We start from the raw sequence: 53,679 nt of genomic DNA, 5'->3' as shown, positions 1-53,679 counted from the left end.
CGCCGGCGGCTGCTTCTGGGGCGTGCAGGGCGTGTTCCAGCATGTCAAGGGCGTCAGCAAGGCGGTCTCGGGCTATACCGGCGGCGCCAAGGACGATGCCGTCTACGAGACGGTCGGCACTGGCCGCACCGGCCACGCAGAGTCCGTCGAGATCACCTATGATCCGTCCAAGGTGACCTACGGCCAGCTGCTGCAGGTCTATTTCTCGGTCGCCCACAACCCGACCCAGCTCAACTACCAGGGTCCGGATTCGGGCACCCAGTACCGCTCGACGATCTTCGCCGAAAACGACGCCCAGAACAAAATCGCGCAGAGCTACATCGCCCAGCTCGACAAGGCCAAAGTGTTCGGCGAGCCGATCGTCACCACGCTGGAGACCGGCAAGACCTTCTATCCGGCCGAGACCTACCACCAGGACTTTTTGACGCTGAACCCGACCTATCCCTACATCGTCTACAACGACCTGCCCAAGGTGGCGAATTTGAAGACGCTGTTCCCGGCGCTTTACAGCGAAAAGCCGGTGCTGGTGCTGTCGGCGAGCAACTGAGCTGAGCGGCGCTCGCCTCGAAATGCCGGCGGGCCAGCGCCCCCTCTGTCCTGCAGGGCAGCGGGGGGTCCTGCCGGGATCCCTCAATCATACGTCAGATCCGTCGCCTTGCCGCCGAACACGCGGTAGGCATAGAACGAATAGAAGATGATGACCGGCAGCACCACCACGGTGCCGGCCAGGATGATCGCCAGGCTTTCGGGCGCCGACGCCGCCTGCCAGATGGTCAGGCGATCGGGCACCACATAGGGATAGAACGACCAGGCCAGGCCGGCAAAGCCGAGCGCGAAGATGGTGGCCAGCGTCAGGAACGGCGTCAGCGAATGGCGATCGTCAGGCCTCGGCAGATGGAAGGTCTGCCGCCACAGCCAGGCAAACAGCAGCGCCGACAGGATCGGCAGCGGCGACAGATAGAGCATCTCGGGCCAGACGAACCATTTGGCGAAGATGCGCGGGCTGGCGAACGGCGTCGCCAGCGACACGGCGGCCATGCCGAGCGCGGTCAGCACCAGCGCGGTGCGCAGCCAGAGCACCGCCTTCTTCTGCAGCGCGCCTTCGGTCTTGTAGATCACCCAGGCGGAGCCCATCGCCGCGTAGGCCGCCGCCAGGCAGAACGCCACCAGCACGCCAAAAGCCATGCCGCCTGGCCCGACATCGAGGCCGAGCACGTAGACGCCCAGCATATAGCCTTGCGCCAGCGAGGCGATGAGCGAGCCCAGGAAGAAAATACGGTTCCAGCGATGTTTCTTCCCCGCCGGCACCTTGGCGCGGAAATCGAAGGCGACGCCGCGCAGGATCAGGCCGACCAGCAGGACGAAGACCGGAATGTAGAGCGCCGTCAGGATGACGCCATGCGCCAGCGGAAAGGCGACCAGCAGCAGGCCGACGGCCAGCACCAGCCAGGTTTCGTTGGCATCCCAGAACGGGCCGATCGCCGCGATCATGGTGTCCTGTTCGGTGTCCTCGGCGGCGGCGAAGAGGATGCCGATGCCGAGGTCGAAGCCGTCGAGAATGACGTAGATCAGGATGGCAAGGCCCATCAGTCCGGCGAAGATGAGGGGGAGCAGGGTCGGCCAGTCGTAGGTCATCTTGCTCTCCTCAGGCCCTGACTTCGGTTTGCGAAGCTAGCGCCGCCCCTCATCGCCCTGCCGGGCACTTCTCCCCGTATAGGGACGGGGAGAAGGGGGCTGGCAGCGATGCCGGCGCCCTTCCTGTAACGCTGACGATTGGCGAAATCGGTGACGACGGCGCCCCTCTCCTCGTCCCTATACGGGGAGAGGATGCCGGCAGGCAGGTGAGGGGCGGCGCGGGCCTGCAATGAAAACATGCTCACTCCCCCGCGGCCGGCTGCGACAGCGGTGCGTCGAGAACACCCGGCAGCGGCGAGGTGTCGCCGTCCTTGGCCGCCTTTAGCGCCAGGTGCACCAGCACGCCGAGATAGGCGATCAGCAAAAGCACGTAGAGCAGGAGATAGATGGCGAGCGTCAGCGCGACATGGCTGCCGGCCACCGGCCCGACGGCGTCGGCGGTCTTCAATACGCCGGTCACCAGCCAGGGCTGGCGGCCGATCTCGGTCGTGTACCAGCCGGCCAGCGTCGCCAGCCAGCCCGACAACGCCATCGGCACCATCAGCATGGCGAGCGGCTTTGGCAGCGCGTGCCGGCGCTTGAGGAAGAAGGCGGCCGACCAGGAGACGGCGAGCATCAAAAGCCCGGTGCCGACCATGATGCGAAAGCTCCAGAAGAGCGGAAAGACCGGCGGATGGTTGCCGGGATAGTCGTTCAGCCCCGGCACTACACCGTCGGTCGAGTGCCGCAGGATAAGGCTGGCCCCGTCCGGAATCGCGACCTCGAACTTGTTTTCCCTGGCCGCCTCGTCGGGCAGCGCGAACAAAACCAGCGGCACGTTGGGACCGGTGTTCCAGTTGGCCTCCATGGCGGCGATCTTCTGCGGCTGGTGTTCCAGCGTGTTGAGCCCATGCTGGTCGCCGGCCAGGATCTGGATCGGGATCAGGATCGCAGCGGTAAAGACGCCGGTGCGCAGCGCCTTCCACATCGATTCCGAACGGTCGCCGTTGAGGTAGCGCAGCGCCGACAGACCGGCGATCAGGAACGACACCGTAAGCCCCGAGGCGAGCAGCATATGCACCAGCCGGTAAGGCATGGACGGGTTGAAGACGATGGCCCACCAGTCGACGGCGTGCGCGACGCCGTCGCGCATCTCGAAGCCGGCCGGCGTCTGCATCCAGGAATTGAGCGCGATGATCCAGAACGCCGACAGCGTCGTGCCGCCGGCGACCAGCACCGTCGCCAGCGTGTGGATGCGGTTGGAGACGCGGCGGAAGCCGAACAGCATGATGCCGAGAAAGGCCGCCTCGAGGAAGAAAGCGGTGAGGATCTCGTAGGCGAGCAGCGGTCCGGCGATGTTGCCGACATGCTGCATGTAGCCCGGCCAGTTGGTGCCGAACTGGAAGCTCATGGTGACGCCCGAAACCACGCCCATAGCAAACGACAGCGCGAACACCTTCACCCAGGTGAAATAGGCGCGCATCCAGGCGGAATCATTGGTCGCGTTGTAGCGCAGCTTGAAGAACAGCAGCACCCAGCCAAGGGCAATGGTGATTGTCGGAAACAGGATATGAAACGAAATATTCGCGCCGAATTGCATGCGCGACAGTATGAGCGGGTCCATGGCGGGCTCCGGCTGAAAATACCGGCGAAGGATAGGCCCGAAGCAGGGTCAGGTCAAAGCGGCGTCCTGCCGCGAGGCTGAACGCCACAGGACAATTTTACCGGATGGACGCGGCGCATTCCCAGCCAGCTCCGCGCTTCGATGTCCAGAACTGGCAGCAGGGCATTGACTTGCGGTTGCACTGGGCGACAACAGGCCTATATCAAGTCACCTCTTTCAGGCAGCCGTTTTCAACCATGCCCTCCATATTGTCCATTTCCGGGGTCTCCAAGACCTACGCCACCGGCTTCACCGCGCTCAAGGAAGTCAGCCTCGATATCCAGCGCGGCGAGATCTTCGCGCTGCTCGGCCCCAATGGCGCCGGCAAGACGACGCTGATCTCGATCGTCTGCGGCATCGTCAACCGCTCTTCGGGTACCGTGACCGTCGATGGCCATGACATCAACAAGGACTATCGCGCCGCGCGCAGCCTGATCGGGCTGGTGCCGCAGGAACTCACCATCGACGCGTTCGAGAGCGTCTGGGCGACCGTCAATTACAGCCGCGGCCTGTTCGGCAAGCCGGCCAATCCGGCCTTCGTCGAGAAGGTGCTGCGCGACCTGTCGCTTTGGGACAAGAAGGACGCCAAGGCGATCACGCTGTCGGGGGGCATGAAGCGGCGGCTGATGATCGCCAAGGCGCTGTCGCACGAGCCACGCATCCTGTTCCTCGACGAGCCGACCGCCGGCGTCGACGTCGAACTGCGCCAGGACATGTGGGCGATGGTCCGGCGGCTGCGCGAGGACGGCGTCACCATCATCCTTACCACGCACTATATCGAGGAAGCCGAGGCCATGGCCGACCGCGTCGGCGTCATCAACCGCGGCGAGATCATCCTGGTCGAGGGCAAGGCCGAACTGATGCGCAAACTCGGCCGCAAGGAGATGAGGCTGGAGCTGCGCGCGCCGCTCGGCAGCGTGCCCGACGGGCTCTCGCGCTATGCGCTCGAACTGTCGCCGGATGGCACGCAACTCACCTACACATACGACAACCAGAGCGACCGGCCGGGCGTCGCCTCGCTGATCAGGGATCTCGAGGCGGCCGGCATCCAGTTCCGCGATCTCGACACCAAGAACAGCTCGCTCGAAGAGATCTTCGTCAATCTCCTGAGGCAAGAGCCATGAACCTGCGTGCGGCCCCTAATTTTCGCGCGGTCTGGGCGATCTACCGGGTCGAGATGGCGCGTGCGTTCCGCACCGTGCTGCAGAGCATCATCTCGCCAGTCATCTCGACGTCGCTCTATTTCGTCGTCTTCGGCTCGGCCATCGGCTCGCGCATAACCGAAATCGACGGCATCGCCTACGGCGCCTTCATCGTGCCGGGACTGATCATGCTGTCGCTGTTGACGCAGTCGATCTCCAACGCCTCATTCGCCATCTATTTCCCGAAATTCGTCGGCTCGATCTACGAGCTTTTGTCGGCGCCGGTCTCTTACCTGGAGATCGTCATCGCCTATGTCGGCGGCGCCGCGACCAAGTCGATCATCCTCGGCCTGATCATCCTGGCCACCGCCTCGCTGTTCGTGCCGCTGCACATCGAACATCCGTTCTGGATGCTCGCCTTCCTGATCCTGACAGCGGTGACCTTCAGCCTTTTCGGCTTTATCATCGGCATCTGGGCGAAAAGCTTCGAGCAGCTGCAACTGGTGCCACTGCTGATCATCACCCCGCTGACCTTCCTCGGCGGCAGCTTCTATTCGATCCACATGCTGCCCGGCATCTGGAAGACGATCACGCTGTTCAACCCGGTGGTCTACCTGATCAGCGGCTTCCGCTGGAGTTTCTACGGCAAGGCCGATGTCTCGGTCGTCGTCAGCCTCGGCATGACGCTGGTGTTCCTGGCCGTCTGCATCGCGATCGTCGCCTGGATCTTCCGGACCGGCTACCGGCTGAGGAACTGACGCGGCCCTAAAGTCGTGAGAGAGGCCTCAAATGGCCTTGACCAGCCGCAGCAACCCCAGCATCTCGATGTAGGTCCCCTCGCGAAAGGCGATGTAGACCGGTTCCTCGGCGCCGTGGAAGCGGCGCTTGAATGCCGCCTGTCCCTGCAGGTTGAACCTGCGGCGGTTGACCCAGGGCGAGTCGTAGGCGCGCTGGAAGGCGTTGCGCCAGAACTCGCTTTCGGCAAATCCGCTCGGGCCGACATCGAGCAGCGGCGACAGGCCGAGCGTCACCACCGAAATGCCTTCCTCGCGAAAGCGGTCGACGGCGAATTTGGTCAGGCCGATCTCGGCATGCGGCGAGGCATCGATGTGCTTGCGCTTGAAGGCCGTGGTGTAGCCGATCACCTTGCCGTCGGCGAACATCGGATCGAAATCGAGCAAGGCGACGAGGTCGCCATCGGGGCCGTGCAGCACGAAACGGCGCATATCGGTGCCGAGCTGATCGTAAAACGGTCGGTTGAGGAAACCCATCTCCCATCGCTTGACGATACGGTCGCCGCGCCAGTTTTGAGACAGCCGGGAGATCTCGTCGAGGTGGATCGTGCGTTTGTCCTCCTCGAACGAAAAGCCCTTCTTCAGCAGCCAGCGCTCGGAATAACGCACCGTTTCGTTGCGCTTGCCGGAAAAATCATGGTCGGGCAGAGCGAGGCGCGTGTCGATGCCCAGCCGGTTGATCTTGTAGCCAAGGCCGGCAAGGACCTGGGCGGTCTGTTCGCCGATCTGCACGAACCACGGGCCGCCAGCGCTCTCGACGAAGCGTCTGATGTAATCGGGCCGCCGATCCGGCGCCGCCACCGGATCGCCGAGCGCGAAATGATGCCTCATCTTGGTGCCGAAGGCGATGTAACCGTCGGCATCGCCAAAATAGGAAAGCTTGCTTTGCACGGCGGTGGAATAAGCGAGCGAGAAGTCGCCATGACGGCGCACCAGCGCCAGCCGTTCGACATGCGTCAGCGCCCGGCGCTCGACCTTGGGCGAGGCCCCCTCGAGGAGGTTGTCGAAATAGATCCGCAAGGAGGGCATGGTCGAGATTCCGCGTGCCGTCCATGGCGCGACGTGTCCGACGACACGCAAGACGCGCCATGGCGTCTTGATTTTTCGCAAGGTAGCCGAAATCGGGTTGCCGGTTTCGAATGCCCGCGTCCGTGACGAGATCCGCCAGCCCCCGGACCTCGAATCAATCACTTTGCCGCGACCTGATTATCGCCGATGCCGCGGATATGCCATATAGGGCTGGATGTATTCGGACGGAAGCGGGTAATGCGCTCCATGTCGTGGTTTTGACGCGGTGCCGCGACCGGCTGTTTCCGCCGGGCGGAAATGCTCCAGACGCGAAGCCGCCTCGGCGCGGGACCATCGAAAATCGGCATCGAGTTGCCGTTCGGGTCCTGCGCGCGATCAAACTGTTACAGCGGCCTGCGAGCCTTCAGGGGCCGCCGCGAGCGCGAATGGGGTTCGAGAGTGAATGGCTGATACGACAAGCAGATCGATGGTGGAGCAGGCGGTGACGGTCGAGCCGGCGATCGTCGTTGGCGCCGGCGCCGCCGGGCTGGCCGTCGCGAGGGCCTTGATGAAGGCCGGCGTGGCGACGGCGATCCTGGAGAAGGAAAGCCGGCTGGCCGAGCCCTGGCGCCGGCGCCACGAGCAGCTGCACCTCAACACCCACCGCGATCTCTCGGCACTGCCTGGCCTTGCCTATCCCAAGGGCACCCCTGCCTTTCCGCACCGGGACGTCGTCATCCGCCATATGAACGATTTCCATGAGGCGAACCGTTTGCCGGTGGAGTTTGGCGTTTCCGTCGAGTCCATCACGTTCAGGGGCGATCACTGGGTCGTGCGCACCAGCGCCGGCTCGCGCCTGGCGCGCCATGTCGTTGTCGCCACCGGCCGCGACCGGGAACCCTTCACGCCGCAGTGGACGGGCATGCAGGCGTTTGCGGGCCGGATCATCCACTCGGCGGATTTTGGCGATGCCCAGGCCTATGCGGGCAAGAAGGTGCTGGTTGTCGGCGCCGGCAATTCGGGCTTCGACGCACTCAATCATCTGGCCGGTGTCGATACCGCCGCTGTCTGGCTGTCGGCCCGCAACGGCCCCGCCCTTTTGCCCAAGCGCGTCGGCAAGATCGCCGTGCACCGCCTCTCGCCGCTCATGGCGCGCCTGCCGCTGCGCGTCGCCGATGCGGTGATGGCGGTGACGCAGCGCCTGGTGTTCGGCGATCTCACCAAATTCGGCGTGCCGCCCGCGCCCGCGGGCGGCGCCAGCCGCCTGACCTCGGACTATACCGCGATCGCCGCCGACGATGGCGCCGTCGATGCCATCAAATCGGGCAGGATCGTGGTGGTGCCCGGGGTACGGGAGTTCACCCGCGACGGCGTCATCCTGGCCAATGGCAGCCTGATCGCTCCCGACATCGTCATTGCGGCGACGGGCTACCGCACTGGGCTGGAGCGGATGGTCGGCAATCTCGGCGTGCTCGACGAGAAGGGCGTTCCGCTCTTCAACGGCGGCCAGGCCGATCCGAAACTGCCCGGCCTGTGGTTCACCGGCATGCGGCCGAGCATCCGCGGCTGCTTTGCCAATGCCGGCATATTGGCCAAAGCGATAGCTGCGCGGATCGCCGGCTCATCCCGCCCCTCCGGCGCCACACGCTGAGCGACCGCATAGGACAACATTTGCCGTCGGCGTCACGCCGATTTCGGCTCCAGCCGCCGGAAACCGACAGCCTCGGTCAGCATCTCCTCGTCGACCATGCCGGCATTGTAGAGGGCCAGCAAGGTGAGCGCCAATTCACGCGCCTCGACGGATTCGGGATGCGCTTGCCGTCGGCGGCAGGCCTCGTCGAAGACACGTTGCAAGGTGGCCACTTCGTCAGGTTTGAGCAGGCCACGGTCGTAGATCGACTTGGGCATGGCGATGATCTCCTGATCGCGATCTAGGGCGCCAAATGTAAATTGCCAATCTTTCCCGAGGCTTGAATATGATATCGCACAAAAGAGAGGCCCCGGATCGCCGGAGCCCCTCTCATTTTTGTCTCGCCCGACCTCAGACGGCGATCTTGCCGCCACCCTGTTTGGTGATGGCGACCACCGCCGGCCGCACCGGCATGTCGGGCCTGAAATCGGGCCAGCGGGTCGACAGGTCCTCATAATAGGAGGGCCGGCCGAACGCTTCCCAATCCTCGCCGCCGTCACCCGGATGCTGGACGGCGACAAAGGCGGTCTGGTCGTCCGGCGCAAACAGCGGGCCGCACATTTCGGCGCCGATCGGCACGCGGAAGAACAGCTTCGAGGTCGCCCGCGCCGATCCTTCCGTGTCCACCGCCCACAGGCCGTCCGTGCGGCCGGTGGCCTTCGGGCCCTGGCCATCGGTGGCGACCCACAGGCGCCCGGCCGAATCGACCGCGCAATTGTCGGGCATGCCGAACCAGCCATGGGCCGTCGTCGCGGTGGAGAAGGTGGCGCCGACGGCGGCCACCGACGGGTCGCCGCATTTCAGCAGCACTTCCCACTTGCCTTTGGCGGCGGCGAAATCGCCCTCGTCCTCGACGATTTCGATGATGTGGCCGAAGGCGTTTTCGGCACGCGGGTTGGCGGCGTCGACCTGATCGGCCTTGCGCTTGGAATTGTTGGTCAGCATGACATAGACCTTGCCGTTGCTGGCATTGGGCTGGATGTCTTCGGGCCGGTCCATCTTGGTGGCGCCAAGCAGGTCGGCGGCGCGGCGTGTCTCGATCAGCACGTCGGCCTGGCCGGCAAAACCGTTTTCCGCCGTCAGCGGCCCCTGGCCGAACACGATCGGCATCCATTCGACCGAGCCGTCCTCCGCGAATTTGGCGACATGCAGCGTGCCGTCGTCGAGCAGATCCTTGTTGGCCGCGCGGTCGCCGGCGTTGAACATGCCCTTGGTGACGAACTTGTAGACATAGTCGAAGCGCTCGTCGTCGCCGAGATAGAAGACGACGCGGCCATCCTTGGCGACGATCGATTCGGCGCCCTCATGCTTGAAGCGGCCCATGGCGGTGCGCTTGCGCGGCACCGAGGCCGGGTCGTTGACATCGACCTCGACGATCCAGCCGAAGCGGTTGGGCTCGTTCGGCTCCTTGGCCAGGTTGAAGCGGTCATAGTGCGCGCCCCATTCATAGGCGCCTTCCGGAATGCCGAGGCGCTTGTAGTTGGCGGCCTCCTTGTGGCCCTCCGGCAGCTCGCCGGAGAAATAGCCATGGATGTTCTCCTCGGACATCACATACGTGCCCCAGGGCGTGACCCCGCCGGCGCAATTGTTGATGGTGCCGAACACCTTGACGCCGGACGGGTCGGCATTGGTCTTGACGCGGTCATGGCCGGCAACCGGGCCCGACAGCGCCATCTCGGTGTTTGCGGTGATGCGGCGGTTGAGCTTGCCGTCGCGAATCACCCGCCATTTGCCGCCATCCTTGCGGATCTCGACGATGGTGCCGCCATGGGCGGCCATCTCGACATCGACCTGCTCTTTCGAGAGCGGCGCCACCTCGGCCGACTTCTTGCCGTCCTTCTCGACAATCTTGACGATGCCTGGGAACATCAGATGCGGGTTGGTGTATTCGTGGTTGACCACCAGCAAGCCATGCTCGGCCGAGCCATCGAGCGGGATGTAACCGACATAGTCGTTGTTGTAGCCGAACTGCTTGGCCTGGGCTTGCGCCGACTGCTTCGTCGGGTCGAATTCCGGCGAATCGGCAAACAGCGGATCGCCCCAGCGCAGCAAAACGTCGGCGTCGTAGCCCGGCGCGACGTGGTGCTTATCGTCGATACCGGCCTCCAGCTCGTCGAATTTGAACGCTGAGCCTTCCGCGGCGCGGGCATCGTCGGCGGCGATCATGGCCAGCGGGCTGACGGTGGCGGCGATCGCCGAAACGGCAAGCGAACCCTTGAGGAAGCCACGGCGCGAGAACCGCGCAGCGATGATCTCGCCCATGGTGCGGTTCTCGCTGGGATTGTTGGCCGGGCCTTCGTTTTCCTCGAGCAGGCTGGTGCGGAATCGGGCGTCGGGGGAGCGATGTTCGGTCATGGGAACCTCTGGTGGGTTTTGCCTGGAGCTTCCGGCTTACAGTCGGCTGATCACATTTTCGTGACATGGTATCTCCGCTGCCGCTCGCTCACGAGACCGATTTTTCACGCCTCGCCTGGGACTTTGGTCCAAGCTTGCGCCTGCAAAGGTCCTGGGGGACAAACGCAACGGTCGGAGGTCGCTTCCGGTCACCACGTCTTTCGGCGATGTTGTTGCACTGCAACGTTGGGGTGGGCGCGCCGGCTCAATCGACGGAGATCAGTATGCGTGGATCGATCACGGCCCGTTGTTGCCGTCTGGCTCTCAGATCGGCGGCCGTCCTGGCGCTGACCATCGCTCCCTATGGAATCGTCTTCCATGGCTTCGTGCCTGGAATCGATGCCGCGACCGCACATGCCGACAAGGGTGGCAACGGCGGTGGCGGTGGGAACGGCGGTGGCGGTGGGAATGGCGGTGGCGGTAACAGCGGTGGCGGTGGCGGCAACAGCGGCAATGGAGGAAACAGCGGCAACGGCAATAGCGGTAACAGCGGCGGCGGGAATAGCGGAAAGGGTAAGGGCCAGGGCAACCAGAGCACAAGCCATGTCAACGCCACGACCGGCGACACGGTCGACGTGGACGGCAACAAGATTACAGTTCAGCACCCTGACGGCTTGACGGAAAAGATCGAGAACGGCCGCTTCAGCATGAAGGATAAGCTCGGCCGCACGATCATCGATCGCCGTGCCACACCGGCCGACGCCAGCCGTCTCAAGGCGCTATGAATTTCGACCCTTTGAATTTCGGCCCTATGAATTTCGCCTTGTGAAGCTGGTCAACAGGCAACGACCAGTTTCACACGTCACCTCCGCCGCCCCCCGGCGGAGGTGACCTCGTTTCGCGGCGTTCCGCGACGGCTACGAACGGTCCCTGTCGCGGTCGCGAAACTCGCGCATGATGAGGGCCGCTTCAGTACGATTTCGCACGTTGAGTTTCGACAGCACCCCCGTCATGTGATGCTTGACGGTCTTCTCCTGCAGCTCCAGGCGTAAGGCGACTTCCTTGTTGCTCAGTCCCTCCGCCACCAGCCGCAGGATTTCGGTCTGCCGGCCGGTGAGTTGCCGCAGCCGGTCCGCCACGCCGTTGGCGGGCTGCAAGGACTGCACGTCGGAAAGCAGCCGGGCCGACAGCATCGGCGAAAGATAGCTTTCGCCGGCCGCCACGTTGCGCAGGATATCGGCAAGCGCACGCGATCCGACGCCTTTGAGGACATAGCCGAGCACCCCGGCGTTCAAGGCCTTGGTCACATCGGCATTCGCCTCTGAAACGGTCAGCATGACGATCTTCTGGGCGGGATGGTCGGCAAGGATGCTGGCAACCGCGGCCAGGCCGCCGCCCGGCATTGAAATGTCGATGAGCAATATGTCGGGCTGCATGGTCGAGGCGATGCGCTCCGCGTCCTGCGCGGTCGCACCTTCGCCGACCATCTCGAAGCCGCCGATCTCCGACAGGCTGCGCGTCACGCCTTCGCGGAACAGCGGATGATCGTCGACAATGGCAATGCGGATGGTGCCGATCATGCTTGCTCCTCGACCGAAAGACGGATCACCAGCTTCGTGCCTTTCGGCCCTGTGAGTGTTTCGAATTGGCCGCCAATGCTTTCAACCCGCTCCCTGAGGCCGGCAAGGCCCAACCCCTCGGCCCGCGCCGGATCGAAGCCCGGTCCGCCGTCCGATACTTCAACGAAAAGCCTACCATTTTTCATGCCTGCACGCACCGCCTGATCCTTGCCCCGTCCGTGGCGGTAGGCATTGTTCAGCCCCTCCTGCACGAAACGATAGATGCTGATCTTCTCAGAAGCGCCGGGCTCCGGCAAATGTCTCGGCATCGTAAGCGTCACCGATGTGCCCGTCCGGCGCTCATGCTCCTCGACGGCCAGCCGCAGCACGTCCGCCGCCGCCGCCGTTTCTATCTGCGGCAGGACCAGGCCGGTGCAGATGCCGCGTATCTCGCGCATCGCATCCTCCAGCGTCTTGCGGATCATGGCGATTTCGGTCGAGCGGCCTTCGCTGCCATGCCCGTCGCCGGTAAACACCGGACTGTCCATGCGCAGCGCGGCCAGCGCCACGAGCTGGGCAGGGCCGTCATGCAGGTCGGCGCCGATCCGGCGCAGATATCTTTCGTTGAGCGCGGTGGCGCGGCGGGACGCCCGCTGCACACGATGCCGCAAGGCGCTGTTCTGTGTCACCAGGCCCTGCAGCTCCGACACCTGGCGGCGCAGCGCCCCGCGCTGGTCGTCGATAATGCGGCTGCCGCGCAGGACGATGCCCGACAGAAGCAGGAATGCCGTCAAGGTGGTGCCGGCCACGACCAGCCAGCTCGACAGCAGGGCGGAAGCCAGGGTAGCCTTGAAATCGCTGGCGACCTCGTAGAATTCGGTGACGGCGACCACTTCGCCGGACCAGGGCTCGCGCACTGGATTGTAGATCTCGAGCAACGGCACACCCGCGGCCCGCTCCTTGTCTTCGTTCTCGTCGAACGTATCGAACTGGGCAACGACGCTGCCCTGGAAGGCAGAACGCAGATTGTCGTTCAGGTCGAAGCGGCGACCCGTCAAAGCCGAGTCCTTCGCATAGAGGATCGTGCCGTCGCGGCGCCAGAGCCTGAAGGATGCCAGGCGTTTGCCGAGCGCGCCCTGGCCGAGCGTCTCGTCGAGCGCCTGCTTGACGGATGCGCTGAGCTCCTCGCTCTTGCGCAGGTCGGGCAGCAGCGGCGCAATCACGCTGTCGACATAGAGCGCCGTCGTGGCGGCCGAATTGCGAGTGACGCCGTCCCGGATCTGCGTCGTCACCCAGGTCCCGACGATCACCATGACGACCAGCAGCCCAAAACCGCCGGCAACGACGAATTGCAGGGCAAGGGAAAGCTCGCTCCAGCGCCGCGCCAAGTTCTGAAAAATACGAATCATGAACCCCTGACCGCCCCTCTATCGACAGGCTGGGCGATTCCGGCACATTGAGCTTCAGTCTCGTCGTTGCCAAGACCCTCGTTTGAACGACGTCGCTTGACGTTCCGGCACGCTTCGGAAACAAGGTCGGCGATATCAGGCAAAGGGCGCTTCGAGGGGGACGGGACGTTGAGTTTTTCGGGACTTCTGCAGCTCGGCTTTTCGACGGTGATCTTCCTCCTGGCGGCGACCGCCGCCAAGCAATGGGGGCTGGCGCCCAGCCTCGGCAAGATCCTGCTGACGCTGGCGCTCTATTCGCTGGGCAATCTGATCATGCTGCGGTTGATCCGCGAGTTCGGCATGTCGGTATCGTTCAGCCTCTCGGCGGTGATCCAGCTGGTTTCGGTCAATGTCGTTGCGCTGGTGTTCTTCGGCGAGCGCGTCAACGCGTTGCAGGCGGCCGGCATCGCGCTGGCAATCGCGGCCGTGGCGCTGATCACGTTGGGGCCCTATCTGCAAGGGCGGATGTAACGGTGCCGATGAAGAACGCCGCGAAAGCTCTGCTCAACCGGGTCGAATTCCCGGTGCTGCTGGCCGGCCTGGTCATCGCCGGGGGGCTGTGGGCGTTCGAGGAATTGATGGAGGTGGCACGGGCCACCACGCCGCACGCCTTCGATACCGAAATCCTGCTTGCATTCCGCCAGACCGGTCAACCGGCGATCCCGATCGGTCCGCCATGGCTGGAAGGCGCGATGCGCGACATCACCAGCCTCGGCAGCTCCAGCGTTCTGGTGCTGATCACGGCGGCGACGATCATCTATCTGCTATTGATCCGCCGCCCGGCGACGGCGCTTCTCATGTTCGTTGCCGTGGCGGGCGGCCAGGTGCTGTCGAGCCTGCTGAAAGTCGGCGTCGACCGGCCGCGCCCGGAACTGGTTTCGCATCTCGTCAACGAGACGTCGCTTTCCTTCCCGAGCGGCCATGCCATGCTGTCGGCGGTGACCTACCTCACGCTCGGTTCGCTGGCCGCGCGCTTCCTGCCGGGCCGGACGACCAAGGTCTACGTGTTGTTCCTGGCGGTGCTGACGACAGTGCTGGTCGGCGTCAGCCGCATCTATCTCGGCGTCCACTGGCCCTCGGATGTGCTGGCGGGCTGGTGTGCCGGCTTCGCCTGGGCGATGCTATGCTGGTTGGTGGCGAGGCTTCTGCAACGGCGCAAGGCGGTGAGCGAGGAGCCTGACTGAGTCAGATCAACCTGTTGATGAGGTGCCCTCCGCAGCCCGTCAGTATCAGAACCGTCGACAGCAAGCCTGCCGATATTGCCATGGTCTTGAAAACGTTCACCCGCGTACCCCCTGCGTCTGATGCATGCCACCCTACCTGAAATCCCTGGCAGGTATCGAAGAAAATGGGCATCAGGTGTGGTTACGTCTAAAACCGATATGATGATGCTTGAAACATGATAATGACGGTATTATACGTTACGCTAGCAGGCTCAGACGGGGATTCCGGCCGATGATCACTGCCGCGCAGATGCGCGCCGCAAGGGCGCTGGCCGGCATCGACCAGAGGACGCTCGCCGAGCGCGCCGGCGTCTCGCTTCCCACCATCCAGCGCATGGAGGCGAGCGGCGGCGTGGTCAGGGGCGTGGTCGATACGCTGATGAAGGTCATCCAGGCTCTCGACGAAGCCGGGGTGGAACTGATCGGCGAGAACCAGGCCAGCGAGCGCGGCGGCAGGGGCGTGCGCCTCAAGGCCGCCATGCCGCCGGAACCCAAGGCCGGGCCGGAATAAGTCGCGACGGCGACCGCCGACAGTCCTGCCGACGATCCCGCCGCTTTTGCAGGGGCAGTCCATGGATCAATCGCGTCAGGCAGTGCATCAGGCGGTGAAGCCGACATTCTCCGAGCTGTTCACGCCGAAGCTGGTGACGGTCTGGCGGGAGGGCTACCGGCTGCCGCATTTCAAGGCGGATGTCATCGCCGGGCTGACTGTCGCCATCGTCGCGCTGCCGCTGTCGATGGCGATCGCGATCGCTTCGGGCGTGACGCCGGAGCGTGGCCTCTACACTTCCATCGTCGGCGGCTTCATCATCTCGGCCTTGGGCGGCAGCCGCTTCCAGATCGGCGGCCCGGCCGGCGCCTTCATCGTGCTGGTGGCGGCGACGGTGGCGCGCGTCGGCCTCGACGGCCTGCTGCTGGCAACGATGATGGCCGGTGTGTTCCTCATTGCCATCGGCTATCTCCGGCTCGGCACCTACATCAAGTTCATTCCCTATCCGGTCACCGTCGGCTTCACCGCCGGCATTGCCGTCATCATCTTCTCCGGCCAGATCGTCGAACTGTTCGGGCTGACCTTGCCGGGCCGGGAGCCCGGACCGTTCGTGCCCAAGCTGATCGCGCTTGGTGAAGCAGCCGGCACGATCAACCTCGCGGCGACCGGCGTGGCGGCGCTGACCATCGCGACCATCGTCTTGCTGAAGCGCTGGCGGCCGAAATGGCCGGCCATGTTGATCGCCATCGGGCTCGCCTCGCTGGTCGTGGCGCTGTTGGCGTTGCCGGCCGAGACGATCGGCACGCGCTATGGCGGCATTCCGCGCAGCCTGCAATGGCCTGGCATGCCACCCGTCAGCTTCGGCAGGATGCTCGACGTCTTGCCGGACGCCATCGCCTTCGCGCTGCTCGGCGCCATCGAATCGCTGCTGTCGGCCGTCGTCGCCGACGGCATGACGGGCCGGCGGCACCGCTCGAATTGCGAGTTGGTGGCGCAGGGCTTCGCCAATGTCGCGTCCGCTTTGTTCGGCGGCATCTGCGCCACCGGCACCATCGCCCGCACCGCCACCAATGTGCGGGCCGGCGCGCACGGCCCGGTTTCGGGCATGGTCCATTCGGGAATCCTGCTGGTGCTGATGCTGGTGGCGGCGCCGCTTGCCAGCTACATCCCGCTCGCGGCCCTTGCCGGCGTCCTGGCGGTGGTCTGCTGGAACATGGTCGAGAAACAAGCCTTCGCCACGCTGCTCAAGGCATCGCGCGGCGATGCGCTGGTGCTGATGGCGACCTTCCTCATCGTCGTCTTCCGCGACCTCACCGAGGGCATCATCGTCGGCTTCGCGCTCGGCTCGATCCTGTTCATCGACCGCATGGCCAAGTCCGTCGCGGTCGAGGCGGACCTTGCGCAGGACGATGTCGCCGACAGCGTCGGCGGCGCCCGCGCCTATGATTCCGCGGAGGCAAGCGACGCCGACACCGTCGTCTACCGCATCTCGGGCGCCTTCTTCTTCGGTGCCGCGTCCACTGTCGGCAGCGTGCTCGACCGCATCGCCGACCAGCGCCGCAACTTCGTGCTCGACTGTTCGGCCGTGCCGCTTTTCGATTCGACGGCGGCCAATGTCATCGAAAGCGCGGCCCACAAGGCGGGGCGCGCCGGCGTGCGCTTCATCATTTCGGGCGCCTCGCCGCAGATCCGGCGTATGCTGATCAATCACGGCGTCAAGCCGCCGCTGGTGACCTATGCCGCGTCGATCCGCGACGCGCGGGACCAATTGGCGGGGAGACAAGAGGCGAAGCAGCCGTCTCTCAACGATTGAGCGATGCCGGGCCGCTGACGAACGGACTTTCCCTGACGTAGAACCGCAGCAGGCGGTCGGCGTCCTTCGAAATGCCGATCCTGATCCCCTGTCCGATCGCGCCGGGCTCACATTCATCGTGGGCGAGCCACAGCGGGCCTTCCCGGCACAGGTCGATCCCGTCGAGCGAACGATCGATCCGCAACGCCGCGGCCAGCCTCCCGGGCCCGCGCGCCAGGTCGCGCAGGCGCTCGACGCCTCGGTTCAGCCGCATGATCGCGACGCCTTCCAGCGGTTCCAGCGCCCGGATCAGCACGCCGGTTCCGACCCCTTTCGTCTCGCTCGAGACATTCAGCATGAAGGAGGTGCCATAGGCGAGGTAGACATAGGCGTGCCCGGCTTCGAGAAACAGCGACCGGTTGCGCTGCGTCATCCCTCGAAAGCCGTGCCCGGCCGCATCACCGACGACATAGGCTTCCGTCTCGACGATGCGGCCGCTGACCCTGCCTTCGGGCAAGTCGCGCACCACCAGCTTGCCTAGGAGAAACCGGGCGAGCGCGGCCGTATCGTCCGGCAGTTCCTCTCGCGCGAGCGGACGGGGAGCGATCATGGTCATGTCTGTCTAGGCGTCCGTGTGGCGCAACGCATTGGCGATCACCGCGAAGGCAGGCGAGTTCTGCCGCCGGGTCGGATAATAGAGATAATAGCCGGGGAATAGCGGGCACCATTCATCGAGCATCAGCACCAGCCGGCCCGACCGGATGTCGTCGGCCACCAAATTCTCCGGCACGTAGCCGATTCCAAATCCGCTCAACGTCGCGTCGATCATCGCGACCGACGAATTGAAGGTCAGCTGTCCGTCGACGCGCACTCTCAGCTCTCGCCCGTCCCTGGCGAATTCCCATGCGTAAAGGCCGCCCGACCGCGACTGGCGGTGGTTGATGCAATCATGCTGGACGAGGTCCTGAGGCGTACCGGGCGCCGGATGCCGAGCGAGGTAGTCGGGGGATGCGACGACGACCAGCCGCCAGTCGGGGCTGATGCGAATGGCGATCATGTCCTTGTCGACACTTTCCCCAAGCCGCACGCCGGCATCGAACCGCTCCTCGACGATGTTGCGGAAGCCGTTGTCGATATTCAGTTCGACATGGATGTCGCGGTAATGCCGCAGCACCGGTTTCAGCTTCGGCCAGACCATCCAGTCCAGCGCATGGTCGGAAAGCGTGATCCGCACCGTGCCCGAAGGCTTGTCGCGAAACGCCATCAGCGCGTCGATGTCGCTCTCCATGTCCTGGATGCGCGGCGCCAATGCCCGCAGCAGCCTCTCTCCGACTTCGGTCGGCGACACATGGCGGGTGGTCCGCGTCAAAAGCCGCAGGCCGAGCCGCGCCTCGAGCTGTTTGATGGTTTGGCTGAGCGTCGGCTGCGACGTTCCAAGTCTGGCCGCCGCCTTGGTGAAACTGCGCTCTTCGGCCACCGCCAGGAACCAGAGCATGTCGTTCAGATCGTCGCGGTTCATGACCTCAAATCCGCCTATTCATATCCAAGATGGATAAGTCCATGCGAATTGCAACGACTAATCGAGGCAGTCGCGGCTGTTTATATACGCGCCAACGAAATCGTCGGAGGGCCCTCGGCGGGCCAAAGCGCATGGAAGCCACCTACGACAGCCAACTGGTCGAGACACCAAGCGCCTGGGGCGCGGTGATCTGTCTTTCCCTGCTCACCTTCGTTCTGGTGGTCTCGGAGTTTATGCCCGTCAGCCTGCTCACGCCCCTCGCCAGGGACCTGGCCATCACCGAGGGCCAGGCCGGTCAGGCGATCTCCGTGTCTGGATTCTTCGCCGTCGTCACCAGCCTGTTCGGCAACGCCTTGCTCTCGAAGCTGGACCGGCGCACGGTCGTTCTTCTCTATACCGTCGTGCTGGTGGTCTCCGGACTGGCGATCACTTTTGCACCCACCTATCCTGTGTTCATGTTTGGCCGGGCCCTAATCGGCGTTTCGATTGGCGGCTTCTGGTCACTGTCGACAGCCATTCTGGCCCGCATCGTCTCGCGTGACGATCTGCCCAGGGCGATCGCCATGCTGCAGGGCGGGACGGCGTTCGCGACGGTCGTCGCGGCGCCGCTTGGAAGTTTTCTCGGCGGCCTGATCGGATGGCGCAGCGCCTTCTTCATCGTGGTGCCGATCGGGCTCACCGCCATCGTCTGGCAACTCGCCGTCCTGCCCAGCATGCCCGCCGAGGACCCCGTCTCGGCCGGCCGCATGGTCGGCCTTCTCGGCAATCGCGCCTTCGCCATCGGCATGGCGGCGACCACGCTCGCCTTCATGGGCCAGTTCTCGCTTTCTACCTATTTGCGCCCGTTCCTCGAAGGCATCACCGGCCTCGACGTGAATACGCTGTCGATGGTCCTGCTCGGACTCGGGCTGGCGGGCCTCGTCGGCACGTCCCTCGTCGGTTTCGTCCTGCGCTCGCATCTGGGCGCCGTGCTGATTGGCCTGCCGGCCATGCTTTCGGTCATCGCGCTGCTCTTGATCGCGCTTGGGCCCGTCGCGGTCGCGGCCGCGGTCCTGCTCTTGTTGTGGGGATTGTTCACCTCGCCCATTCCGGTGGCCTGGAGCACCTGGATGGCCAAGGTCATCCCCGACGATCTCGAGGCAGGTGGAGGCTTGCAGGTCGCGCTGATTCAGTTTGCCATCACCTTCGGCGCGTTCGCCGGCGGCTTGCTGTTCGACACTGCCGGCTGGTGGAGCCCCTTCGCGCTCGCGGCGCTGCTTCTCCTCGGCTCGACGCTATTTGCCGTCGCCGCGGCGACCTCGACACCCACGAGCCGCCAATCATGACAAAACGACAGCTCAGCCGACGCACACTGCTCCGGGTCGCGCTCGCGCAGGCGGCGGTCCTGCCCGGACAGGCTTTCGGGCAGCAAGGCGCCGGCCCGGCAAGCCAGGAGTCCACGGACATGAAGATCAGGATAAGCTTCAACAGGCAGACGATGACGGCCACGCTGTATGACAATCCCTCGGCACGGGATTTCTACTCCATGCTGCCGCTGGATCTGACGATCGACAACTACGCCGGCAACGAGAAGATCGCCTATCTCCCGCGCAAGCTCACCGTGCAAGGCAGCGGTCCCTTCGGCAACGAACGACCCGGCGACCTTTGCTACTTCGCGCCCTGGGGCAATCTGGCGCTGTTTTATGCCGGCTACCGCTGGTCCACCGGGCTGATCCGGCTCGGGCGCTTCGACGGCGGCTTCGAGCCTCTGCTGGCACGCGGGAATTTCCCGCTGCGAATCGAGCCCATTCGCTGACATACGCAATCGAAAGCAACTCATAGGAGACGTTCCCATGCGAGGCACCGTTCTTTACAGCCCCGGCGACATCCGTTGCGAGGAAGTGGCCGATCCCGAAATCCTGCTGCCCACCGACGCCATCGTGCGGCTGTCGGCGACCTGCGTCTGCGGATCGGATCTCTGGCCCTATCGCGGCCTGCAGCCGATCGCGGAGCCCGCCCATATGGGCCACGAATATTGCGGTGTGGTGGAGGAGGTCGGCAGCGCGGTCCGCGCCATCCGCCCCGGCCAGTTCGTGGTCGGATCGTTCGCGACCTCCGACAACACCTGCCCCAACTGCCGCAATGGCTACCAGTCGTCATGCCAGCACCGTACCTTCATGACCGGCGCCCAGTCGCCGTTCCTGCGCGTGCCGCTGGCCGACGGCACTTTGGTGGCCCTGTCCGGTCAGCCCTCGGCCGACATGATCCCGAGCCTGCTCGCCACCTCCGACGTGCTGGGCACCGGCTGGTTTGCCGCCGACGCCGCCAACGTAAAGGCAGGGTCGACGGTCGCGGTGGTCGGGGATGGCGCGGTCGGCCTGCTTGCCGCGCTTTCCGCCAAACAGATGGGCGCCGAGCGCATCATCGTCATGAGCCGGCACGAGCCGCGCCAGAAGCTCGCCTTGGAGTTCGGTGCAACCGACATCGTCACCGAGCGCGGCGAGGAAGGCGTCGCCCGCATTCTGGACATGACCGGCGGCATCGGCGCCGACTCCGTGCTGGAATGCGTCGGCACGCAGGAATCGATGAAGCAGGCGATCGGTTCGACCCGCAGGGGCGGTTACGTCTCCTATGTCGGCGTACCCCACCAGGTGCAACTGGATGGGCAACAGCTGTTCTTCGCCCATGTGCACCTGCATGGCGGCCCGGCACCGGTGCGCCGCTATTTGCCCGAACTGATAGCCCTCGTCACCGAAGGCAAGATCAATCCCGGCAAGGTGTTCGACCTGGTCCTCCCGCTCGAACAGGTGGCCGAAGGCTACAAAGCGATGGACGAGCGGCGCGCCATCAAGACATTGCTGCGGGTCTGACCGGCACCCCGGGCCGTTCGTCACGGCGCTCATTCGATCTTGAGCGCCGCGACCTCGCCTTCGTTCATCAGCGGCATGTAGAGGATCGACTTGCCGTCGGTGCCGATATCGGCGCTGCCCGGCTTGAAATGCGCCACCGCTTCCGGGGCTGCGCCGGTCCGGTATCGGTAGAGCGTGCCGGTCATGTAGGCCGTCGCATAGATGGTGCCGCCGATGGCGACGACGCCATCGAGGTCGGCGAAGTTTTGGGCGCCCGCCAGCGGCGTCACCGCCTTGCTGGCGATGTCGACCGCCAGCAGCCCGCCCGGCTCGGCCGTGCTGAAGTCGGCCTTGATGCCCTTGCCCCAGGAGGCCACGATCAGCCTGTCGCCATCGGCGAACACGCCGTTGGGCGAGGCCAGCAGCAGATCCTTGACGAACAGTTCCGGCCTGTCGCCGTCGATGCGGTAGATCGCATCCGCCAGCATGTCGGTGACGTAGACCTTGCCCGAGGCATCCGCAGTCATGTCGTTGAGGAAGACCGCGTTAGGGACCACGATGCTGGCGATGAGCTTGCCGCTGGCGAGGTCGACGACACGGATTTTGGTGATGTCGGCGACATAGAGCTTGCCGCCCGATATCGCCATGCCCTTGGGCGCGTCCATGCCGTCGGTCCAGTGCTGGCTCACCATCTTGCCATCCGTTGACAGCAGGCTGAGGTAGCCGTTGCCGTCGGCGTCGCCCGGATTGCCGACGATGTTGGAAACGATGATGCGGCCGTTGGCGGCGTCGAACAGCGCCGATTCAGGCTGTTCGAGGCCCGTTTCGCGCCAGAGCTCGTCGGCCTGGGCGGCCTGGGCGGCGGCAATGCCGATGGCGGCGATGAAGGCGGAAGTGACGAAGAGGTTCATGGCTGCTCTCCTGTGATGTCAGTGAACAGCTAGGATTTTCGATACTTCTCGGGAAGCCGGATTGAAGCTAGTATCGAATATCGATACGAAACCGCCAGCAAGAGGCGCATCCCATGAACGGCCCAATCTTCGAGGCGCTGAAACGGACACTGAAGGCCAAGGGTGTCACCTATCGTGAGCTCGGCGAACGGATGGGCGTTTCCGAGCCGACGGTGAAGCGCATCTTCCATGAGAAGAACTGCAAGCTCGACCGGCTGGTGGAGATCTGCGCCGCCGCCGGCGTCGAACTGGAAAACGTGCTCGGCTCGATGAACCGGGGGCCGGGGCCGGTCAACCACATCGCGCCCGAGATCGAGCGACGGCTCGCCAGCCGGCCGGCGCTGCTGTTCGTCTTCGTCATGCTGTCGGAAAAATTCACGCCTGAAGGCATCAGGCGCTCGCAAGGCCTGAGTGAGGCCTCGATGTTCCTCTATCTGCGCGACCTTGAGCAACTCGGCCTGATCGCGCTTGGCCGTGGCCTGTCGGCGAAACTGCTGGTCGAAACGCCGATCCAGTGGAACTTCGAGGGGCCGCTCAGGCCGCTGTTCGAGATGACCAACAAGAATTTCATCGGCTGGGCCATCACCCATATCGAGAAGGAGGCGACCTTCGTCAGCTTCTCCAGGCGGATGCGTCCGGAGACGGCGGAGATGGTGCGGCGCGAGGCCGAGGAACTGGCCGACCGGGCGAGACTGCTGGCACATCACGACCAGCACACCACGCCCGAGGACGGGTTGATCGGCTACAAATGGACCTTTGCCTTTGGCGCCACGCCATTCGAGGCGATCATGCCCATCGGGCCGCATCCACGCGATGCCGGGGCGCGGATGAAGGATCAGCCTTCCCCAGCGAAAGGCCGGCGGCCGCTACCCGCTTAGACCGGCCCAGGTCCGCCGCCCATCAGCCGGCAGAGGCGGCAAGATCATCCGCGGACGAGGCGCCGGCGAGATCGTCGCGTGCCTTGCGGGCGAGCTTTTTCGTCGCGTGCTTGGGGCTGTCGCCGAACAGTTCGGCTGCCTCGGCGAGACAGGCTTTCCTGAGGCTCTTTTCCGAGCGCTTCAGCAACTTGCCGAGAAGTTTTGTGTCCTCGGGCGGCCCCAGCGGCTCGCTGTCCGCCTCGAGCAGCGCGCGCATGACGAACACATCATGCAGTTCACCGAGCCGCTCCCCCAGTTCATCCACGGCCTTGCGCCGCGCCTTGATCGGGGTCGGCCACAGCCTGCCCAGCAGCGACAGGTGCATGCCATGCGTCTTGGCCGCCTTGCGCAGGTCATGGAAATCGTCGGCTTCACCGCGCGTGCCGGCCTTGTCGAGCGCCTTCCTGGCGCGGCGCAAGGCGACGCGGGCGCCTTCGGCAAGCACGTCGGCGGCCTGTTCCGGCTGATCGGGCAAAGCAAGGGTTTCGATGCGCTTCAGGCCGTCTTCGCAGGCGGCGGTGGCCGCCCCGATCGCCGCCTTCAGGCCGGCGCCTTCGTGCAGATCATGCTGGCGTGCGATCAACCTGTCGCGCACGGCATCAAGTCCGCCATCGACGCTTTCCCTGGCGAAGCCCGCCGCCAGCCGATCGATGGTTTCGATCAGGGCCGTGGCTTCACGCGGACCGGCAAGCAGCGCCGCGACGTTTCGATAGCACTGGTTCTCCGTGGTGCAGAATGTTTCGTCTCCGGAACGAACGAGGCGCAACAAGGCACGCGCGCTCTTCAGCCGCTTGCGGCACTTGTGCAGCCCCTGTTCCGGCCGGGTGTGCGCCGTCTCCAGATGCAGCAGGGCCTTGCCGATCTCCTCGGCAAGAATACGCCTGACCTCGCCGGTCAGCGGCAGGCGCGGGTCGATACGAAAGCTCATGCGGCGATCTCCGGTATCCCCCCGAGGGCGAGCGACGCGTTGTAGAATTTCTGCTCGCCGGTCACTTCCCGGCCGAGCCAGTCAGGCAGCATTTCGTCCGGAACCTCTTCCGGCGTCTCGAGCTCGGCCACCACAAGTCCCGCCAGTGCACCGCCAAAGACATCGACTTCATAGAGATAGCCGCGATGCCTAACATGGTGACGTGTCTTCTCGATGACACGTCCGATGGCGAAGTCCAGCATCTCCACCGCCTCCGCCAGCGGGATCGGGTATTCGAATTCGTCGCGCTCGCGCGCGCTGCTGCCGAATTTGAGCGTCAGCTTGGCGGAGGCGCCATCACTGATGCGGATGCGGACGGTTCGCCCGGGTGCCGTGGCGAGATAGAACTGGAGAATGCGGATATCCGCTTCCGCCAGATCCCGCCATGCGGTGCTGGAGACCAGGAACTTACGCTCGACTTCCTTGCCCATGGCCGCGCACTAAAGCGGTTGCCGCGCGCGATGGCAAGACAGCGCCGCACACAAGTTGACCTTAATCAATCGATTGATTAAGGTCTTTGGCATGATCAAATTGCCAGACGCCAAGAGACCCCGCCGCGAGACCTCCCCGGCAGAGCCGACGCGCGCCGCGCTTGTCCAGGCGGCGTTGAAACTGTTCGGGCGGCAGGGCTTCGACGGCACCTCGACGCGCGAAATTGCCGCCGAGGCAGGGGCCAATATCGGCTCGATCGCCTATCATTTCGGCGGCAAGGAAGGTCTTCGCGCCGCTGCCGCCGACTTCATCGTCGAGACCATCCAGGGCGTCGCAGGGCAGGCACTGGGCGCCGGCGAGGGGCTCGGCCACGGACAGGCGGCGGCAAGCGATCCTGAGGCGGCGCGCGCGCAGCTCTTCACGGCACTCGAGCGGATGGTCGGCTTCATCGTGGCACAGCCGCAGGCCGGAGAGATCGTGCAATTCGTGCTGCGCGAGCTGTCGCATCCGACGGCGGCGCTCGACCGCATCTATGACGGCGTCTTCGAGCCGACGCACCGTCGGCTGTGCCAAATGTGGGAGCAGGCCACCGGCGAGCCGGCCGAGAGCGAACGCACCCGACTCACCGTGTTCACGTTGATCGGCCAGGTCATCTATTTCCGCATCGGCCGCGAGGCTGTCATGCGCCGCATGGGCTGGCGCGACATCGGCGCCGCCGAGGTCGCCAAGATGGTGGCGGTCACCACGGACAATCTCGGCGCCATACTGGCCGCCCGGAAGGGGCCAGGGATGAAGGGATTAAAACAATGAGCTTTCTGTGTTCGCTGCCGCTCGCCGCGCAATTGTTCGGTGCCTGCGCGCCGGCGGCACCGCTCGCCGTCGGTTATGTCGAGGGCGATTATGTGCTCCTGGCGCCGATCGAGGTGGCGCAGGTCGAGACGGTGGCGGTGAAGCGCGGCGACCGCGTCACGCCGGGAGCCACCGTGGTGACACTCGAAAATGCCGACGCCAAGATCGCGGTGGCGCAAGCGCAGGCGGCGCTGGCCCAGGCGCAGGCGCAGTATGCCGATCTCCAGGTTGGCAAGCGGCCGGAAGAGATCGCCGTGCTGAAGGCCGAGGTCGACATGACCAAGGCACAGGCCGCCGACGCCAAGCGAAAATTCGACCGCGCCAGCGACCTGTTCAAACGCGGCGCCGGCACGCAGGCTGATTTCGACACGGCTTCCGCGACGCTGGAGACGGCCAATGCGCAGGTCGGCCAGGCGGAGGCCAACCTGGCGGTCGGCGGCCTGCCGGCGCGTGCCGAAACGATCAAGGCCGCCGACAATCAGGTCAGACAGGCGCAGGCGGCACTGGATCAGGCGCAATGGCGGCTCTCCAAACGCGTGTTGGCGGCGCCTTCGCCAGGCCGCGTCAACGACGTCATCCGCAATCCCGGCGACACGGCGGGCCCGACCGCGCCGGTCATCTCGGTGCTTCCCGACGGCGCGGTGAAGCTCAGCGTCTATATTCCGGAAAGCGCCTTCTCCTCAGTCAAGGTCGGCAGCCTGCTCAGCGTCCATTGCGACGGCTGTGGCCCGGAGGTGAAGGCGCGCGTCAGCTATGTCTCGCCCGATCCCGAATTCACCCCGCCGGTGATCTACTCCCTGGAAAACCGGCAGAAGCTGGTCTACCTCGTCGAGGCGCGGCCGGAGGGCGATGCGGGGCCGCTGCAGCCCGGCCAGATCGTCGATGTCGATCTCGCGGACATGGGAAAATGAACGCCATCGACGTTCACGGCCTGGTCAAACGCTTCGGCGACAAGACCGTCGTCGACCATGTGACGATGTCGGTAGCCGAGGGCGAGATCGTCGGCTTCCTCGGCCCCAACGGCTCGGGCAAGACCACCACCATCCGCATCATGTGCGGCCTGCTGACGCCGGACGAGGGTGAAGGCACGGTGCTGGGCTTCAACATCCGCACCGACAGCCTCAGGATCAAGCGCGAAGTCGGCTACATGACGCAGAAATTCTCCTTCTACGAGGATCTGACGATCGGCGAGAACCTCGAATTCGTGGCGCGGCTCTACCGGCTGCGGCCGGTCGAGGACTATGTCTCGCGCACGCTGGAGGAGCTCGGCCTGACGACGCGCCGCAACCAGCTGGCCGGCACCTTGTCCGGCGGCTGGAAGCAGCGGCTGGCGCTGGCCGCCTGCATCATGCACAAGCCGAAACTGCTGCTGCTGGACGAGCCGACGGCCGGCGTCGATCCGAAGGCGCGGCGCGAGTTCTGGGACGAGATCCATCGCCTGGCGAGCGGCGGGCTGACCGTGCTGGTCTCCACTCATTACATGGACGAGGCCGAGCGCTGCCACCGCATCAGCTACATCTCCTATGGCAGGATGCTGGCCACCGGCACCGTCGCCGAGGTGGTGAAGAATGCAGGCCTGACCACCTTCGTGCTGCAGGGTCCAAAGCTCGACGAGGTGGCGCAAGCGCTGCAAGGCCGCCCCGGCGTCGACCAGGTGGCGCCGTTCGGCGCGACGCTGCACGTCGTCGGTTCCGACCGCGAGAAGCTCGAGGCCGCGCTTGCCGACGTCGAGAGGGAGCACAAGGGCGTAACGGTGACGCCGGGCGAAACCAGCCTGGAGGATGTCTTCATCCAGTTCATGTCGGGATCGAAGGACAACATGGCATGAACAGCGTCTTTTCCTTAGCCAGGCTCGGCGCCCTGCTGATCAAGGAGTTCATCCAGATGCGGCGCGACCGCATCACCTTCGCCATGATGCTGGGCGTGCCGCTGATCCAGCTCGTGCTGTTCGGCTACGCCATCAACAACGACCCGAAAAGCCTGCCGGCGGCCCTGGTGGCGACCAGCAGCGATCCTTATACCCGCGCCATGGTCGCGGCGCTGCAGACCACCGGTTACTACCGCTTCGACCATGTCGCGCAAAGCGCCGAGGAGGCCGAGTTCCTGATGGCGCGCGGCGACGTCGCCTTCGTCGTCACCATCCCGGCCGATTTCGCCCGCCGCGTCGAGCGCGGCGACAAGCCGCAAATCCTGATCGAGGCCGACGCCACCGATCCGGCGGTCGCCAGCGGCGCCATCTCGACGCTCGGCACCATCGCCGGCCAGGCGCTGCTGAGAGCGCAAGGCACGCAGGAAGCCGCGGCGGAAGCCGCCAGGGGGCAGCTCGATGTCGTCGTCCACCGCCGCTACAACCCCGAAGGCATCTCGCAATACAACATCGTGCCCGGCCTGCTCGGCGTCATCCTGCAGATGACCATGGTGATGATGACCTCGATCGCGCTGACGCGCGAGACCGAGCGCGGCACGATGGAAAATCTCCTGGCGATGCCGTCGAGCCCGCTGGAGATCATGATGGGCAAGGTGCTGCCCTACCTGGCGGTCGGCGCGGTGCAGGTGGTGGTGGTGCTGGCGGCGTCGAAGCTTCTGTTCGCCATCCCCTTCACCGGCTCGATGACGCTGCTTTTGTCGGCGGTGCTGGTGTTCGTGCTGTCGCTGGTGCTGCTCGGCTACACGATCTCGACGATCGCACGCACGCAGATGCAGGCGCTTCAGCTCACCTTCTTCTTCTTCCTGCCCTCGATCATGCTGTCGGGCTTCATGTTCCCCTATCGCGGCATGCCGGACTGGGCGCAGACCTTCGGCGAGATCTTCCCGCTGACGCATTTCCTGCGCATCACCCGCGCGGTGATGCTGAAGGGCGCGGAACTGCCGGCCGTGGCGACCGAAATCGGCTGGCTGGCGGTTTTCGTGGCGCTGTTCGCCGGCGTGGCGCTGGTGCGGTTCAGGCGCACGCTGGACTGACGAGAGCTGACCTGTGCCGCCCTACGCCGCCATGATCCCGGCATAGGTGCCGAAATCGACATTGCCGCCGGACAGCACCACGGCAACGCATTTGCCGGACAGCTCGATCTCACCCGATGACAGCGCCGCCAGCGCGACGCAGCCTCCGGGCTCGACCACCAGCTTCAGATAGGCCATGGCGTCGCGCATCGCCTGCCTGACGGCATCCTCGGAGACGGCGACGGCGCCGGCGAGGTTGCGGCGGTTGATCTCGAAGGTGATCGCGCCCGGCTCGGCGGTGAGGATGGCGTCGCAGATCGAACTGTGGCCAGGCTCGTTCGAAACCCTGGCGCCCGCGGCCAGCGAGCGGCGCGTGTCGTCGAAATGCTCGGGTTCGACAGCCCAGATCGCGGTGCCGGGCGAGGTATCCTTCACGGCGACCGAGATGCCGCTGGTCAGGCCGCCGCCACCACAGGGGATGACGACCGCGTCGAGGCCGACACCCAGAGCCCGCGCCTGCTTGACCAGCTCCAGTCCGATCGTGCCCTGGCCGGCAATGATGGCCGGATCGTCGAAAGGCGGCACCAACGCCATGCCCTTGTCGAGATAGGGGCGCACCACCGTCATGCGGTCGTCCTTGAATCGGTCGAAGGGCACCACCTCGGCGCCCATCCTGCGGACATTGGCGATCTTCATGTCAGGTGCATCCGCCGGCATGGCGATGACCGCCTTGACGCCGAACATGGCGGCGGAAGCCGCCACGCCTTGCGCGTGATTGCCCGAAGAGAAAGCGACGACGCCACGCGAGCGCTCCGCCTCGCTCAGCGTCGACAGCTTGTTGTAGGCACCGCGGAACTTGAACGAGCCGGTGCGCTGCAGCGTCTCCGGCTTGAACAGGATGCGGCCGCCGAAGCGCCTGTTCAGTTCCTGCGATTCGATCAAGGGGGTCTCGACGATCAGGCCCGAGAGGCGCGCTGCGGCGGCATGGATGTCGGCGATGCCGGGAGGGGTGGTCATGGCGGGTCCTGTGGCGATGCGATCCGGCCATGGTGCACGCAAAGGCGCGCGCGATGCCAACGAAAAGATGTGACCGGGACAAAGTTCGCGATTGTGATCAAGACACAAACACATCCTGCGTTGCGGCCGTCACGCCCGCATATCGAAATTCACCCCAGCAATGTCCGCTGCCGCTTGCTGCCGCCCAGCTTGCGCCAATTGTTGAACCGATGCGTGGCGGCGGCAAACGAGATCTTCATCTGCTGGGCGACCGAATAGCGCGACTTGCCCTCGTCGAACATGCGGTAGCAGCACTCGACGCCTTCCTCGGTCAGCTTGCCGTCGGGTGCCTTGTTGTGCGGGTTGGCGGGGTCGAATTTCTCGATCTGCTGCTCGACCAGCCCCTTCAGGCGCTGCAGGTCGGCCTCGATGCTGGCGATGAGATCGAGGACCGGTTTCGGGTCGTAGGGGTGCGGAGGCTTCTTGGCCGTCATCAGCTCGTTCCTTTTTTGGCTTGGCCCGATATATAGGTAAACATTCGCTGATAATGAAGAGGGATGCCCGGTGCCGGCTCAACTATTCTTGACCGTGGCCAAGCGCACGATTGACCAAGGACGTTGCAAATCATAGTTTAGAACAATTCTAAACTAGGGTGATTTCCTCATGCTTTCCCGTGTTTTCGGCTTCGGCCGCCGCTCCTTCGAATCGCTCTCCGAACAGGAGATCCTGGCGCTGGCCATTTCATCGGAGGAGGATGACGGGCGTATCTACCGGGCCTATGCGGACGGATTGTCCGAGACCTTTCCGCAATCGGCCAAACTCTTCGAGGCCATGGCCGAGGAGGAAGACGGCCATCGCGACTCGCTGATCGAACTCTTCCGCAAGCGTTTCGGCGAGCGCATTCCGCTGATCCGCCGTGAACATGTGAGGGGCTATTTCGAGCGCAAGCCCGACTGGCTGGTGCGGCCGCTCGGCATCGAGGCCGTGCGCCGCCAGGCCGAGGCGATGGAGCGGCAAGCTTATCTGTTCTATGTCGAGGCGGCCAAGCGCACCACCGACGCCTCGACCCGCAAGCTGCTCGACGATCTGGCCGCGGCCGAACAGGGCCATGAAAGCTCGGCGCATGCGCTGGAGCAGAAACACGTGCCGGGCGAAGTCAAGGTCGAGGAGGCGACCGCCGAGCAGCGCCAGTTCATCCTCACCTATGTGCAGCCGGGCCTGGCCGGGCTGATGGACGGGTCGGTGTCGACGCTGGCGCCGATCTTCGCCGCCGCCTTTGCCACCCATGACACCTGGCAGACGCTTCTGGTCGGTCTCGCCGCCTCGATCGGCGCCGGGATCTCGATGGGCTTCACCGAGGTCGCTTCCGACGACGGCAAGCTGTCGGGCAGGGGTTCACCGATCAAGCGCGGCCTGACCGTCGGCATCATGACGACGCTGGGCGGCCTCGGCCACGCGCTGCCCTATCTCATCCCGCATTTCTGGACCGCGACGGCGGTAGCCGCCGTGGTGGTGTTCTTCGAACTGTGGGCCATCGCCTTCGTCCAGAACCGCTACATGCAGACCCCGTTCCTGCGCGCCGCCTTCCAGGTGGTGCTGGGCGGCGCCCTGGTGTTCGCGGCGGGCGTGCTGATCGGGAATGCGTAAACAAAGTGGCGAGGTCAGCGCTGCCCCTCATCGCCCTGCCGGGCACTTCTCCCCGTATAGTGACGGGGAGAAGGAGGCTGGCTGCAGCGCTGGCTCCTTTCTTCCAACGCTGGCGATTGGCGAAACCGGCGATGGCAGGCAGGTGAGGGGCGGCGCCAACGTCAGCCCAATAACTCTACCCATTCACGGCCCGGCTGTCCGCCGGCGCCTCGTTCCTCTCGACCAGTCCGTAGTCGCGCACCACGTGCGCGATCCGCAATCGATAGCCGGCAAAGATACCGCCGCGCCCGGCCCGCTGCGCCTGCCGGTGCTCTTCGGTGTTGCGCCAGGCCTTCACCGCCTCCTCGTCGCGCCAGAACGACAGCGACAGCACCCGGTCCGGGTCGGCCAGGCTCTGGAAGCGCTCGACGGAGATGAAGCCGTCAATGCCGTCGAGCAGCGGACGCAGGTCGGCGGCTATGCTCAGATAGGCCTCGCGCCGGCCCTGCGCAGGCTGCACCTCGAAGATGACGGCGATCATAGCTTGACCAGCGGCGCATGCGGGCCGGAAGCCAGTTTCAGGAACATGCGGTCCTCCTTGAGGATGAAGCGTTCGCGCTTGGCGAATTCATAGTTTGCCTTGCCGGCGGGGTCTGCGGCAAGCCGGGCGCGGTAGGCTTCGTAGGCGGCGAGGCTTTCGATGTTGTAGGCGGCATAGGCCGTCGTGGCCGAGCCCTCATGCGGCGCGAAATAGCCGATCAGATCGGCGCCGCAGCGCGGAATGGCCTGACCCCAGTTGCGGGCATACTCCTCGAAGGCGGCCTTGCCGAACGGGTCGATCTCATAGCGGATGAAGCAGGTGATGGTCATGTCGGTCTCCTTGATGGGCTTTCGCGCCGATAGTTCGAGCGGCCTCGAAACGTCGTGCCACCCGATCTGCTAGGCAGATGATTTGGCGATCACGCCTGCCAGAAGGATTTCGCGCATTCGCGGCGCACGTCCTCCCGTGTCAGGCCGAGGTCGCGCAGCAGGTGGTCGTCGATCTCCGAGAGGTCGCGGCGCTGCGAATGGCGGTCATACCAGCGGGCCAGCAACCGTGAGCGGACCCAGGTGACGAACGGGGACGATTGGCGGCGGGGCACCGGTTCGGGGGTGAAAGCGATTCGTGCGGCCATCCTCGTCTCCTTGATCCCGTCGGAGAATAATGGTTATCTGACAAGAATGCTTCGATGAGGATCAAACCATGCGTGAAGGACCCGACATTGCCCGCATCGCCAGCCTGGTCGGCGATCCGGCCCGCGCCAACATGCTGAATGCCCTGATGGGCGGCACGGCATTGACCGCGAGCGAACTGGCGCTGGAGGCCGGCGTGTCGCTGCCGACCGCCTCCTCGCATCTGTCCAAGCTGATGGAGGGCGGACTGCTGACCTTGGCCAGCCAGGGCCGGCATCGCTATTACGGTCTGGCCGGCCCGCAAGTGGCCGGCATGATCGAGGCCATCACCGGCGTGGCGGAAGCCGTTGGCCCCAGGCGCGTGCGGCCAGGCCCGCGCGACGGCGCGATGCGCGTCGCGCGCGTCTGCTACGATCACCTTGCCGGCGAGCAGGCCGTTGCGATGCTGGACCGCCTCGTCGAGAAAAACATACTGGTCCGCAACGACAAGGAGATCAGGCTCGGGCCATCCGCCGCATCGCATTTCGCGGCGATCGGCATCGATGTCTACACCAAGCCTCGGCGGCCGGTGTGCCGCGCCTGCCTCGACTGGAGCGTGCGGCGCTCGCACCTCGCCGGGACGCTGGGCGCCGCCATCCTCGACAAGATCCTTGCCGAGAAATGGGCGCGCCGCGAGAAGGACAGCCGCGCGGTGATTTTCTCGCCGCCGGGCAAGCAGGCGTTCGAGAGGGTGTTTTTGGGGTGAGAGTCCCGCAGCGTTGAAAGTCGAGCTAGCCGCGCTTCAGCACCTTCCCCTTCTTGAAGAAATCCACCCACGGATCGGCTTCCGAGAGCCGTTTCAGCGTCGTCTTGTCGCCGATCGGGAAGGCGTTCGGCGGCAGGCCGGCCTCGATCTCGGCCCATGTCACCGGCATCGACACCGTCGCGCCCTTCTTGGCGCGCGAGGAGTAGGGCGCGACGGTGGTCGCGCCGCTGCCGTTGCGCAGGTAGTCGACGAAGATCTTCCCCGTGCGCGCCTTCTTCGACAGCGTCGCGGTGTAGCGGTCCGGCGCGCCTTGCTCCAGCGCCCTGGCGAAATCATGGGCGAAGCCTTTGACCTCGGCCCAATCCGCCGACGGCTTCAGCGGAACGACGACGTGAAAGCCCTTGCCGCCCGATGTCTTGACGAAATTGGGCAGCGACAGCTCGTCGAGCTTGCCCCTGATGTCGAGCGCCGCCTCGCGCACCGCCTTCACATCGACGCCCTCGTCGGGGTCGAGGTCGAAGACGATCTGGTCGGGCTGTTCAAGCTTGTCGATGGTGCAGCCCCAGATGTGGATCTCGACCACGCCGAGCTGGACCAGCGCCGCGATGCCGTCGAAATCGCGGATGAACAGGATTTCCTCGCCATCCGTGGGATCCTTGGTCTTCTCGATCTTCGCATGCATGCCGGGCGAGGCATGCTTCTGGAAGAAGCGCTGGCCGCCGACACCATCGGGCGCCCTGACCAGGCTGAGCGGGCGGTCGACCACGAATTGCTTCATGCGCGGCCATACCAGCGCGTAGTGATCGAGCAGGGCCTGCTTCGAGATCTTTTCGTCGGGCCACAGAAGCTTGTCCGGGTGGGAGAGCTTCACGCTGGTTTTCGCCGCCGGTGCTGCCGTATTGGCGCTGCCTGCCGCCGGCTTGGGCTTGGCGGGGCTCTTGCCTGTCGCTGTTTTGGTTCCCGCTGCCCCTGTTCCCGTTGCATTGGGCTTTTCCTGCACGACTTCCTCCGCCGGCTTGTCCTCGCGCAGCCCCTGGAACGAAGCATGGCGTATTATACGGTCCGACGTCCAGCTGCGAAACTCCACTTCGCCGACCAGTTCCGGCTTGACCCAGACCAGGCCCTTGCCCTTCGGCACGGCCGCATCGAAGGGCGAGGCGTCCGCCTTCAGCGCATCGAGCTTCTTCTTCAGGTCGTTGGCGCTCTTGGTGGAGAAGCCGGTGCCGACACGGCCGGCATAGTGCAGGCTGCCGCCTTCGAAATAGCCGACCAGCAGCGAGCGCAGGCCGCGCCCGGTCTTGTCCGACGGCAGATAGCCGCCAATGACGAATTCCTGCCGTGCCGTGCATTTCGATTTGACCCATGCCGGACCGCGCCCGCTGCGGTAGGGCGCATCGGCGCGTTTTGAGACGACGCCTTCCAGCCCCATGCGGCAGGCATGTTCCAGCATGATCTTGCCGGGTTCGGCAAAATGGTCGGAAAAACGCACCGCCGCGGTGTCGGACGGCTCGCCGAGCAGCGCCTGCAGGGCCTGCTTGCGCTCGACAAGCGGCTCGCGGCGCAAATCCTTGCCGTCGAGCCGCATCAGGTCGAAGACGTAATAGATGAAGCGGTTCGTCCGCTTCGCCGACAGATCCTGCTGCAGCAGCGCGAAGGACGACACGCCGCTGTCGGCCAGCACGACGATCTCGCCGTCGAGGATGGCGTCGCTGCATTTCAGCCCGGCGAGTTCGGCCGCGATCTCGCCGCCGAATTTTTCCGTCCAGTCCAGCCCGGTGCGGGTCAGGAGCCGAACGTCGGTGCCGGCGATCTGCGCCTGCATGCGGTAGCCGTCGAACTTCACCTCATGCAGCCAGTCCTGGCCCGACGGTGCGTCGCGCTCCAGCGTGGCGAGCTGCGGCTCGATGAAATCGAGCTTCTTGCCGCCGGTCTTGGCCTTGCCGGCGGCCGGCTTGTTCGAATGCCAGACCTTCGGCTTCTCGCCCTTGGCCGCCTTGCCTTCACCGACCTCCTCGATCGTCAGGCCTGATTTCACCGATTTCGGCTCGTCTTGCAGAATATCCTCGCCCGGGCGTGCGGCGGCATCGTCCGACTTGATCAGCAGCCAGTTGTCGCGTTTTTCGCCGGGCCGCGGCCGCAGCCGCACCAGATGCCACTTGCCACGCAGCTTGTGGCCCTCGAGCTCGAAGTTGATGTGCCCCTTCGCCATCATCTTGGCCGGATCGCCCTCGGGCATCCAGGTGCCCTCGTCCCAGACGAGGACCGAGCCGCCGCCATACTCGCCCTTGGGGATGGTGCCTTCGAAGCCGGCATAGTCGATGGGATGATCCTCGACATGCACGGCCAGCCGCTTTTCGTGCGGATCGAGGCTCGGGCCGCGCGTCACCGCCCAGCTCCACAGCACGCCATCATGCTCGAGGCGAAAATCGTAATGCAGCCTTGTGGCGGCATGCTTCTGGACGACGAAGATGCCGCCGGCCTTCTTGCCGCGCGCAACCTTACCGGCCGGCTCGGCGGTCTTCTTGAAGTCACGCTTCGAATGATACTGTTCGAGGCTGCTGGCCATCTCGTATCCTCAGGCCGATTTGCGCTTCGGCGCAACGCTTTTCGCCTTGGCACGTTTGGCCGCCGGCTTGGCTTTCGCCGGGGACGACTTGGTTTGTCCTGAACCCGAATCCGACGACAAGCTCTTCTTCAGCGCGTCGAACAGGTTGACGACATTGGAGGGTTTGGGCGCCTCCTTGGCCTTGGGCGCCTTGTGCCCCGCCTTCTTGGCGCGGATCAGCTCGAGCAGGGCTTCCTCATATTTGTCGTCGAATTTCGAGGGATCGAACTTGGTCTTCTTCTTGTCGATGATGAGCTCGGCCAGATCGGTCATCTCCTGGTCGGTCTTCACCGCCTCGATGTCGCCGAAGACGGTCTCCGGCTGGCGCACCGTGTTGTCGTAGCGCAGCGTGGTCAGCACCATGCCCTTGCCGAGCGGCTCGATGACCACCGGACGCTCGCGTCGATAAAGGACGATGCGCGCCAGCCCGGCCATCTTCTTGCCCGCCATCGCGTCGCGGATGACGGCGAACGCCTCCTCCGAAACCTTGTCGGCCGGCGCGACATAGTAGGGGGTGTCGAGATAGATCTGCCGGATCGAGGATTTGTCGACGAAGCCGTCGAGGCTCATCGTGTGCGAGGTTTCGATCTGCACCGCCTCGATCTCGTCCTCCTCTATATGGACGAAGTCGCCTTTTTCGATCTCGTATCCCTTGATCTCGTCGCCGTCCTCGACCGGTTTGCCGGTCTCGGCGTCGACATAGATCCGCTTCACCGTGTTGCCGGTCTTGCGGTTCAAAATGTGGAACGAGACCTTGTCGGCATGGGTGACCACGTTGGTCAGTTCGATGGCGCAGGTGACCAGCGAGAGCTTCAGATAGCCTTTCCAGGCCGGGCGCGGCGCCATGATGATTTCCCCGTGAGAAAGATCAGCTGGAACGGGCGACCACCCCGCTCGGTTCCAACCCGGTCGGCCGGGGCCGGCGCGGTTGCCGCCGGCCCCGGCCTTCAGCCCCTATTCGGCGGCCTGCAGGTTGATCTTGCTTTCCGCGATTTCGGTCAGCTTGCGATCCGTCGCCTGCTCTTCCTTGAGATTCTTGGCCAGCACATTGGCGCAGTCGCTGCGGCCGAGCTGCTTGGCCCAGGCGATCAAGGTGCCGTAGCGGGTCATTTCATAGTGCTCGACGGCCTGCGCGGAGGCGATCAGCGCGGCATCCAGAACGTCCTTGTCGTCGACATCGCCGCTGACGTCGTCGGCCTCCTCGAGAATGCCGTCGATGGCCGGGCAGTTGACCTGCTTGGCCTTGACGCCATGCAGCTCGAACACCTGCTCGACGCGTTCGATATGGCCCTTGGTCTGCTCGAGGTGTTTTTCGAAGCCGGCCTTCAATTGCGGATCGGTTGCCTTGTCGACCATCTTCGGCAGCGCCTTCTCGATCTGCTTTTCGGCATAATAGATGTCGCGCAGCGTGTGCACGAAGAGGTCGTCCAGCGTTTTGATGTCCTTCGAAAAGAAGCCCATGATTTCAACCTTTCCATTGCTCTTGCTTGTTCGGGAGATCCCGGCCTTGCCTGGGCAGTGCCTGTGAGCCGGCAATGCCGGTTCTTGGAACTCAACGTCCATTGGTGGGGCCGGTTCCGAGCGCTCGCGGCCGCACGGCAGGAAATTCCCGGGCGGCACGAAAGTTGAAACACAAGCGCGCCAAGGCGACATTCAAACGAAACATATGTGATGCAAAAGTCACACCAACCGAAATGGTGACAAAAGGCGTCGAAACACCCCGAATCAGCCGCAATCCGGCCATGAAGCGACGGGTTTTCGACCAAAAATTAACATCACGTTCACTGAGTATTCACGCCTCGATGCTATCGTTCTCGCACTTCGGAAGGGACGTCCGAAAATCGGGACAGGGACCAGGTAAAATGAACTTCCTCACGCAACTCATCGGCTATGCCGCCGCTATCCGCGAATTCGTCGCGCCGACCTATCGGCCCGAGCGCTATTACATGCGTGGCCCCGGTCCGGCCTGCGCCCGTCGCGGCACGTCGCTGGGCGCGCACTGACCATGAGCTTCGAAAGCCGCCACAACAGCCGCATCTGCAGGCCGGACGCCGACAGCCGCGCCACCGCCTATCGCGCCGAACGCCCTGTCCTGGCCGACCGCCGGCGTGCGGCAACGCCGCGTCTTTGATGCCGCCATCGGCTGGCTTGGTGTCATAGGACATAAGCAGCCGAGGCCAGCGTGACCGCGCGTCCGCGGACGAGCCATCCCACGCAAGCCGTCCCTCTGAACCCTTCGGTGCAGCCGCTGATCCTCTTCGAGAGCGTCGCGCCTGGTTGCGGCCAATCGGATGAATGCGCGCTACCGCAGCCGGCTCAAGCGATCGGCCACACAGGGTTGGAGCACAATCGCGCCGCCCGCCGCCTTACCCAGTTCGCGGCAATCCTGGGACGTGCACAGCGTCCAGCCACCGGCCGTCGCGCCGGAGGCCGCCAGCACGAGACGGGGCTGCGGCCCGACCTTGGGCGAATAGGCCCACCAGCCATCCTTCAGCACCGCACCTTCCGGCGGCTCCATGCCGGCACCCGAGCCTTTGATACGGGCCTCGACTACTTGCAGGCCGGAGGGCGTCACCTTCCAGTCTTCCTCCCAGCGCGTCCGCTCCACCGAATGCGCCCAGGACAATGTGAAGGCGGCAACGCCGAGCGTCACGCTCTTGCCGGCGGCGAGGATGCACAGGCTCATGCGGTTTCTCGCCTGAGCAGGATCGCCGCCGCCAGCCGGGTGCCGCTTTTTGCGTTCGCCGACCTTCGCTTCGGGATCATGCCCTGGCCGGCGCCTGCCGGGCACGCCAGACATGCCAGCCGATCCAGGCCAGCGACAGCGCCCAGCCGGTCTCGTCGGTCAGCGGCACCGCCGCCACCAGCAGCACGCCGGCGGCGAAGGCGACCAGCCGTTCCCACCAGGCCATGCGCGTGGCAAGGAAGCCGACGGCGGCGGCGCCCCACAGCACGATGCCCATGCAGGCCTTGAGAACGATGTAGGCGACCTCGACGGGATAACCGAACTGGGCGGCGATCGGTCCGGCGTCCTGCAGCATCAGCGCCGGCGTGTAGACCGCCATGAACGGAACGACGAAGCCGGCAATGGCAAGTTTTGTCGCCTGGATGCCGATCTTGAGGCCGCTCTCCTTGGCCATGGGTGCGGCGGCAAAGGCGGCCAGCGCCACCGGCGGAGTCAGGTCGGCCATGATGCCGAAATAGAAGACGAACATGTGGCTGACCACCAGCGGCACGCCGAGCGATAGCAGCGCCGGCCCGGCCAGCGACGAGGTGATGATGTAGTTGGGGATGGTCGGGATGCCCATGCCGAGCACCAGGCAGGTCAGCATGGTCAGCACCAGCGACAGGAACAGGTTGTTCTCGCCGATCGAGATGATCCAGCCGATGAAGGTCGAGGCGATGCCGGTCAGCGTCAGCGTGCCGATGACGATGCCGACGATGGCGCAGGCAATGCCGACCGGCAGCGCGTTCTTGGCGCCTTCGGCAAGCGAGTCGATGCAGATCCGCAGCGTCTCGCGGCCACCCTTGAAAGCAAGGCAGGCAATGACGAGTGCGGCGATGACAAGGCTGAGGATGTTGACGCCGAATTTCATGAAGGAGGAGGCGGCAAGCCCCAGCGCCAGCCAGAAGACGACGCGGAAGGCGAGCGGCCCGATCAGCGCCGCCAGCGGCGTGCCGAGGATCAGCACGATGGTCAGCGCCAGGCCCATCGTACCGGCGAAGACCGGCGTGTAGCCGGCGAACAGCAGATAGATCAGCGCCGCCAGCGGCAGCACCAGCGGCCAGTGCTGTCGCACGGCGTCCCAGGGGTTGGGCAGGTCCGCCTTGGCCATGCCGCTCAGGCCGGCCTTGCCTGCCTCCAGATGCACCTGCCAGAAACAGGCGCCGAAATAGAGCAGCGCCGGGATGATGGCCGCCTTGACCACGTCGGCATAGGGGATGTTCAGCGTCTCGGCCATGATGAAGGCGACCGCGCCCATCACCGGCGGCATGATCTGGCCGCCCATCGATGAGGTCGCCTCGACGGCGCCGGCAAAGGCCGAGCGGAAGCCGAAGCGCTTCATCAAGGGAATCGTGAACTGGCCGCTGGCCACCACATTGGCGACGCCGGAACCGGAAATGGTGCCCATCAGCGCCGAGGACAGCACGCAGACCTGCGCCGGGCCGCCGCGCCAGGTGCCGACCAGGCCGAGCGCGAAATCGTTGAACAGCGCGATCATTCCGGCGCGCTCCAGGAAGGCGGCAAAGACGACGAAGATGAAAATATAGGCGGCCGAGACATAGATCGGCGTGCCGTAAATGCCTTCGGTGCCGTAGGCGAAGGTGTCGACCAGCTGGGCGAAGTCATAGCCGCGATGGATGAAGGGCGGCGGCAGATGATTGCCGACGAAGCAATAGGCGAGAAAGATGAAGGCGATGGCCGCCAGCGGCAGTCCCATCAGCCGGCGCGCCGCCTCGAAGACCAGCACCACCAGCACCGCGCCGACGATCAGGTCCGGCGTGGTGAGGAAGCCGGAGCGCCGGATGAGGTCGGTATAGAACACCCAATTGTACAGGCCGGTGCCGAAGCCGAGCACGCCCAGCGTCCAGAACGCGGCCTTGGCCGGCAGGTTGGTGGCGCGCAGATTGGCGATCAGGCCGAAGCCGAGCAGCAGCAGGAAGCCGACATGCATGGCCCGCACCACCTGGCTCGGCAGGCTGCCATAGGCGGCGATGTAGATCTGGAAGGCGGAAAAAGCGACCGCGATGGCGAAGGCCGCCTTGCCGGCGATGCCGTCGCCGAAACCCGGCGGCAGTCCTTCTACCTGCTCTTCGGCGACGGGGAGATGGAAGGTGGAGGATTTGCCGTCGACTGCTTCGCTCATCCGACGCACTCCAAAATGAGCGAATGATAGTGCGAGGCGCGTCGCGAAGACATCTCAGATAGTCCTCGCCTACTTCAGCAGCCCCTTCTCCTTGTAATACCGCTCCGCGCCCGGATGCAGCGGCACCGGCATGCCGTCGAGGGCCTTGGCCGGGTCGATCGCCTTGGCGGCGGCGTGCGCGGCGGCAAGCTGGTCGAGATGCTCGAACATCTGCTTGGTCATCTGGTAGGCGGTCTCATCCGAGACATCGGCACGGGTGATGAGGAAGTTGCCGACGGCGGCTGTCGCGACATCCTCTGCCTGGCCCTCATAGGTGCCTTTGGGAATGACCACCGACAGATAGGGCGAGCCGATCTTGGCGACGTCTTCGGCCGGCACCGCAACGACATTGATCGGCAGCGAGGTGGCGAGATCGCGGATCGAGGCGACGCCCAGCCCGGCCGATTGCAGCGTGGCGTCGAGCTGGCGGTTCTTGATCAGCTCGACCGATTCGGCGAAGGGCAGATATTCGACGCGGCCGAGGTCCTCGTATTTCAGCCCGGCGGCGGCGAAGATGGCCCGCGCGTTGAGCTCGGTGCCCGATGCCGGCGCGCCGACCGACAAGCTCTTGCCCTTGAGGTCGGCGAGCGTCTTGATGCCGGATTCCTGGCTGGCGACGATCTGGATGTAATTGGGATAGATGGCGGCGATGCCGCGCAGCTTGTCCAGCTTGCCGGGGAAGCCGGCCTCGGCATTGCCCTCGGCGGCCATCTTGACGGAATCGCCGAGCGCGAACGCGATCTCGCCCTTGCCCTGCTGCAGGAGGTTGAGGTTCTCGACCGAGGCCTTGGTCGCCTGCACCTGGGTGCGGGCGCCCTCGATGCCCTTGCCGTAGATTTCCGACAGTGCCACGCCGAGCGGATAATAGACGCCCGAAGTGCCGCCGGTCAGCACATTGATGAATTCCTGCGCGGTGGCGGACACCGCACCAAGGCCAAGGGAAAGCGCCATCGCGCCGGCAGCAATAAACGTCTTTCTGAAGTTCAACATCCGGTTTCCTCCCTGAAATATTGGCCGCATCGCCTCCCTGACGCGAACCGGGCGAGTTTAGACAGCGGAGGGGAAATGCCAACCCGCAATTCCGCTCGTTAGACGAATGGTTGAGAGTGTCGCCAAACATATGCCCGCTTGCACAAGGCGCGGCCGGAGCCGAAAGTTTTTCCAGCGCCTGTCGAAATCGGCCAAGGTCGCGCGACATACGTTCGGCCCGCAACGAAGCGGCCTTCGAAACCACGGGAGAAGACCCATGCGATACATGCTTATGATTTACGCCGACGAAGCCGCGATGGCGAACGTGCCGACCGAGGCGACCTATCAGATGAGCGCCGCCTATGACGCCTACACGGAAGCGCTGAAGAAGTCCGGCACCTGGCTGGCCGGCGACAGGCTGCGCCCGAGCCAGGCGACCACCCTGGTCCGGATGACTGACGGTAAGACCAGCGTGCTCGACGGCCCCTATGCCGACACCAAGGAGCAGCTTGCCGGCTTCTACATGATCGAAGCCGAGGACGCCGACGCCGCGATCGCCTGGGCGGCGCGCTGTCCGGCGGCCAGCACCGGGACTGTCGAGGTGCGGCCGATCTGGGAAATGGCCGACTATCTGCCCAGGAAATGACGGCGTGATGGACACACGCCCCGAAATCGCCCGGGTGGCCGCCGAGACGGCCGCCCGGCAGAGCTACGGCAAGCTGGTCGCCTGGCTGGCGGCGCGCACGCGCGACGTGGCTGCCGCGGAGGATGCTCTGGCCGACGCCTTTGCGGCGGCGCTTGAACGCTGGCCGCGCACCGGCGTGCCGGAAAAGCCGGAAGCCTGGTTGCTCGCGGTGGCAAGGCGGCGGCGTGTCGACGCGGTGCGGCGGCGGCTGACCAGCGAAGCCGGCCGCGACCATCTCAAGCTGATTGCCGAGGAGGCGGAGGCGCGCATGACCGATGAGGACCTGCCCGACGAACGATTGCGGCTGATGTTCGCCTGCGCCCATCCGGCGATCGAACCCGGCGTGCGGGCGCCGCTGATCCTTCAGACCATCCTCGGCTTCGATGCCGCGACGATCGCATCCGCCTTCCTGCTCTCGCCGTCAACGATGGGACAGCGGCTGGTGCGCGCCAAGAGCCGCATCCGCGAGACCGGCATTCCGTTCCGCGTGCCGGAGCGAGCCGAACTCGGTGAAAGGCTGGACGCCGTGCTGGAGGCGATCTACGCCGCTTTCGCCGAGGGCTGGTCCGACCCCGCCGGTACAGAGACGCGGCGCCGAAACCTCGCCACCGAAGGTATCTGGCTCGGCCGGCTGGTGGCCTCGCTGCTGCCGGACGAGCCGGAAGCGCTGGGCCTGCTGGCTCTGATGCTGTTCGCCGAGGCGCGCCGCGCCGCGCGTCGCGACACGGCCGGAGAGTATGTGCCGCTCGCCGAGCAGGACCATGCACTGTGGGATCACGCCCTGGTCGACGAGGCCGAAGCGCTGCTCCGCCGTGCCGCCACCATGGGCACGATCGGCCGCTATCAGCTCGAGGCGGCGGTCCAGTCGGCGCATGTGGCGCGACGGCTGAGCGGCCGCACCGACTGGGCGGCGATCCGCGCGCTCTACGAAGCGCTGTTTTCGATCGCGGGATCACCGGTCGTGGCGATCAACCGCGCGGTGGCGATCGCCGAGACCGAGGGCGCGGTGGCGGGGTTGGCGGCTCTTTACGTGCTGGGAGACGACAAGCGGCTCAATGACTACCAGCCCTACTGGGCCGCGCGGGCCGGCCTGCTGGCCAGGCTCGGCCAGGCACCGCAGGCGCTCGAAGCCTATGATCGGGCGATCGGCCTCGAGCGCGATCCGGCGGTGCGCCGCTTCCTGCAGGCAAGACGCGCCGCGCTCATACAGTGAAGTGTCCGCTCAGGCCGGCCACATTTCGTGCGACGTGTTGAGCGTCTTCATGAGCGGATGCTCGCGCAACCGCGCCCACAGGCGTTCGATACCGGGCCAGGCCGCCCGCGCCATGTCGATGTCGGGATGCCAAGCCACCAGCATGACGAGATAGATGTCGGCCAGCGACATCTGATCGCCGGCGAGCCAGTCGCGGTTGCGCAAGGCTGCATCGACGACGGCAAAACCGCGGTCCATCTCGGCGACCGCCGCCTGTTTCACCGCCTTCGACCCCTCGGCATCTGTCGTGTAGCGATGGGCGTAGTAGAGCCGCAGCACCGCCGGGTAAAGCACCGAGGACATGAACGCCATCCAGCGCAGGAACTCCGCGCGGGCGGGCGCGCCGACCGCCGGCGCCAGGCCGGCTTGCGGGTGGCGCTCGGCGAGCAGGATGCAGATCGCCGCCGATTCGGTGATAGAGCGTCCGTCCGGCAAGGTCAGCACCGGCACCTGGTTCAACGGGCTGATGGCGAGGAAGGCCGGATCGGGCGCCTCGCTTTTCGGCACGTCGATCTGCTGGAAAGGCGCATCGATCAGCGCCAGCGCCGCCTCGACGACAAAGCCGCCGCTGCCCGGACGCGTGTAGAGCTTGTACATGAAATCCTCCCCCGGCCCGAACCAGGGCGCGCTCGAGATTTGCACCGGAAGCAGGGGCTACTCAAGTCGGGTAAGGACTCCACGGCAGGTTTTTCAACGGGCCAGGCTCAGGACGCTAAACAAGCCACGTTAGCGCTGCTGTTCTTGGGTATCGAAGCCTAAGCCCCCAGCCCCTCGAACAGGATCGTCGACAGATACCGCTCGGCGAAGTCGGGGATGACCACGACCAGGGTCTTGCCCTTGTTCTCGGGCCGCGAGCCGACGACGATGGCCGCCTGCAGGGCCGCGCCCGAGGAGATGCCGACCGGCACGCCTTCGAGGCGGGCGATGAGGCGCGCATTGGCGACCGAGTCCTCGTTCGAGACCTTGACGATCTCGTCATAGACCGTGGTGTCGAGGATTTTTGGCGCGAAGCCGGCGCCGATGCCCTGGATCTTGTGCGGGCCGGGCTGGCCGCCCGACAGCACCGGCGAAGCATCCGGCTCGACGGCGACGACATGCAGCGCGGGCTTGCGCTTCTTCAAAACCTGGCCGACGCCGGTGATGGTGCCGCCAGTGCCGATGCCGGCGATGAAGATGTCGATCCCGCCCTGGGTGTCGTTCCAGATTTCCTCCGCCGTCATCTTGCGATGGATCTCTGGATTGGCCGGGTTTTCGAACTGCTGCGGAATGATGGCGTTGGGGATCGTCGCGGCCAGTTCGTCGGCCTTGGCGATGGCGCCCTTCATGCCTTTCGGGCCTTCGGTCAGCACCAGCTCGGCGCCGAGCAGCGCCAGCATCTTGCGGCGCTCGACCGACATCGTCTCCGGCATGGTCAGGATCAGCTTGTAGCCCTTGGCGGCGGCGGCGAAGGCGAGCGCGATGCCGGTGTTGCCGGATGTCGGTTCGATCAGCGTGGTCTTGCCGGGGGCAATCTTGCCGGCCGCTTCCAGCGCCTCGATCATCGCTACGCCGATACGGTCCTTGACCGAGGCGATCGGATTGAAGAATTCGAGCTTGGCGACCAGATTGGCGACGATGCCCTTCTCCTTGGCGAACTTGTCGAGCCGTACCAGGGGCGTGTCGCCGATCGTGTCGGTGATGGAATCGTAGATGCGGCCGCGGCCGGGCACGCGGGCTGAAGTGACGGGCTTGTTCATTGGTTTCGCTCCCTGGATTTCAGGCAATTGGCAGTAGCCGACAGAATAGGGCTTTCAACCGCGCAAGATAGGCTGCGGCTGGAAAATATCCGAGTGGGGCGCGTGCTGAAAACGCCTGGCCCTCGGAAAAGCATTTCCCGAAACAGCCGGGGCAGGGAATGGTTTGGCCGAAACGACCTACTGACGAGCGGCGATCGCCGCCGCCGCGCCAACCATGAAGGCGCCGGCGGTGCGGTTCAGCACCTTCAGCGCGCGCGGCGACTTCAGGAACCAGCGCGCCTTGGCCGCCAGCGCCAGGTAAGGCACCAGCACGACGAACAGGACGACGACCGTCAGCGCGACGAGAATGCCGTAATCGGCAAGCGTGATCGTCTTCAGGTCGACGATGGTCGGCGTGATGGCGAGGTAGAAGATCATCGTCTTGGGGTTGCCGAGCGTCACGGTGAGGCCGGCGACGAAGCTCGACAGCAAGCCGCCCTTTCCCTTCCTGGCTTCGACGGTTTCAGGTGTGATGCCGGCGGTCCAGAAGCGCCAGCCGAGGAAAGCCAGGTAGGCGACGCCGGCCCATTTGATGGCCAGGAAAACCATGCCGAACTCCTGCGCGACGAAGGCGAGGCCCAGCACCACGGCGGTCAGGTAGGTGAGATCGCCCAGCATGAGTCCGAAGGACATGGCCAGCGACGAGCGAAAGCCCGAGCCCAGCGCACGCGCGACCAACGCGGTGATGCCGGGGCCAGGAATGGCGGCGGCGATACCAAGAGCGGCGCTATAGGCGAGGAATCCGGTGAGGGTCATTGGCGTTGGCGTCCAAGGGCGGTCGCGCCCGTTGTCGCACGAGGCGGGCCTCCAGGAGAACGCCCTGAGCGCGGGATTCGCTTGCGCCAGACGGCAATGGCCCGGTTCGCAAGCAAGGATCAGGAGCGGTCGCCACCATAAGTCACGCGCCAGATCGTGCCGTTGCCGTCCTCGGAGACGATCAAGGATCCGTCGCCGGCCGCCGCAACGCCGACCGGGCGGCCCCACACCTCGCCATTGGAAACGACGAAGCCGGTCATGAAATCCTCGTATTCGCCGGTTGGCTTGCCGTCCTCGAACAGAAGCCGGACCACCTTGTAGCCGGTCCTGTTGCCGCGGTTCCACGAACCGTGCAGGGCAACGAAGGCGTCGCCTCGATACGCCTGGGGAAAGCCGGTGTCGGCGGGCAAATCCTTGCCATCGTAGAAGGCGATGTTGAGCGGCGCCGAATGCGCCTGCATCAGCACGTCGGGACTGTCAGCCTTGCCGGTGAGATCGGACCGCTCGCCCCTGTGGCGCGGGTCCTCATTGTCGCCGATATAATACCAGGGCCAGCCATAGAAGGCGCCTTCCCTGACCGATGTCGCGTATTCGGCGGGCACATTGTCGCCGAGCCCGTCGCGTTCGTTGACGACACACCATAGCGCGCCGGTCGCCGGCTGGACGGTCATCCCCGAACAGTTGCGCAAGCCGGTGGCGACTGTGCGGCCGTTCTTGCCGTCGGGATCGAAGGCCCGGACCTCGGCCCGGCCCGCCTCGGAACCCCAACTGGCGCCGAGCGGCTTAGCCTTGACCCAGGCGTCGAGCCCGCCCCTGGGCCTCTTGCCCATGTCCTCGGCGACATTCGAGCCGGAGCCGACGGAGAGGTAAAGTGTCTTGCCGTCGGGCGAGAAGGCGATGTCGCGGGTCCAGTGGTGGGTCGAGGGGATGTCGGCGACGATGGTTTGCGGCTCGCCCGAGGCCTTCAGGTCGCCATTGCCGTAGGCAAAACGCACGATGCTGTCGCTGTTGGCGACGTAGACCCATTGCGGGTCCTTGCCCGGGGGATAGAAGGCAATGCCATAGGGCCGGTTGAGGCCGCCGGCAAAGATGCTTTTCTCCGCGGCTTTCGCGCTGCCCTTTGCCAGGCGATAGACCCGAACCTGGTTGGCCTTGCTGTCGGCAACGAACAGGTCGCCATTGGGTGCGATGCGCACGACGCGCGGATTGTCGATCCCCGAGGCGATCAACTCGGCCGAAAACCCCGGCGGCAAATGCGGCTTTGCGTCCGCCGGCATGTCGATCACGCCGGCGCTGTTGGACGCGGATTTGGTGACATAGGGTTTCGGCAGGTCTTCCGGCTTGATCAGCCGGCGCACGCCGGGCCTGTCCGCCCGCCAATCGCCGAAGGCGGCCGGGCCTTTGAGCACAGGCTGGTCGGCTTGCTGGGCGAGCGCCGCTGTCGTGACAAACAGTGCGGACATCGCCAGTCCGGCTAATCGCATTACTTCCTCCAATCCGTCATGAAGGAAAGCAACGATCGGTTTGCCCGTGGGTTCCGTTGCGCACGATGCGCAAAACTTCTCGGATCAGGTCCCGGCAGCGTAAAAATCGTCGTCCAGGCGTTTTTCCAATTCAACGAGATCGGCCGGCAATGGCAGGCCCATGGCGCGCATCTCGCGCAGTTTTTCGCGCAGCTGTTCCTGAATTTCGTGCTGGTCCTCCGGCTGGTTGACCATCTCCTCGAGCAGCAGACTGATCTGGGCCTTGAACGATTCCAGCGCCATTCTTTTTCTCCTTTGCAGCCTGTCTGGATTTACGGTCCCGCCAGGAAAGTCGTTCGCGGTCGAATTCCGGCATGGAAGCCAAAGCAATAATTCCTCGGACTCCTTACCTCAGCATGCGGGAAATCAGCTGTGCCGTATAATCCACCATCGGCACGATGCGGGCATAGTTCAGCCTTGTCGGGCCGATGACGCCGAGCGCGCCGACGACGCGGGCGTCCTTGTCGCGATAGGGCGCCACCACCAGCGACGAGCCCGACAGCGAGAACAGCTTGTTTTCCGAGCCGATGAAGATGCGCACGCCCGATCCCTGCTCGGCGAGGTCGAGCAATTGGATCAGCCCGTCCTGCGTTTCCATGTCCTCGAACAGGTGGCGCAAGAGTTCGATGTCGGCCTGGGCGGTGACGTTTTCCAGCAGATTGGCGCGGCCGCGCACGATGAGCCGGGCAGGCAGGCCGCTTTCGGCGCCCGCCCACACCGCAAGCCCCTTCTCGACGAGGTCCTGCGACAGCGTATCGAGGGCGGCTCTCGTCTCTTCCTTGATGCGGGCGATCTCGGTGCGCGCCTCGGCCAGCGTGCGGCCACGAATATGCGCGTTGAGGAAATTCGAGGCCTCGTGCAGTTGCGAGACGGTGATGCCGGCGGGCAGCTCGACGACACGGTTTTCGACGTCGCCATTCTGCGATACCAGCACGGCAAGCGCCTTGGTCGGCTCCAGCTGGATGAATTCGATATGCTTGAGCGCCACCTCGTTCTTGGCGGCCAGCACCAGGCCGGCGCCCCGCGACATGCCCGACAGCATCTGGCTGGCTTCGGTCAACATATGCTCCAGCGTCGCGCCCGAGCCGGAGGCCCGCACCTGCGCCTCGATGGTGCGGCGCTCCTCGTCGGAGAGGTCGCCAAGCTCCATGAAGGCATCGACGAAGAAACGCAGGCCAGCCTGGGTCGGCAGGCGCCCGGCCGAGATGTGCGGCGCGTAGATCAGCCCGAGATGCTCGAGGTCGCTCATCACGTTGCGGATGGTGGCGGGCGACAGCGAGGACGGCAGGATGCGCGACAGGCTGCGCGAGCCCACGGGTTCGCCGTCCCGCAGATAGGAATCGACGATGCGCCGGAAGATGTCGCGCGAGCGCATGTCGAGCGACTGAAGAGCCAGCGACTGCGAGGCGGGATCGACTGCCTTGGTCATTCGGCTAAAAACCTCCGGTTCAAGGATATAGACTTCGGTGGGCCGCGCGCAACCCGGTGTCTGTGTCGGATCGCTCGGCCATTTTCCTTTGCGCCATGGGCTTGGTGGGGCTACAAGCCGGCCACGATTCAAAAAATGACAAGAAAGCAGGCCGAATGCGCCCCTCCAAACGCCAATTCGACGAAATGCGCGCCATATCCTTCGAGCGCGGCGTCTCCAAGCATGCCGAAGGCTCGTGCCTGGTGAAGTTCGGCGACACGCATGTCCTGTGCACCGCCAGCCTTGAGGAAAAGGTGCCTGGCTGGATGCGCAATTCCGGCAAGGGCTGGGTGACGGCCGAATATGGCATGCTGCCGCGCTCGACCGGCGAGCGCATGCGCCGCGAGGCCTCCGCCGGCAAGCAGGGCGGCCGCACGCTGGAAATCCAGCGGCTGATCGGCCGTTCGCTACGCGCCGTGGTCGACCTGCAGGCGCTGGGCGAACAGCAGATCACCGTCGACTGCGACGTCATCCAGGCCGATGGCGGCACCCGCACCGCTTCGATCACCGGCGGCTGGGTGGCGCTGTATGACTGCCTGCGCTGGATGGAAGCGCGGCAGATGGCCAGCGTTTCGAAAGTGCTGAAGGATCATGTCGCGGCGATTTCCTGCGGCATCCATGACGGCCAGCCGGTCATCGACCTCGACTATATCGAGGATTCCTCGGCCGGCACCGACGCCAATTTCGTCATGACCGGCAAGGGCGGCATCGTCGAGATCCAGGGCACCGCCGAGGGCGAGCCTTTCTCCGAAGAGCAGTTCGCGGCCTTGATGGGCCTGGCCAAGAAGGGCATTTCCCGGTTGGTCAGCCTGCAGCAGATGGCGGTGGCTTAGTTTATTCATGCGGAGCCTGGGCACCCCCCTCTGCCCTGCCGGGCATCTCCCCCGCAAGGGGGGAGATCGGATGTTGTCGAGAGCTTCGCCAACAATCAGCATAGAATACCATGAGCTGGCGCTCACGCTGCCAATCTCCCCCCTTGCGGGGGAGATGGCCGGCAGGCCAGAGGGGGGTGCCTCGTGACTCCCTCTGCCATTCTTGAATCCGCCCTCTATGTCACCGACCTCGCTGAAGCAGAGGTCTTCTACACCGATATCCTCGGCCTCACCCTGCTTGGCAAGGTAGAAGGCCGCCACCTGTTCTTCCGCTGTGGCCCGGGCGTCCTGCTCGTCTTCAACGCCGAGGCGACCAGAATTCCCCCGGCGTCCGATGCGCGGCTGAAGGTGCCGCCGCACGGCACGGTCGGCGAAGGCCATCTGTGCTTTGCCGCGACCGCCGATGAAATCGAGCTTTGGAAAACCCATCTCTTGGCGAAGAAAATCGCCATCGAAAGCGAATTCGAATGGCCGCAAGGCGGCCGTTCGATCTATATACGCGACCCTTCGGGCAATTCGATCGAGTTCGCCGAGCCAAGAATCTGGGGCCTTTGATGCATTCGCCAAACCTCCATACGCTTGATGGCAAGAAGATCGTCGTCGCCAGCCACAATGAAGGCAAGCTGCGCGAATTCGCCGAGCTGATGGGGCCGTTCGGCTTCGAGGCGAAATCGGCCAAGGCGTATGGCCTGCCCGAACCGGACGAAACCGGCACCACCTTCGAGGAAAACGCCTACATCAAGGCCTTTGCCGCCGCAAAGGCGACCGGCCTGCCGGCACTGTCGGACGATTCCGGCCTGTGTGTCGACGCGCTCGACGGCGCGCCTGGCGTCTATACCGCGAACTGGGCCGAGACTCCGGACGGTTCGCGCGATTTCGCCATGGCCATGCAGCGCACCGAAGTGGCGATGCAGGAAGTCGGCGCGGCCACGCCCGAACGGCGCACGGGCCGCTTTGTCGCCGTCATCTGCCTCGCCTTTCCCGACGGCGAGGCCGAATATTATCGCGGTGAGGCCGAGGGCACGCTGGTCTGGCCGCCGCGCGGCGAGCTCGGCTTCGGCTACGATCCGGTGTTTTTGCCCAATGGCTTCGACAAGACCTTCGGCGAGATGAGCGCGGAGGAAAAGCACGGCTGGAAACCCGGCCAGGCGACGGCGCTGTCGCACCGCGCCCGCGCCTTCCAGAAATTCGCCCAAGCCCGGCTTGGTTCGGTGAGGCCTGGCTCGGCATGATCGGACCCGGCACCACCATGGCGCTCGACCGCGGTCCCGGCTTCGGCGTCTATGTCCATTGGCCGTTCTGCGCGGCCAAGTGCCCCTATTGCGACTTCAACAGCCATGTCCGCCACCAGCCGGTCGACCAGGAGCGCTTCGCCGCCGCCTTCGAGGCCGAGTTGGCGACGATGCGCCAGCGCACCGGGCCACGCGAAGTGACCAGCATCTTTCTCGGCGGCGGCACGCCGTCGCTGATGAAGCCGGAAACCGTGGCCAGGGTTCTGGACGCCGTGGCTGGGAATTGGACGGTGCCTGACGGCATCGAGGTGACGCTCGAGGCCAACCCGTCCTCGGTCGAGGCGGAGCGGTTTCGCGGTTACCGGGCAGCGGGCGTCAACCGCGTCTCGCTCGGCGTGCAGGCGCTGAACGACATGGATTTGCGCTTTCTCGGCCGGCTGCACAATGTAAGGGAAGCCTTGCACGCCATCGGGCTCGCGCGCGAAATCTTTCCGCGGCTCTCCTTCGACCTGATCTATGCGCGGCCCGGGCAGACGCCGGAGGATTGGCAGGCGGAACTCGAACAGGCGATCGGCCATGCCGCCGACCACCTGTCGCTCTACCAGCTGACCATCGAGGAAGGCACGCCCTTCCATGCGCTCCACGCGGCGAAAAAATTCGTCGTTCCCGACAACGACCACGCCGCCGATCTCTATGCACTGACGCAGGAAATCACGTCGGCGCACGGCCTGCCGGCCTACGAGATCTCCAACCACGCCAGGCCGGGCGCCGAGAGCCGGCACAATCTGACCTATTGGCGCTACGGCGAATATGTCGGCGTCGGCCCCGGCGCGCATGGCCGCTTCGTGGAGAACGGCCATCGTGTGGTGACCATCGCCGAACGGATGCCGGAAACCTGGGCCAATCTGGTCGAGGCCAAGGGCCATGGCATCACCGGCGGCGAACTGCTGACGCGCTCCGAAGAGGCGGACGAATTTCTTTTGATGGGGCTGAGGCTCGCCGAAGGCATCGACCTCTCGCGCTACGAGGCCTTCTCCGGGCGCGGGCTGTCGAGCGCTCGCCTGTCGGTGCTGCAGGGCGAGGGCCTGGTGGCGCCGATCGGCAACGCCCGCCTGCGCGCCACGCCGGCCGGCATGATCGTGCTCGACGCCGTGGTGGCGGACTTGGCGCGCTAACCTTTGAAAAACGTCCTCTTCGTCTGCAGCCAGAACCGCTTGCGCAGCCCGACCGCCGAGCAAGTGTTTTCCACGCGGCGCGACATCGAAGTCGCGTCGGCTGGCACCAATCATGACGCCGACACGCCGCTGACGCACGAGCTCGTCGGCTGGGCGGACATCATCTTTGTCATGCAGAAAACCCACCGGACGAAACTGCGGAAGCAGTTCAAGGCCAGCCTGAAGGCGGCCAAGGTGATCTGCCTCGATATCCCTGACAATTATGAATTCATGGACCCGGAGCTGATCGCGCTTTTGAAGGCGCGCGTGTCCCGGTATCTGGACTGAGCGCTTGCGTTCGCCCCTTCGCCTTCGGCCGAACACCGTTGACCCCGAAGCCCATCTGTCCGAATTGTAGCCCCGATCCTCCCGGCTCCGGACGTCATGGCCACACGCGAACCACCCAAACCCACGGACGCCCCGCTCACCTTCGCGGTGCTGGTGTTCCCCGGCTTTCCGATGATGGCGTTCAGTTCCGTCATCGAGCCACTGCGCGCCGCCAACATACTGGCGAAGCGGGAATGCTACCGCTGGATCATCGTCGGGGCGACCCAAGATCCGGTCGAGGCCTCGAACGGCGTCGTCATCCAGCCAGGCTTTTACGCCGAGGCAGCGCCCAAGGTCGACCGCATCGTGGTCTGCTCGGGCGGCGATGCCGACCATCTCGTCGCCGAGGACGCAGCGAGCTGGATCCGCCGCAGCCTGCGCAATGGCGCGCATATCGGGGCGGTGGCGGACGCGGCGTTCTTCCTGGCACGCGCGGGCCTGCTCGACGGCCATGCCTGCACCTTGCACTGGACCAGCCAGGCCGCCTTCACCGAGGCGTTCCCCAACATCGAGCTGCGCCGCGATCTCTACGTCATCGACCGCAAGCGTTTTACCTCGGCCGGCGGGGTCGGCAGCCTCGACATGATGCTGGAGATCATCACCCGCGACTACGGCGCCGAGCTTGCCGCGGGCGTCGCCGAGTGGTTCGTGCACAGCCAATTGCGCTCGAGCGTCGACCGCAAGCTGATGCCGCTGCGCCTGCGCACCGGCGTGCAGAACGAGCTGGTGCTGTCGGCCATCGCCATCATGGAAGACGCGGTGGAGGAGCGGCTCGGCATGGCCGAGCTGACGGCGAAGCTCGGCGTTTCCTCCGACAAGCTCGAACGCTCGTTCCGCTCCGAACTCGCCATCTCGCCCAACGGCTATTATCGACGGCTCAGGCTGAAACGCGCCGCCGACCTGCTGGCGCATTCGACGCTTGCCGTGCGCGATGTGGCGCTGGCCTGCGGCTTTGCCTCGATGTCGAGCTTTGCGCGGGCTTTTCGAGAGGAGCATGGCCATGCGCCGAAGATGGCGAGAAGGCATTAGCGCGAGCGTTGACGCGGGAGGCGTTGGCGGGACAGCGCCCCCCTCTGTCCTGCAGCGGTATCCCGCACAACCCACGCGGTTTTCCGCACAATTGCCCCGATCCTCCTGCGCCATGCTCTGGCCCTACACCCAGCCAAAGGCCAGACACCATGAGCATCGTCGTTTTCGACCCCGACAGCACCGAGGATGTCGACTTCAAGGACCGCATGCGCCATCCGGCGGCGGCCGACCCGGCCGGCGGCATGTGGCTGTCGGACACCGAGCCGTCCTTCATCGATGCCGATGCCCTGCGCAAAGGCCGGCTCAACAAACTGCGCGGCTGGATGCGCGAGGCCGGCTATGGCGGCGTCGTTTTGTTCGACCCCT

General features: G+C 65.0%; 59 protein-coding genes (2 of these 59 running past the window's edge). 30 read left to right on the top strand and 29 right to left on the bottom strand.

The window, feature by feature from the left end; genetic code table 11:
- A protein-coding gene (msrA, locus tag FJ527_RS10465; RefSeq protein WP_140823022.1) for a peptide-methionine (S)-S-oxide reductase MsrA crosses the window boundary here: on the top strand, positions 1 to 547 show its 3' portion. The gene continues 179 nt to the left of window position 1, outside the view; only the last 547 of its 726 coding nucleotides appear in the window; its start codon lies beyond the left edge, outside the window; its stop codon occupies positions 545 to 547.
- An 83-nt stretch (positions 548 to 630) separates the two neighbouring features.
- Here msrA and FJ527_RS10460 read toward each other — a convergent pair whose 3' ends face one another.
- Together FJ527_RS10460 and FJ527_RS10450 are read right to left on the bottom strand one after the other, a co-directional pair.
- Positions 631 to 1,635, bottom strand: a complete 1,005-nt coding sequence (locus tag FJ527_RS10460) for a cytochrome d ubiquinol oxidase subunit II (protein ID WP_140660324.1) — start codon at positions 1,633 to 1,635, stop codon at positions 631 to 633.
- A 241-nt stretch (positions 1,636 to 1,876) separates the two neighbouring features.
- Positions 1,877 to 3,238: a cytochrome ubiquinol oxidase subunit I gene (locus FJ527_RS10450; protein ID WP_140823018.1), complete on the bottom strand. Its 1,362-nt coding sequence runs from the start codon at positions 3,236 to 3,238 to the stop codon at positions 1,877 to 1,879.
- A gap of 236 nt (positions 3,239 to 3,474) precedes the next feature.
- Here FJ527_RS10450 and FJ527_RS10445 point away from each other — a divergent pair, with 236 nt between their 5' ends.
- Positions 3,475 to 4,401 (top strand): ABC transporter ATP-binding protein, encoded by a 927-nt coding sequence (locus FJ527_RS10445; protein WP_041163616.1) that lies wholly within the window; start codon positions 3,475 to 3,477, stop codon positions 4,399 to 4,401.
- Complete coding sequence (locus tag FJ527_RS10440; protein ID WP_015314751.1) at positions 4,398 to 5,177, top strand: ABC transporter permease; 780 nt, start codon at positions 4,398 to 4,400, stop codon at positions 5,175 to 5,177. The genes FJ527_RS10445 and FJ527_RS10440 overlap by 4 nt, the downstream gene beginning before the upstream one ends.
- 27 nt (positions 5,178 to 5,204) lie before the next feature.
- Here FJ527_RS10440 and FJ527_RS10435 read toward each other — a convergent pair whose 3' ends face one another.
- Complete coding sequence (locus FJ527_RS10435) at positions 5,205 to 6,242, bottom strand: phosphatidylglycerol lysyltransferase domain-containing protein (protein WP_015314752.1); 1,038 nt, start codon at positions 6,240 to 6,242, stop codon at positions 5,205 to 5,207.
- Between the two features lie 442 nt (positions 6,243 to 6,684).
- On the opposite strand from FJ527_RS10435, the gene FJ527_RS10430 reads away from it, so the two are divergent.
- Positions 6,685 to 7,872, top strand: a complete 1,188-nt coding sequence (locus FJ527_RS10430) for an NAD(P)/FAD-dependent oxidoreductase (protein WP_140823017.1) — start codon at positions 6,685 to 6,687, stop codon at positions 7,870 to 7,872.
- A 32-nt stretch (positions 7,873 to 7,904) separates the two neighbouring features.
- Here FJ527_RS10430 and FJ527_RS10425 read toward each other — a convergent pair whose 3' ends face one another.
- Both FJ527_RS10425 and FJ527_RS10420 read right to left on the bottom strand, forming a co-directional pair.
- Positions 7,905 to 8,129, bottom strand: a complete 225-nt coding sequence (locus FJ527_RS10425) for a hypothetical protein (protein WP_015314754.1) — start codon at positions 8,127 to 8,129, stop codon at positions 7,905 to 7,907.
- A 133-nt stretch (positions 8,130 to 8,262) separates the two neighbouring features.
- Positions 8,263 to 10,266, bottom strand: coding sequence for a PhoX family phosphatase (locus FJ527_RS10420; RefSeq protein WP_140823015.1), 2,004 nt, complete (start codon positions 10,264 to 10,266; stop codon positions 8,263 to 8,265).
- Between the two features lie 263 nt (positions 10,267 to 10,529).
- Between FJ527_RS10420 and FJ527_RS29265 the strand changes: the two genes are divergently transcribed.
- Positions 10,530 to 11,030, top strand: a complete 501-nt coding sequence (locus FJ527_RS29265) for a hypothetical protein (RefSeq protein WP_181166318.1) — start codon at positions 10,530 to 10,532, stop codon at positions 11,028 to 11,030.
- A 132-nt stretch (positions 11,031 to 11,162) separates the two neighbouring features.
- On the opposite strand, the gene FJ527_RS10410 is transcribed toward FJ527_RS29265, so the two are convergent.
- Positions 11,163 to 11,825: a response regulator transcription factor gene (locus FJ527_RS10410; RefSeq protein ID WP_140660332.1), complete on the bottom strand. Its 663-nt coding sequence runs from the start codon at positions 11,823 to 11,825 to the stop codon at positions 11,163 to 11,165.
- Complete coding sequence (locus tag FJ527_RS10405) at positions 11,822 to 13,213, bottom strand: sensor histidine kinase (protein WP_140712045.1); 1,392 nt, start codon at positions 13,211 to 13,213, stop codon at positions 11,822 to 11,824. Before FJ527_RS10405 ends, FJ527_RS10410 begins: the two co-directional genes overlap by 4 nt.
- A 168-nt stretch (positions 13,214 to 13,381) precedes the next feature.
- Between FJ527_RS10405 and FJ527_RS10400 the strand changes: the two genes are divergently transcribed.
- From FJ527_RS10400 to FJ527_RS10385, 4 genes are all read left to right on the top strand, one after another.
- Positions 13,382 to 13,723 carry a hypothetical protein gene (locus tag FJ527_RS10400; RefSeq protein WP_015314759.1) on the top strand — a complete coding sequence of 114 codons (342 nt, stop codon included), beginning with the start codon at positions 13,382 to 13,384 and terminating at the stop codon, positions 13,721 to 13,723.
- 8 nt (positions 13,724 to 13,731) lie between these two features.
- A complete protein-coding gene (locus tag FJ527_RS10395; protein WP_140823086.1) occupies positions 13,732 to 14,436 on the top strand; it encodes a phosphatase PAP2 family protein in 705 nt (234 codons plus the stop codon).
- Between the two features lie 271 nt (positions 14,437 to 14,707).
- Positions 14,708 to 14,986: a helix-turn-helix transcriptional regulator gene (locus FJ527_RS10390; protein ID WP_015314761.1), complete on the top strand. Its 279-nt coding sequence runs from the start codon at positions 14,708 to 14,710 to the stop codon at positions 14,984 to 14,986.
- Positions 14,987 to 15,047: 61 nt separating this feature from the next.
- The gene (locus FJ527_RS10385; protein ID WP_140712049.1) at positions 15,048 to 16,778 is read left to right on the top strand and encodes a SulP family inorganic anion transporter; all 1,731 of its coding nucleotides are present in this window, start codon (positions 15,048 to 15,050) and stop codon (positions 16,776 to 16,778) included.
- Here the strand turns inward: FJ527_RS10385 and FJ527_RS10380 are convergent.
- Both FJ527_RS10380 and FJ527_RS10375 read right to left on the bottom strand, forming a co-directional pair.
- Positions 16,768 to 17,373 (bottom strand): DNA-3-methyladenine glycosylase, encoded by a 606-nt coding sequence (locus FJ527_RS10380; RefSeq protein WP_181166317.1) that lies wholly within the window; start codon positions 17,371 to 17,373, stop codon positions 16,768 to 16,770. The genes FJ527_RS10385 and FJ527_RS10380 overlap by 11 nt on opposite strands.
- 6 nt (positions 17,374 to 17,379) lie before the next feature.
- Complete coding sequence (locus tag FJ527_RS10375; protein WP_140792403.1) at positions 17,380 to 18,276, bottom strand: LysR family transcriptional regulator; 897 nt, start codon at positions 18,274 to 18,276, stop codon at positions 17,380 to 17,382.
- A gap of 131 nt (positions 18,277 to 18,407) precedes the next feature.
- Here FJ527_RS10375 and FJ527_RS10370 point away from each other — a divergent pair, with 131 nt between their 5' ends.
- From FJ527_RS10370 to FJ527_RS10360, 3 genes are read left to right on the top strand one after another with little or no spacing between them, the layout of a single operon-like run.
- On the top strand, positions 18,408 to 19,601 hold the full coding sequence (locus FJ527_RS10370; protein WP_140823011.1) for an MFS transporter: 1,194 nt from the start codon (positions 18,408 to 18,410) through the stop codon (positions 19,599 to 19,601).
- Complete coding sequence (locus FJ527_RS10365; RefSeq protein ID WP_140823009.1) at positions 19,598 to 20,071, top strand: cyclophilin-like fold protein; 474 nt, start codon at positions 19,598 to 19,600, stop codon at positions 20,069 to 20,071. Before FJ527_RS10370 ends, FJ527_RS10365 begins: the two co-directional genes overlap by 4 nt.
- A gap of 37 nt (positions 20,072 to 20,108) precedes the next feature.
- Positions 20,109 to 21,125, top strand: a complete 1,017-nt coding sequence (locus FJ527_RS10360; RefSeq protein WP_140823007.1) for a zinc-dependent alcohol dehydrogenase family protein — start codon at positions 20,109 to 20,111, stop codon at positions 21,123 to 21,125.
- 29 nt (positions 21,126 to 21,154) lie between these two features.
- Here FJ527_RS10360 and FJ527_RS10355 read toward each other — a convergent pair whose 3' ends face one another.
- Positions 21,155 to 22,015 (bottom strand): ATP/GTP-binding protein, encoded by an 861-nt coding sequence (locus FJ527_RS10355; protein WP_140823005.1) that lies wholly within the window; start codon positions 22,013 to 22,015, stop codon positions 21,155 to 21,157.
- A 113-nt stretch (positions 22,016 to 22,128) separates the two neighbouring features.
- Here FJ527_RS10355 and FJ527_RS10350 point away from each other — a divergent pair, with 113 nt between their 5' ends.
- The gene (locus FJ527_RS10350; protein ID WP_140823003.1) at positions 22,129 to 22,932 is read left to right on the top strand and encodes a helix-turn-helix transcriptional regulator; all 804 of its coding nucleotides are present in this window, start codon (positions 22,129 to 22,131) and stop codon (positions 22,930 to 22,932) included.
- A 22-nt stretch (positions 22,933 to 22,954) separates the two neighbouring features.
- Here the strand turns inward: FJ527_RS10350 and FJ527_RS10345 are convergent, their stop codons facing one another.
- Both FJ527_RS10345 and FJ527_RS10340 read right to left on the bottom strand, forming a co-directional pair.
- Positions 22,955 to 23,899, bottom strand: coding sequence for a CHAD domain-containing protein (locus FJ527_RS10345; RefSeq protein WP_140823001.1), 945 nt, complete (start codon positions 23,897 to 23,899; stop codon positions 22,955 to 22,957).
- The gene (locus FJ527_RS10340; protein ID WP_015314767.1) at positions 23,896 to 24,369 is read right to left on the bottom strand and encodes a CYTH domain-containing protein; all 474 of its coding nucleotides are present in this window, start codon (positions 24,367 to 24,369) and stop codon (positions 23,896 to 23,898) included. Before FJ527_RS10340 ends, FJ527_RS10345 begins: the two co-directional genes overlap by 4 nt.
- Positions 24,370 to 24,460: 91 nt before the next feature.
- Here FJ527_RS10340 and FJ527_RS10335 point away from each other — a divergent pair, with 91 nt between their 5' ends.
- Genes FJ527_RS10335 through FJ527_RS10320 form a run of 4 tightly spaced genes read left to right on the top strand, consistent with a single transcriptional unit; the run spans position 24,461 to position 28,180 of the window.
- Positions 24,461 to 25,180 (top strand): CerR family C-terminal domain-containing protein, encoded by a 720-nt coding sequence (locus FJ527_RS10335; RefSeq protein ID WP_140822999.1) that lies wholly within the window; start codon positions 24,461 to 24,463, stop codon positions 25,178 to 25,180.
- On the top strand, positions 25,177 to 26,130 hold the full coding sequence (locus FJ527_RS10330; RefSeq protein WP_140712061.1) for an HlyD family efflux transporter periplasmic adaptor subunit: 954 nt from the start codon (positions 25,177 to 25,179) through the stop codon (positions 26,128 to 26,130). Before FJ527_RS10335 ends, FJ527_RS10330 begins: the two co-directional genes overlap by 4 nt.
- Entirely contained in the window at positions 26,127 to 27,047 is a 921-nt protein-coding gene (locus FJ527_RS10325) for an ABC transporter ATP-binding protein (RefSeq protein WP_140618109.1), read from the top strand. The genes FJ527_RS10330 and FJ527_RS10325 overlap by 4 nt, the downstream gene beginning before the upstream one ends.
- Positions 27,044 to 28,180, top strand: a complete 1,137-nt coding sequence (locus FJ527_RS10320) for an ABC transporter permease (RefSeq protein ID WP_140660343.1) — start codon at positions 27,044 to 27,046, stop codon at positions 28,178 to 28,180. The genes FJ527_RS10325 and FJ527_RS10320 overlap by 4 nt, the downstream gene beginning before the upstream one ends.
- A gap of 21 nt (positions 28,181 to 28,201) precedes the next feature.
- Here FJ527_RS10320 and FJ527_RS10315 read toward each other — a convergent pair whose 3' ends face one another.
- Both FJ527_RS10315 and FJ527_RS10310 read right to left on the bottom strand, forming a co-directional pair.
- Positions 28,202 to 29,176 carry a threonine/serine dehydratase gene (locus tag FJ527_RS10315; RefSeq protein WP_140712065.1) on the bottom strand — a complete coding sequence of 325 codons (975 nt, stop codon included), beginning with the start codon at positions 29,174 to 29,176 and terminating at the stop codon, positions 28,202 to 28,204.
- Between the two features lie 149 nt (positions 29,177 to 29,325).
- A complete protein-coding gene (locus FJ527_RS10310; RefSeq protein ID WP_140712067.1) occupies positions 29,326 to 29,649 on the bottom strand; it encodes a hypothetical protein in 324 nt (107 codons plus the stop codon).
- Between the two features lie 169 nt (positions 29,650 to 29,818).
- Between FJ527_RS10310 and mbfA the strand changes: the two genes are divergently transcribed.
- On the top strand, positions 29,819 to 30,802 hold the full coding sequence (gene mbfA / locus FJ527_RS10305; RefSeq protein ID WP_015314774.1) for an iron exporter MbfA: 984 nt from the start codon (positions 29,819 to 29,821) through the stop codon (positions 30,800 to 30,802).
- Between the two features lie 175 nt (positions 30,803 to 30,977).
- On the opposite strand, the gene FJ527_RS10300 is transcribed toward mbfA, so the two are convergent.
- From FJ527_RS10300 to FJ527_RS10290, 3 genes are all read right to left on the bottom strand, one after another.
- Complete coding sequence (locus tag FJ527_RS10300; protein ID WP_140822997.1) at positions 30,978 to 31,322, bottom strand: antibiotic biosynthesis monooxygenase; 345 nt, start codon at positions 31,320 to 31,322, stop codon at positions 30,978 to 30,980.
- Entirely contained in the window at positions 31,319 to 31,651 is a 333-nt protein-coding gene (locus tag FJ527_RS10295; RefSeq protein WP_140712071.1) for an NIPSNAP family protein, read from the bottom strand. Before FJ527_RS10295 ends, FJ527_RS10300 begins: the two co-directional genes overlap by 4 nt.
- A gap of 89 nt (positions 31,652 to 31,740) precedes the next feature.
- Entirely contained in the window at positions 31,741 to 31,956 is a 216-nt protein-coding gene (locus tag FJ527_RS10290) for a DUF1127 domain-containing protein (RefSeq protein ID WP_140822995.1), read from the bottom strand.
- Between the two features lie 68 nt (positions 31,957 to 32,024).
- Between FJ527_RS10290 and FJ527_RS10285 the strand changes: the two genes are divergently transcribed.
- Positions 32,025 to 32,699 (top strand): winged helix-turn-helix domain-containing protein, encoded by a 675-nt coding sequence (locus FJ527_RS10285; RefSeq protein ID WP_140712075.1) that lies wholly within the window; start codon positions 32,025 to 32,027, stop codon positions 32,697 to 32,699.
- A 25-nt stretch (positions 32,700 to 32,724) separates the two neighbouring features.
- Here FJ527_RS10285 and ligD read toward each other — a convergent pair whose 3' ends face one another.
- The 3 genes from ligD to FJ527_RS10270 form a co-directional block, all read right to left on the bottom strand.
- Positions 32,725 to 35,265, bottom strand: a complete 2,541-nt coding sequence (gene ligD / locus FJ527_RS10280; protein ID WP_140788886.1) for a DNA ligase D — start codon at positions 35,263 to 35,265, stop codon at positions 32,725 to 32,727.
- 9 nt (positions 35,266 to 35,274) lie between these two features.
- On the bottom strand, positions 35,275 to 36,150 hold the full coding sequence (locus FJ527_RS10275; RefSeq protein WP_140618129.1) for a Ku protein: 876 nt from the start codon (positions 36,148 to 36,150) through the stop codon (positions 35,275 to 35,277).
- Positions 36,151 to 36,258: 108 nt separating this feature from the next.
- Entirely contained in the window at positions 36,259 to 36,765 is a 507-nt protein-coding gene (locus FJ527_RS10270; protein WP_015314781.1) for a ferritin-like domain-containing protein, read from the bottom strand.
- 401 nt (positions 36,766 to 37,166) lie between these two features.
- On the opposite strand from FJ527_RS10270, the gene FJ527_RS10265 reads away from it, so the two are divergent.
- Together FJ527_RS10265 and FJ527_RS29820 are read left to right on the top strand one after the other, a co-directional pair.
- Positions 37,167 to 37,307: a hypothetical protein gene (locus tag FJ527_RS10265; protein WP_015314782.1), complete on the top strand. Its 141-nt coding sequence runs from the start codon at positions 37,167 to 37,169 to the stop codon at positions 37,305 to 37,307.
- A gap of 2 nt (positions 37,308 to 37,309) precedes the next feature.
- Positions 37,310 to 37,435, top strand: a complete 126-nt coding sequence (locus tag FJ527_RS29820) for a hypothetical protein (RefSeq protein ID WP_263484918.1) — start codon at positions 37,310 to 37,312, stop codon at positions 37,433 to 37,435.
- 171 nt (positions 37,436 to 37,606) lie between these two features.
- On the opposite strand, the gene FJ527_RS10260 is transcribed toward FJ527_RS29820, so the two are convergent.
- The 3 genes from FJ527_RS10260 to FJ527_RS10250 form a co-directional block, all read right to left on the bottom strand.
- The gene (locus FJ527_RS10260) at positions 37,607 to 37,990 is read right to left on the bottom strand and encodes a DUF1850 domain-containing protein (protein WP_015314783.1); all 384 of its coding nucleotides are present in this window, start codon (positions 37,988 to 37,990) and stop codon (positions 37,607 to 37,609) included.
- Positions 37,991 to 38,066: 76 nt separating this feature from the next.
- Complete coding sequence (locus FJ527_RS10255) at positions 38,067 to 40,172, bottom strand: TRAP transporter permease (protein ID WP_140822993.1); 2,106 nt, start codon at positions 40,170 to 40,172, stop codon at positions 38,067 to 38,069.
- 69 nt (positions 40,173 to 40,241) lie between these two features.
- A complete protein-coding gene (locus FJ527_RS10250; protein WP_140660352.1) occupies positions 40,242 to 41,201 on the bottom strand; it encodes a TAXI family TRAP transporter solute-binding subunit in 960 nt (319 codons plus the stop codon).
- A 256-nt stretch (positions 41,202 to 41,457) separates the two neighbouring features.
- Between FJ527_RS10250 and FJ527_RS10245 the strand changes: the two genes are divergently transcribed.
- Entirely contained in the window at positions 41,458 to 41,826 is a 369-nt protein-coding gene (locus FJ527_RS10245; protein WP_015314786.1) for a YciI family protein, read from the top strand.
- Between the two features lie 7 nt (positions 41,827 to 41,833).
- Positions 41,834 to 43,078, top strand: a complete 1,245-nt coding sequence (locus FJ527_RS10240; RefSeq protein ID WP_140823085.1) for an RNA polymerase sigma factor — start codon at positions 41,834 to 41,836, stop codon at positions 43,076 to 43,078.
- 9 nt (positions 43,079 to 43,087) lie between these two features.
- Here the strand turns inward: FJ527_RS10240 and FJ527_RS10235 are convergent, their stop codons facing one another.
- From FJ527_RS10235 to hrcA, 6 genes are all read right to left on the bottom strand, one after another.
- Entirely contained in the window at positions 43,088 to 43,714 is a 627-nt protein-coding gene (locus tag FJ527_RS10235) for a glutathione S-transferase family protein (protein WP_140618135.1), read from the bottom strand.
- A 158-nt stretch (positions 43,715 to 43,872) separates the two neighbouring features.
- Entirely contained in the window at positions 43,873 to 44,853 is a 981-nt protein-coding gene (cysK, locus tag FJ527_RS10230; RefSeq protein ID WP_140822991.1) for a cysteine synthase A, read from the bottom strand.
- Between the two features lie 177 nt (positions 44,854 to 45,030).
- The gene (locus FJ527_RS10225; protein ID WP_140618139.1) at positions 45,031 to 45,648 is read right to left on the bottom strand and encodes a LysE family translocator; all 618 of its coding nucleotides are present in this window, start codon (positions 45,646 to 45,648) and stop codon (positions 45,031 to 45,033) included.
- Positions 45,649 to 45,767: 119 nt separating this feature from the next.
- Positions 45,768 to 47,111 carry a sorbosone dehydrogenase family protein gene (locus FJ527_RS10220; protein WP_246677705.1) on the bottom strand — a complete coding sequence of 448 codons (1,344 nt, stop codon included), beginning with the start codon at positions 47,109 to 47,111 and terminating at the stop codon, positions 45,768 to 45,770.
- 105 nt (positions 47,112 to 47,216) lie between these two features.
- Positions 47,217 to 47,414 carry a hypothetical protein gene (locus FJ527_RS10215; protein WP_015314792.1) on the bottom strand — a complete coding sequence of 66 codons (198 nt, stop codon included), beginning with the start codon at positions 47,412 to 47,414 and terminating at the stop codon, positions 47,217 to 47,219.
- Between the two features lie 103 nt (positions 47,415 to 47,517).
- Positions 47,518 to 48,600: a heat-inducible transcriptional repressor HrcA gene (gene hrcA / locus FJ527_RS10210; protein WP_015314793.1), complete on the bottom strand. Its 1,083-nt coding sequence runs from the start codon at positions 48,598 to 48,600 to the stop codon at positions 47,518 to 47,520.
- Between the two features lie 155 nt (positions 48,601 to 48,755).
- On the opposite strand from hrcA, the gene rph reads away from it, so the two are divergent.
- The 7 genes from rph to FJ527_RS10170 form a co-directional block, all read left to right on the top strand.
- Positions 48,756 to 49,472, top strand: a complete 717-nt coding sequence (gene rph / locus FJ527_RS10205) for a ribonuclease PH (RefSeq protein WP_015314794.1) — start codon at positions 48,756 to 48,758, stop codon at positions 49,470 to 49,472.
- Between the two features lie 183 nt (positions 49,473 to 49,655).
- Entirely contained in the window at positions 49,656 to 50,066 is a 411-nt protein-coding gene (locus tag FJ527_RS10195) for a VOC family protein (protein ID WP_140822988.1), read from the top strand.
- A complete protein-coding gene (gene rdgB, locus FJ527_RS10190) occupies positions 50,066 to 50,743 on the top strand; it encodes an RdgB/HAM1 family non-canonical purine NTP pyrophosphatase (RefSeq protein ID WP_015314796.1) in 678 nt (225 codons plus the stop codon). Before FJ527_RS10195 ends, rdgB begins: the two co-directional genes overlap by 1 nt.
- Entirely contained in the window at positions 50,740 to 51,918 is a 1,179-nt protein-coding gene (gene hemW / locus FJ527_RS10185; protein ID WP_140822986.1) for a radical SAM family heme chaperone HemW, read from the top strand. Before rdgB ends, hemW begins: the two co-directional genes overlap by 4 nt.
- Positions 51,919 to 51,921: 3 nt before the next feature.
- Positions 51,922 to 52,245 (top strand): low molecular weight protein tyrosine phosphatase family protein, encoded by a 324-nt coding sequence (locus FJ527_RS10180; protein ID WP_140822984.1) that lies wholly within the window; start codon positions 51,922 to 51,924, stop codon positions 52,243 to 52,245.
- Positions 52,246 to 52,341: 96 nt separating this feature from the next.
- Positions 52,342 to 53,313, top strand: a complete 972-nt coding sequence (locus FJ527_RS10175) for a GlxA family transcriptional regulator (RefSeq protein ID WP_140822982.1) — start codon at positions 52,342 to 52,344, stop codon at positions 53,311 to 53,313.
- 149 nt (positions 53,314 to 53,462) lie between these two features.
- A protein-coding gene (locus FJ527_RS10170; RefSeq protein ID WP_140822980.1) for a Xaa-Pro peptidase family protein crosses the window boundary here: on the top strand, positions 53,463 to 53,679 show its beginning. 1,088 nt of this gene lie beyond the right edge of the window; only the first 217 of its 1,305 coding nucleotides appear in the window; it begins with the start codon at positions 53,463 to 53,465; the stop codon falls past the right edge of the window.

This window comes from Mesorhizobium sp. B2-4-18 (assembly GCF_006441385.1).
GTDB classification, from domain to species: domain Bacteria; phylum Pseudomonadota; class Alphaproteobacteria; order Rhizobiales; family Rhizobiaceae; genus Mesorhizobium; species Mesorhizobium australicum.
The sequence above is the reverse complement of the archived record's forward strand: the minus strand, read 5'-3'. Positions and strand labels throughout refer to the sequence as shown.

Excerpts from the sequence above, each read along its gene's own strand:
- FJ527_RS10175 (WP_140822982.1), top strand. The coding sequence starts at position 52,342 with ATGGCCACACGCGAACCACCCAAACCCACGGACGCCCCGCTCACCTTC.
- FJ527_RS10360 (WP_140823007.1), top strand. The coding sequence starts at position 20,109 with ATGCGAGGCACCGTTCTTTACAGCCCCGGCGACATCCGTTGCGAGGAA.
- FJ527_RS10370 (WP_140823011.1), top strand. The coding sequence starts at position 18,408 with ATGGAAGCCACCTACGACAGCCAACTGGTCGAGACACCAAGCGCCTGG.
- FJ527_RS10450 (WP_140823018.1), bottom strand. The coding sequence starts at position 3,238 with ATGGACCCGCTCATACTGTCGCGCATGCAATTCGGCGCGAATATTTCG.
- FJ527_RS10330 (WP_140712061.1), top strand. The coding sequence starts at position 25,177 with ATGAGCTTTCTGTGTTCGCTGCCGCTCGCCGCGCAATTGTTCGGTGCC.
- FJ527_RS10225 (WP_140618139.1), bottom strand. The coding sequence starts at position 45,648 with ATGACCCTCACCGGATTCCTCGCCTATAGCGCCGCTCTTGGTATCGCC.
- cysK (WP_140822991.1), bottom strand. The coding sequence starts at position 44,853 with ATGAACAAGCCCGTCACTTCAGCCCGCGTGCCCGGCCGCGGCCGCATC.
- FJ527_RS10380 (WP_181166317.1), bottom strand. The coding sequence starts at position 17,373 with ATGACCATGATCGCTCCCCGTCCGCTCGCGCGAGAGGAACTGCCGGAC.
- FJ527_RS10405 (WP_140712045.1), bottom strand. The coding sequence starts at position 13,213 with ATGATTCGTATTTTTCAGAACTTGGCGCGGCGCTGGAGCGAGCTTTCC.
- ligD (WP_140788886.1), bottom strand. The coding sequence starts at position 35,265 with ATGGCCAGCAGCCTCGAACAGTATCATTCGAAGCGTGACTTCAAGAAG.
- FJ527_RS10395 (WP_140823086.1), top strand. The coding sequence starts at position 13,732 with ATGAAGAACGCCGCGAAAGCTCTGCTCAACCGGGTCGAATTCCCGGTG.
- FJ527_RS10240 (WP_140823085.1), top strand. The coding sequence starts at position 41,834 with ATGGACACACGCCCCGAAATCGCCCGGGTGGCCGCCGAGACGGCCGCC.
- rdgB (WP_015314796.1), top strand. The coding sequence starts at position 50,066 with ATGCATTCGCCAAACCTCCATACGCTTGATGGCAAGAAGATCGTCGTC.
- FJ527_RS10390 (WP_015314761.1), top strand. The coding sequence starts at position 14,708 with ATGATCACTGCCGCGCAGATGCGCGCCGCAAGGGCGCTGGCCGGCATC.
- FJ527_RS10260 (WP_015314783.1), bottom strand. The coding sequence starts at position 37,990 with ATGAGCCTGTGCATCCTCGCCGCCGGCAAGAGCGTGACGCTCGGCGTT.
- FJ527_RS10340 (WP_015314767.1), bottom strand. The coding sequence starts at position 24,369 with ATGGGCAAGGAAGTCGAGCGTAAGTTCCTGGTCTCCAGCACCGCATGG.
- mbfA (WP_015314774.1), top strand. The coding sequence starts at position 29,819 with ATGCTTTCCCGTGTTTTCGGCTTCGGCCGCCGCTCCTTCGAATCGCTC.
- FJ527_RS10410 (WP_140660332.1), bottom strand. The coding sequence starts at position 11,825 with ATGATCGGCACCATCCGCATTGCCATTGTCGACGATCATCCGCTGTTC.
- FJ527_RS10425 (WP_015314754.1), bottom strand. The coding sequence starts at position 8,129 with ATGCCCAAGTCGATCTACGACCGTGGCCTGCTCAAACCTGACGAAGTG.
- FJ527_RS10385 (WP_140712049.1), top strand. The coding sequence starts at position 15,048 with ATGGATCAATCGCGTCAGGCAGTGCATCAGGCGGTGAAGCCGACATTC.
- FJ527_RS10285 (WP_140712075.1), top strand. The coding sequence starts at position 32,025 with ATGCGTGAAGGACCCGACATTGCCCGCATCGCCAGCCTGGTCGGCGAT.
- FJ527_RS10365 (WP_140823009.1), top strand. The coding sequence starts at position 19,598 with ATGACAAAACGACAGCTCAGCCGACGCACACTGCTCCGGGTCGCGCTC.
- FJ527_RS10420 (WP_140823015.1), bottom strand. The coding sequence starts at position 10,266 with ATGACCGAACATCGCTCCCCCGACGCCCGATTCCGCACCAGCCTGCTC.
- FJ527_RS10300 (WP_140822997.1), bottom strand. The coding sequence starts at position 31,322 with ATGATCGCCGTCATCTTCGAGGTGCAGCCTGCGCAGGGCCGGCGCGAG.
- FJ527_RS10295 (WP_140712071.1), bottom strand. The coding sequence starts at position 31,651 with ATGACCATCACCTGCTTCATCCGCTATGAGATCGACCCGTTCGGCAAG.
- FJ527_RS10255 (WP_140822993.1), bottom strand. The coding sequence starts at position 40,172 with ATGAGCGAAGCAGTCGACGGCAAATCCTCCACCTTCCATCTCCCCGTC.
- FJ527_RS10215 (WP_015314792.1), bottom strand. The coding sequence starts at position 47,414 with ATGGCGCTGGAATCGTTCAAGGCCCAGATCAGTCTGCTGCTCGAGGAG.
- FJ527_RS10250 (WP_140660352.1), bottom strand. The coding sequence starts at position 41,201 with ATGTTGAACTTCAGAAAGACGTTTATTGCTGCCGGCGCGATGGCGCTT.
- FJ527_RS10435 (WP_015314752.1), bottom strand. The coding sequence starts at position 6,242 with ATGCCCTCCTTGCGGATCTATTTCGACAACCTCCTCGAGGGGGCCTCG.
- FJ527_RS10335 (WP_140822999.1), top strand. The coding sequence starts at position 24,461 with ATGATCAAATTGCCAGACGCCAAGAGACCCCGCCGCGAGACCTCCCCG.
- FJ527_RS10355 (WP_140823005.1), bottom strand. The coding sequence starts at position 22,015 with ATGAACCTCTTCGTCACTTCCGCCTTCATCGCCGCCATCGGCATTGCC.
- FJ527_RS10440 (WP_015314751.1), top strand. The coding sequence starts at position 4,398 with ATGAACCTGCGTGCGGCCCCTAATTTTCGCGCGGTCTGGGCGATCTAC.
- FJ527_RS10270 (WP_015314781.1), bottom strand. The coding sequence starts at position 36,765 with ATGGGCTTCTTTTCGAAGGACATCAAAACGCTGGACGACCTCTTCGTG.
- FJ527_RS10235 (WP_140618135.1), bottom strand. The coding sequence starts at position 43,714 with ATGTACAAGCTCTACACGCGTCCGGGCAGCGGCGGCTTTGTCGTCGAG.
- FJ527_RS10325 (WP_140618109.1), top strand. The coding sequence starts at position 26,127 with ATGAACGCCATCGACGTTCACGGCCTGGTCAAACGCTTCGGCGACAAG.
- FJ527_RS10265 (WP_015314782.1), top strand. The coding sequence starts at position 37,167 with ATGAACTTCCTCACGCAACTCATCGGCTATGCCGCCGCTATCCGCGAA.
- FJ527_RS10290 (WP_140822995.1), bottom strand. The coding sequence starts at position 31,956 with ATGGCCGCACGAATCGCTTTCACCCCCGAACCGGTGCCCCGCCGCCAA.
- hemW (WP_140822986.1), top strand. The coding sequence starts at position 50,740 with ATGATCGGACCCGGCACCACCATGGCGCTCGACCGCGGTCCCGGCTTC.
- FJ527_RS10445 (WP_041163616.1), top strand. The coding sequence starts at position 3,475 with ATGCCCTCCATATTGTCCATTTCCGGGGTCTCCAAGACCTACGCCACC.
- FJ527_RS10320 (WP_140660343.1), top strand. The coding sequence starts at position 27,044 with ATGAACAGCGTCTTTTCCTTAGCCAGGCTCGGCGCCCTGCTGATCAAG.
- FJ527_RS10315 (WP_140712065.1), bottom strand. The coding sequence starts at position 29,176 with ATGACCACCCCTCCCGGCATCGCCGACATCCATGCCGCCGCAGCGCGC.
- FJ527_RS10430 (WP_140823017.1), top strand. The coding sequence starts at position 6,685 with ATGGCTGATACGACAAGCAGATCGATGGTGGAGCAGGCGGTGACGGTC.
- FJ527_RS10350 (WP_140823003.1), top strand. The coding sequence starts at position 22,129 with ATGAACGGCCCAATCTTCGAGGCGCTGAAACGGACACTGAAGGCCAAG.
- FJ527_RS10275 (WP_140618129.1), bottom strand. The coding sequence starts at position 36,150 with ATGGCGCCGCGCCCGGCCTGGAAAGGCTATCTGAAGCTCTCGCTGGTC.
- hrcA (WP_015314793.1), bottom strand. The coding sequence starts at position 48,600 with ATGACCAAGGCAGTCGATCCCGCCTCGCAGTCGCTGGCTCTTCAGTCG.
- FJ527_RS29820 (WP_263484918.1), top strand. The coding sequence starts at position 37,310 with ATGAGCTTCGAAAGCCGCCACAACAGCCGCATCTGCAGGCCGGACGCC.
- FJ527_RS10310 (WP_140712067.1), bottom strand. The coding sequence starts at position 29,649 with ATGACGGCCAAGAAGCCTCCGCACCCCTACGACCCGAAACCGGTCCTC.
- FJ527_RS10460 (WP_140660324.1), bottom strand. The coding sequence starts at position 1,635 with ATGACCTACGACTGGCCGACCCTGCTCCCCCTCATCTTCGCCGGACTG.
- rph (WP_015314794.1), top strand. The coding sequence starts at position 48,756 with ATGCGCCCCTCCAAACGCCAATTCGACGAAATGCGCGCCATATCCTTC.
- FJ527_RS10220 (WP_246677705.1), bottom strand. The coding sequence starts at position 47,111 with ATGTCCGCACTGTTTGTCACGACAGCGGCGCTCGCCCAGCAAGCCGAC.
- FJ527_RS10245 (WP_015314786.1), top strand. The coding sequence starts at position 41,458 with ATGCGATACATGCTTATGATTTACGCCGACGAAGCCGCGATGGCGAAC.
- FJ527_RS10345 (WP_140823001.1), bottom strand. The coding sequence starts at position 23,899 with ATGAGCTTTCGTATCGACCCGCGCCTGCCGCTGACCGGCGAGGTCAGG.
- FJ527_RS10375 (WP_140792403.1), bottom strand. The coding sequence starts at position 18,276 with ATGAACCGCGACGATCTGAACGACATGCTCTGGTTCCTGGCGGTGGCC.
- FJ527_RS29265 (WP_181166318.1), top strand. The coding sequence starts at position 10,530 with ATGCGTGGATCGATCACGGCCCGTTGTTGCCGTCTGGCTCTCAGATCG.